Source organism: Nitrospinota bacterium (assembly GCA_009873635.1).
GTDB lineage: Bacteria > Nitrospinota > Nitrospinia > Nitrospinales > VA-1 > LS-NOB.
Map to the genome: position 1 here is coordinate 37,580 of WAHY01000009.1, position 57,671 is coordinate 95,250.

At 44.2% G+C, this 57,671-nt stretch carries 54 protein-coding genes and 1 tRNA gene; 35 read left to right on the forward strand and 20 right to left on the reverse strand.

The window, feature by feature from the left end:
- Together F3741_07180 and F3741_07185 are read right to left on the reverse strand one after the other, a co-directional pair.
- Positions 1-875: dihydrolipoyl dehydrogenase (locus F3741_07180; GenBank protein MZG30578.1), on the reverse strand; the 875-nt coding region annotated here is incomplete at its 3' end.
- A gap of 7 nt (positions 876-882) precedes the next feature.
- On the reverse strand, positions 883-1,413 hold the full coding sequence (locus F3741_07185; GenBank protein ID MZG30579.1) for a tetratricopeptide repeat protein: 531 nt from the start codon (positions 1,411-1,413) through the stop codon (positions 883-885).
- A gap of 335 nt (positions 1,414-1,748) precedes the next feature.
- On the opposite strand from F3741_07185, the gene F3741_07190 reads away from it, so the two are divergent.
- The 4 genes from F3741_07190 to F3741_07205 all read left to right on the forward strand — a co-directional run bounded on the left by F3741_07190 (position 1,749) and on the right by F3741_07205 (position 4,114).
- Positions 1,749-2,021: a hypothetical protein gene (locus tag F3741_07190; GenBank protein MZG30580.1), complete on the forward strand. Its 273-nt coding sequence runs from the start codon at positions 1,749-1,751 to the stop codon at positions 2,019-2,021.
- A 2-nt stretch (positions 2,022-2,023) separates the two neighbouring features.
- Entirely contained in the window at positions 2,024-2,347 is a 324-nt protein-coding gene (locus tag F3741_07195) for a hypothetical protein (protein MZG30581.1), read from the forward strand.
- A 152-nt stretch (positions 2,348-2,499) separates the two neighbouring features.
- Entirely contained in the window at positions 2,500-2,895 is a 396-nt protein-coding gene (locus F3741_07200) for a cupin domain-containing protein (protein MZG30582.1), read from the forward strand.
- A gap of 163 nt (positions 2,896-3,058) precedes the next feature.
- A complete protein-coding gene (locus F3741_07205; protein ID MZG30583.1) occupies positions 3,059-4,114 on the forward strand; it encodes a sigma-54-dependent Fis family transcriptional regulator in 1,056 nt (351 codons plus the stop codon).
- Positions 4,115-4,371: 257 nt separating this feature from the next.
- On the opposite strand, the gene F3741_07210 is transcribed toward F3741_07205, so the two are convergent.
- Both F3741_07210 and F3741_07215 read right to left on the reverse strand, forming a co-directional pair.
- On the reverse strand, positions 4,372-4,572 hold the full coding sequence (locus tag F3741_07210; protein ID MZG30584.1) for a hypothetical protein: 201 nt from the start codon (positions 4,570-4,572) through the stop codon (positions 4,372-4,374).
- A gap of 389 nt (positions 4,573-4,961) precedes the next feature.
- The gene (locus F3741_07215) at positions 4,962-5,339 is read right to left on the reverse strand and encodes a hypothetical protein (protein ID MZG30585.1); all 378 of its coding nucleotides are present in this window, start codon (positions 5,337-5,339) and stop codon (positions 4,962-4,964) included.
- A gap of 136 nt (positions 5,340-5,475) precedes the next feature.
- On the opposite strand from F3741_07215, the gene F3741_07220 reads away from it, so the two are divergent.
- The 6 genes from F3741_07220 to aroE all read left to right on the forward strand — a co-directional run bounded on the left by F3741_07220 (position 5,476) and on the right by aroE (position 12,137).
- A complete protein-coding gene (locus F3741_07220) occupies positions 5,476-6,054 on the forward strand; it encodes a hypothetical protein (protein MZG30586.1) in 579 nt (192 codons plus the stop codon).
- Positions 6,055-6,433: 379 nt separating this feature from the next.
- On the forward strand, positions 6,434-7,432 hold the full coding sequence (locus F3741_07225) for a hypothetical protein (protein MZG30587.1): 999 nt from the start codon (positions 6,434-6,436) through the stop codon (positions 7,430-7,432).
- Positions 7,433-7,803: 371 nt separating this feature from the next.
- Positions 7,804-9,642 carry a flagellar filament capping protein FliD gene (gene fliD, locus F3741_07230; protein MZG30588.1) on the forward strand — a complete coding sequence of 613 codons (1,839 nt, stop codon included), beginning with the start codon at positions 7,804-7,806 and terminating at the stop codon, positions 9,640-9,642.
- Between the two features lie 2 nt (positions 9,643-9,644).
- Positions 9,645-10,085: a hypothetical protein gene (locus F3741_07235; protein MZG30589.1), complete on the forward strand. Its 441-nt coding sequence runs from the start codon at positions 9,645-9,647 to the stop codon at positions 10,083-10,085.
- A 17-nt stretch (positions 10,086-10,102) separates the two neighbouring features.
- Entirely contained in the window at positions 10,103-10,411 is a 309-nt protein-coding gene (locus F3741_07240; GenBank protein ID MZG30590.1) for a hypothetical protein, read from the forward strand.
- Between the two features lie 256 nt (positions 10,412-10,667).
- A complete protein-coding gene (aroE, locus tag F3741_07245) occupies positions 10,668-12,137 on the forward strand; it encodes a shikimate dehydrogenase (GenBank protein ID MZG30591.1) in 1,470 nt (489 codons plus the stop codon).
- Between the two features lie 102 nt (positions 12,138-12,239).
- Here the strand turns inward: aroE and rpsU are convergent, their stop codons facing one another.
- Complete coding sequence (rpsU, locus tag F3741_07250; GenBank protein ID MZG30592.1) at positions 12,240-12,440, reverse strand: 30S ribosomal protein S21; 201 nt, start codon at positions 12,438-12,440, stop codon at positions 12,240-12,242.
- 17 nt (positions 12,441-12,457) lie between these two features.
- On the reverse strand, positions 12,458-12,643 hold the full coding sequence (locus F3741_07255) for a hypothetical protein (GenBank protein ID MZG30593.1): 186 nt from the start codon (positions 12,641-12,643) through the stop codon (positions 12,458-12,460).
- Positions 12,644-13,125: 482 nt separating this feature from the next.
- On the opposite strand from F3741_07255, the gene F3741_07260 reads away from it, so the two are divergent.
- Positions 13,126-13,326 (forward strand): cold-shock protein, encoded by a 201-nt coding sequence (locus tag F3741_07260; protein MZG30594.1) that lies wholly within the window; start codon positions 13,126-13,128, stop codon positions 13,324-13,326.
- 194 nt (positions 13,327-13,520) lie between these two features.
- Here the strand turns inward: F3741_07260 and F3741_07265 are convergent, their stop codons facing one another.
- The 3 genes from F3741_07265 to F3741_07275 form a co-directional block, all read right to left on the reverse strand.
- Positions 13,521-13,853, reverse strand: a complete 333-nt coding sequence (locus tag F3741_07265) for a rhodanese (protein ID MZG30595.1) — start codon at positions 13,851-13,853, stop codon at positions 13,521-13,523.
- A 2-nt stretch (positions 13,854-13,855) separates the two neighbouring features.
- Positions 13,856-15,310 (reverse strand): DASS family sodium-coupled anion symporter, encoded by a 1,455-nt coding sequence (locus F3741_07270; GenBank protein MZG30596.1) that lies wholly within the window; start codon positions 15,308-15,310, stop codon positions 13,856-13,858.
- A gap of 122 nt (positions 15,311-15,432) precedes the next feature.
- On the reverse strand, positions 15,433-16,470 hold the full coding sequence (locus F3741_07275; GenBank protein ID MZG30597.1) for a radical SAM protein: 1,038 nt from the start codon (positions 16,468-16,470) through the stop codon (positions 15,433-15,435).
- A 201-nt stretch (positions 16,471-16,671) separates the two neighbouring features.
- Here F3741_07275 and F3741_07280 point away from each other — a divergent pair, with 201 nt between their 5' ends.
- The 4 genes from F3741_07280 to F3741_07295 all read left to right on the forward strand — a co-directional run bounded on the left by F3741_07280 (position 16,672) and on the right by F3741_07295 (position 20,238).
- On the forward strand, positions 16,672-17,973 hold the full coding sequence (locus F3741_07280) for a 3-isopropylmalate dehydratase large subunit (protein MZG30598.1): 1,302 nt from the start codon (positions 16,672-16,674) through the stop codon (positions 17,971-17,973).
- A gap of 15 nt (positions 17,974-17,988) precedes the next feature.
- Positions 17,989-18,555 carry a 3-isopropylmalate dehydratase gene (locus F3741_07285; GenBank protein MZG30599.1) on the forward strand — a complete coding sequence of 189 codons (567 nt, stop codon included), beginning with the start codon at positions 17,989-17,991 and terminating at the stop codon, positions 18,553-18,555.
- A gap of 35 nt (positions 18,556-18,590) precedes the next feature.
- Positions 18,591-19,397, forward strand: a complete 807-nt coding sequence (locus tag F3741_07290; GenBank protein ID MZG30600.1) for a formylglycine-generating enzyme family protein — start codon at positions 18,591-18,593, stop codon at positions 19,395-19,397.
- Between the two features lie 196 nt (positions 19,398-19,593).
- Positions 19,594-20,238: a hypothetical protein gene (locus F3741_07295; protein ID MZG30601.1), complete on the forward strand. Its 645-nt coding sequence runs from the start codon at positions 19,594-19,596 to the stop codon at positions 20,236-20,238.
- 23 nt (positions 20,239-20,261) lie between these two features.
- Here F3741_07295 and F3741_07300 read toward each other — a convergent pair whose 3' ends face one another.
- Both F3741_07300 and F3741_07305 read right to left on the reverse strand, forming a co-directional pair.
- Complete coding sequence (locus F3741_07300) at positions 20,262-20,447, reverse strand: hypothetical protein (GenBank protein ID MZG30602.1); 186 nt, start codon at positions 20,445-20,447, stop codon at positions 20,262-20,264.
- A gap of 200 nt (positions 20,448-20,647) precedes the next feature.
- Positions 20,648-21,229 (reverse strand): response regulator, encoded by a 582-nt coding sequence (locus tag F3741_07305; protein ID MZG30603.1) that lies wholly within the window; start codon positions 21,227-21,229, stop codon positions 20,648-20,650.
- A gap of 6 nt (positions 21,230-21,235) precedes the next feature.
- Between F3741_07305 and F3741_07310 the strand changes: the two genes are divergently transcribed.
- Complete coding sequence (locus F3741_07310) at positions 21,236-21,376, forward strand: hypothetical protein (protein ID MZG30604.1); 141 nt, start codon at positions 21,236-21,238, stop codon at positions 21,374-21,376.
- Between the two features lie 84 nt (positions 21,377-21,460).
- Here the strand turns inward: F3741_07310 and F3741_07315 are convergent.
- Positions 21,461-21,536, reverse strand: a tRNA-Phe gene (locus tag F3741_07315).
- Between the two features lie 170 nt (positions 21,537-21,706).
- On the opposite strand from F3741_07315, the gene csrA reads away from it, so the two are divergent.
- Positions 21,707-21,946, forward strand: a complete 240-nt coding sequence (csrA, locus tag F3741_07320) for a carbon storage regulator CsrA (protein MZG30605.1) — start codon at positions 21,707-21,709, stop codon at positions 21,944-21,946.
- Positions 21,943-22,404, forward strand: a complete 462-nt coding sequence (locus F3741_07325; protein ID MZG30606.1) for a flagellar assembly protein FliW — start codon at positions 21,943-21,945, stop codon at positions 22,402-22,404. The genes csrA and F3741_07325 overlap by 4 nt, the downstream gene beginning before the upstream one ends.
- A 304-nt stretch (positions 22,405-22,708) precedes the next feature.
- Here the strand turns inward: F3741_07325 and F3741_07330 are convergent, their stop codons facing one another.
- The 3 genes from F3741_07330 to F3741_07340 form a co-directional block, all read right to left on the reverse strand.
- Positions 22,709-24,016 carry a hypothetical protein gene (locus F3741_07330; protein MZG30607.1) on the reverse strand — a complete coding sequence of 436 codons (1,308 nt, stop codon included), beginning with the start codon at positions 24,014-24,016 and terminating at the stop codon, positions 22,709-22,711.
- 419 nt (positions 24,017-24,435) lie between these two features.
- Positions 24,436-27,132, reverse strand: coding sequence for an AAA family ATPase (locus tag F3741_07335; protein MZG30608.1), 2,697 nt, complete (start codon positions 27,130-27,132; stop codon positions 24,436-24,438).
- Positions 27,133-27,140: 8 nt separating this feature from the next.
- Positions 27,141-28,400: a DNA repair exonuclease gene (locus tag F3741_07340; GenBank protein MZG30609.1), complete on the reverse strand. Its 1,260-nt coding sequence runs from the start codon at positions 28,398-28,400 to the stop codon at positions 27,141-27,143.
- 182 nt (positions 28,401-28,582) lie between these two features.
- Between F3741_07340 and F3741_07345 the strand changes: the two genes are divergently transcribed.
- Positions 28,583-29,797 (forward strand): aldo/keto reductase, encoded by a 1,215-nt coding sequence (locus tag F3741_07345; protein ID MZG30610.1) that lies wholly within the window; start codon positions 28,583-28,585, stop codon positions 29,795-29,797.
- Between the two features lie 199 nt (positions 29,798-29,996).
- Here F3741_07345 and F3741_07350 read toward each other — a convergent pair whose 3' ends face one another.
- Positions 29,997-33,230 carry a tetratricopeptide repeat protein gene (locus tag F3741_07350; GenBank protein ID MZG30611.1) on the reverse strand — a complete coding sequence of 1,078 codons (3,234 nt, stop codon included), beginning with the start codon at positions 33,228-33,230 and terminating at the stop codon, positions 29,997-29,999.
- A gap of 227 nt (positions 33,231-33,457) precedes the next feature.
- On the opposite strand from F3741_07350, the gene F3741_07355 reads away from it, so the two are divergent.
- Entirely contained in the window at positions 33,458-34,288 is an 831-nt protein-coding gene (locus tag F3741_07355; GenBank protein MZG30612.1) for a hypothetical protein, read from the forward strand.
- A 319-nt stretch (positions 34,289-34,607) separates the two neighbouring features.
- Positions 34,608-35,474 (forward strand): SDR family oxidoreductase, encoded by an 867-nt coding sequence (locus F3741_07360; protein MZG30613.1) that lies wholly within the window; start codon positions 34,608-34,610, stop codon positions 35,472-35,474.
- 14 nt (positions 35,475-35,488) lie between these two features.
- On the opposite strand, the gene F3741_07365 is transcribed toward F3741_07360, so the two are convergent.
- Positions 35,489-36,238 (reverse strand): Nif3-like dinuclear metal center hexameric protein, encoded by a 750-nt coding sequence (locus tag F3741_07365; GenBank protein ID MZG30614.1) that lies wholly within the window; start codon positions 36,236-36,238, stop codon positions 35,489-35,491.
- A 39-nt stretch (positions 36,239-36,277) separates the two neighbouring features.
- On the opposite strand from F3741_07365, the gene F3741_07370 reads away from it, so the two are divergent.
- Genes F3741_07370 through F3741_07380 form a run of 3 tightly spaced genes read left to right on the forward strand, consistent with a single transcriptional unit; the run spans position 36,278 to position 40,194 of the window.
- Entirely contained in the window at positions 36,278-37,237 is a 960-nt protein-coding gene (locus F3741_07370; protein ID MZG30615.1) for an ABC transporter permease, read from the forward strand.
- 9 nt (positions 37,238-37,246) lie between these two features.
- Complete coding sequence (locus F3741_07375; protein ID MZG30616.1) at positions 37,247-38,206, forward strand: ABC transporter permease; 960 nt, start codon at positions 37,247-37,249, stop codon at positions 38,204-38,206.
- A gap of 14 nt (positions 38,207-38,220) precedes the next feature.
- Positions 38,221-40,194 (forward strand): ABC-F family ATP-binding cassette domain-containing protein, encoded by a 1,974-nt coding sequence (locus F3741_07380; protein MZG30617.1) that lies wholly within the window; start codon positions 38,221-38,223, stop codon positions 40,192-40,194.
- Here F3741_07380 and F3741_07385 read toward each other — a convergent pair.
- A complete protein-coding gene (locus F3741_07385) occupies positions 40,183-40,377 on the reverse strand; it encodes a hypothetical protein (GenBank protein ID MZG30618.1) in 195 nt (64 codons plus the stop codon). The two genes, F3741_07380 and F3741_07385, sit on opposite strands and share 12 nt — an antisense overlap.
- A 235-nt stretch (positions 40,378-40,612) precedes the next feature.
- Here F3741_07385 and F3741_07390 point away from each other — a divergent pair, with 235 nt between their 5' ends.
- Positions 40,613-41,158 (forward strand): class I SAM-dependent methyltransferase, encoded by a 546-nt coding sequence (locus F3741_07390; GenBank protein MZG30619.1) that lies wholly within the window; start codon positions 40,613-40,615, stop codon positions 41,156-41,158.
- A 188-nt stretch (positions 41,159-41,346) separates the two neighbouring features.
- On the opposite strand, the gene F3741_07395 is transcribed toward F3741_07390, so the two are convergent.
- Positions 41,347-43,278 (reverse strand): hypothetical protein, encoded by a 1,932-nt coding sequence (locus tag F3741_07395; protein ID MZG30620.1) that lies wholly within the window; start codon positions 43,276-43,278, stop codon positions 41,347-41,349.
- A gap of 409 nt (positions 43,279-43,687) precedes the next feature.
- Here F3741_07395 and F3741_07400 point away from each other — a divergent pair, with 409 nt between their 5' ends.
- The 4 genes from F3741_07400 to F3741_07415 all read left to right on the forward strand — a co-directional run bounded on the left by F3741_07400 (position 43,688) and on the right by F3741_07415 (position 50,619).
- A complete protein-coding gene (locus tag F3741_07400) occupies positions 43,688-45,163 on the forward strand; it encodes a response regulator (protein MZG30621.1) in 1,476 nt (491 codons plus the stop codon).
- A 126-nt stretch (positions 45,164-45,289) separates the two neighbouring features.
- On the forward strand, positions 45,290-47,941 hold the full coding sequence (locus F3741_07405; GenBank protein ID MZG30622.1) for a valine--tRNA ligase: 2,652 nt from the start codon (positions 45,290-45,292) through the stop codon (positions 47,939-47,941).
- Positions 47,942-47,991: 50 nt separating this feature from the next.
- Entirely contained in the window at positions 47,992-49,803 is a 1,812-nt protein-coding gene (pepF, locus tag F3741_07410) for an oligoendopeptidase F (GenBank protein ID MZG30623.1), read from the forward strand.
- A 57-nt stretch (positions 49,804-49,860) separates the two neighbouring features.
- Positions 49,861-50,619 carry a hypothetical protein gene (locus tag F3741_07415; protein ID MZG30624.1) on the forward strand — a complete coding sequence of 253 codons (759 nt, stop codon included), beginning with the start codon at positions 49,861-49,863 and terminating at the stop codon, positions 50,617-50,619.
- A 44-nt stretch (positions 50,620-50,663) separates the two neighbouring features.
- Here F3741_07415 and dacB read toward each other — a convergent pair whose 3' ends face one another.
- Positions 50,664-52,247, reverse strand: coding sequence for a D-alanyl-D-alanine carboxypeptidase/D-alanyl-D-alanine-endopeptidase (dacB, locus tag F3741_07420; protein MZG30625.1), 1,584 nt, complete (start codon positions 52,245-52,247; stop codon positions 50,664-50,666).
- Positions 52,248-52,267: 20 nt separating this feature from the next.
- On the opposite strand from dacB, the gene F3741_07425 reads away from it, so the two are divergent.
- The 6 genes from F3741_07425 (at position 52,268) to F3741_07450 (ending at position 57,622) form a co-directional block, all read left to right on the forward strand.
- Positions 52,268-52,783, forward strand: a complete 516-nt coding sequence (locus tag F3741_07425) for a hypothetical protein (protein MZG30626.1) — start codon at positions 52,268-52,270, stop codon at positions 52,781-52,783.
- Positions 52,784-52,829: 46 nt separating this feature from the next.
- Positions 52,830-53,849, forward strand: a complete 1,020-nt coding sequence (locus tag F3741_07430; protein ID MZG30627.1) for an adenosine kinase — start codon at positions 52,830-52,832, stop codon at positions 53,847-53,849.
- Positions 53,850-53,954: 105 nt separating this feature from the next.
- Positions 53,955-54,254, forward strand: coding sequence for a hypothetical protein (locus tag F3741_07435; GenBank protein MZG30628.1), 300 nt, complete (start codon positions 53,955-53,957; stop codon positions 54,252-54,254).
- The gene (locus F3741_07440; protein ID MZG30629.1) at positions 54,205-54,996 is read left to right on the forward strand and encodes an HAD-IA family hydrolase; all 792 of its coding nucleotides are present in this window, start codon (positions 54,205-54,207) and stop codon (positions 54,994-54,996) included. The genes F3741_07435 and F3741_07440 overlap by 50 nt, the downstream gene beginning before the upstream one ends.
- A 98-nt stretch (positions 54,997-55,094) precedes the next feature.
- Positions 55,095-56,489 (forward strand): UDP-N-acetylmuramate:L-alanyl-gamma-D-glutamyl-meso-diaminopimelate ligase, encoded by a 1,395-nt coding sequence (mpl, locus tag F3741_07445; GenBank protein ID MZG30630.1) that lies wholly within the window; start codon positions 55,095-55,097, stop codon positions 56,487-56,489.
- Positions 56,490-56,494: 5 nt separating this feature from the next.
- On the forward strand, positions 56,495-57,622 hold the full coding sequence (locus F3741_07450; protein MZG30631.1) for a hypothetical protein: 1,128 nt from the start codon (positions 56,495-56,497) through the stop codon (positions 57,620-57,622).
- The last annotated feature ends 49 nt before the right edge of the window (positions 57,623-57,671 follow it).

The window sequence follows — 57,671 nt, forward strand, 5'->3', positions numbered from 1 at the left end:
ATCATTTCAGAGTCTACCGGAATTCTACCTTTCAGGGTTTCAACTTGAGCAGATTCCAGTTGAAGACCATCTATATTGGGCCTTCTCCCCAAAGCCTGCAGGATGACTTGGGCGCGAACCTGCTTTTTTTGTCCTTCATGCTCGAAAGAAACCAATGCACCTTCTGCTGCTTTTTCCGCCTGAAGAATTTTTGTGCCGGTATAAAGCTCCATGCCTTCTTCACGAAACCTGGATTCAACCGGTCGTGCCAGGTCTTCATCCCCTTTTGATAGAATATGAGGGCTTCGCTGCAACAGCGTAACTTTGACACCTATCCGTAATAAAAACTGGGCCAGTTCCACGGCTACCGCTCCCGCGCCCATTACAATGATCGACTCTGGAGCTTCGCGCATGTCTAAAACATCATCGCTGGTGATGAACCCCGTCTCTTCCAGTCCAGGTATCGGGTAGTCTGCTATAACGGAGCCGGTGGCGATGATGAACGACTTTGCCTTGAGGGTTTGGTTTCCGATGGAAATTTCATGGGGTGAGATGAACGCCGCTTTTTCCTGGAAGAGGGTGAAGCGGGGGTTGTTCAACTGCCCAATACGGTAGTCAGCAAAATCTTTAATGATTTTATTTTTTCGATCATTGATGGCGGAAAGCCTGGCATTTGGGATAGCAGGCTGTAAGCCGAACTCTTCAGCACGGCGCATCAGCGACATGATATCTGAAGAACGCAGGATCGTTTTAGTCGGCATGCAACCCTTGAGGATGCATAATCCGCCTAAAGGACCCGGGTCAACAATGGCAACCCGGGCGCCCAGCGACTGGGCGGTAGAGGCTGAAGCATAGCCCGCAGACCCTCCGCCTATGATCGCGACATCGAAGTCCATAAAAGCTTCAGAGGGTTTTGCAGTCTTCAGGGGTCAGATTAAATTCTCTTCCGCATTCCTCAATGAGGTCTCGGGCATTTTTTTCCATAAACTCATCGCCGGTTTCTTTGAAGAGCTCCGCGGCTCTGGCAAGATGGTGAATGGTCTCCTTGCCGGACTTGATCCCATAATAGAGCATGGCAATATTGCTGTGGGCCCTGCCAAAATCAGGGTTGATACGCAAGGCCTCTTTATAATGTTTGAATGCCTCATCCATCTCACCAATAAGATTGCTGACAACAGCCAGGCTGTAATGGACCATCGGGGCTTCCGGTTTCAGGCGCAATGCTTCCCGAAAGGATTTACTGGCCTCAAGATTCATGCGCAGTTTCCCGTAGCGTATCCCAATATTGAAATGGGCCAGAAAATGATCCGGATCCAGCTCAATACATTTTTTATAGGATTCAAAAGTTCTGCGGTCATCCCCGAGCTTGCTGAATGCCAGGCCATCTTTGAAATATTCTTCCGCGGTTTTTTCTGTTTGTTGTTCTGACGACATGTTTAACCTCTAACCTTCCTGAAATTTAAGAGGACCTCTAATAATTCGATGATTCTTCTTTGTAGCAACTCGCGACCCTTTATTTCATAAGGGTCGCTCATGGCTGAAGGCAGTATTTAGAGATTCCCTTAAGTCTGTTAACGACAAAATTGAAAATGGATTGGTACTTATGCTACCTTATTGCCCCCTCACAATGCAACTGCTCACCGCAGGGGCAATAGGCCGATACCCGGAAAGGAGTCGAATATCGTTGGGCCTTTTACTATAATTTCCCTGATAAGAGGGTAGGGGGTAATAAATTCAGTAATTTTGTTTTCCTTGAAAGAAATGTTGTTATGCCTATAGAACCAGGAACAGATGAAGAAAGGCTCATGTTGGGCCGGTGGATCAAACGAGGCCAGAACCTCATTGTAGGGACTTCGGCGCTGGGCGACTCCTACCTGGACCCCAATGTCAAAAGGGAAGAGGAGACCGAGAAAAAATCGCAGGACTATGTCGCGTATGACCACAAGGTTGCGGAAGAACTCCCTCACCTGAAAGGAAAATTCCGCTGGGATCTGGAAAAATATTATCGTGACCGTTACGGCCCTTACCTGCCTCAGGATTGATCATGTCGAAATGTAAAGTTTCAGAGCTCGCCGATGTGCCGCCGGAAGGAACCGGAAAACAAATTCACTTCAAACACGACTACACGGAGATCGACTATGTCCTTGCCCTGTTCCAGGTCGAGGGCAGGTTTTATTGTCTCACAGACCTTTGCCGTTGCTGCGAAGGCAGTCTGGGTAAGGGTGTGTTGAGGGGAATGTTTGCCTTTTGCTGTAAAGAGGAATGCGGATGGAATATAAAAAAAGGTTATTGTAAATTCAACAGGTCCGACACCACCCCCACCTATAAAGTTTCCGTTGAAGAAGATGGCCTTTATATTGAGATATAGCTGCGAATTTCTGTAGGAAATCGTAATTCTTTATTCAGTGTTGAATTAATTTCTCGGTCAAATCAAGCCCTTGTTTTTTGTTTTCCCACGATAGTCGGTATACTGTATGAGTTCTTTCTCGGAATACTTTTAATATTTTCCATGAGGTGTCTATGAGTTTGGACTTAAATAAAAAAGTGGTGACCGTGAGGCCGGATGAATCCATAGCGACAAAACAAAACCTTCCCTACTATGTCGGTATTTCCACTGAAACAGCAGGAGCGGTTGGACTTTCAATGAACCTGGTGGTCATTCCTCCGGGTGGTTCCCCAAAAGCGCATTACCATAAAGATTTTGAGACGGCGATCTATTTGCTTAAGGGCAGAGTGGAAACCCGTTTTGGAGAAAACCTGAAAGAATCGGTCATCAACGAAGAAGGCGACTTTGTTTTCATTCCCCCCGGGGTACCGCATAAACCGGTGAATTTGTCGGACAATGAACCGGCCCTGGCCATTGTTTCACGCAATGACCCCAATGAACACGAGAATGTTGTGCCCTACGACTCCTGAGAAATTCGTCATGCGTCAAACTATCCGTCAAAATCGATTGATTTTGAGGGGTTTTTGAATTAGCTGAATGCTAAATGTTTGACGTTTTTCGCCCTCCCGGAGATCATTATAAGCTATTGAAAATCTTGACAGTTTTATGGTTTTGCGTATAATGGCTCTCATTATGAGCGCAAAATTCGACACAGAAAGTCTGGGGATTGTTGGAGAAAGCCCGCAAATTCGTGAGGTTTTTGACATAGTTTCCCGTGCGGCGGCCTCTCAAAGCACTGTTATGATTTATGGTGAAAGTGGAACGGGGAAAGAGCTGATTGCCAGGGCGTTGCACCTGAACAGTCCTCGAGCATCGAAACCGTTCATAGCCGTCAACTGCGCCGCAATTCCTCACGATTTATTAGAGAGTGAGCTATTTGGATATGAAAAAGGTGCGTTCACAGGGGCGGTGAATACTCGTATTGGCAGGATGGAACTGGCTAATCAAGGAACCATTTTCCTCGATGAAATAGGTGATATGCCGCCGACCTTGCAGGTGAAGTTGTTGAGGGTCCTGGCGGAAAGGGAAATTGACCGGATAGGCAGCACCAAATCCACGCCGATCGATATCCGTGTGATTACAGCCACACACCAGAACCTGGAAACGGCTATCGAGGAAGGCCGGTTCCGGGAGGACCTGTATTACAGGCTCAATATTATTCCTCTAAACCTTCCTCCTTTAAGGGAGCGGAAAACAGACATACCGCTTCTGGCCAACCACTTTCTGAAGCAGTTCAATGGATCAGGTAGTCAGAAGACCATTGGCGATGAGGCGATGAATGTATTGGTCAACTACACCTGGCCGGGAAACATTCGTGAGTTGGCCAACTTCGTTGAACGTATGACTGTGTTGAGCGTTGGGTCCACTATCACTCCGAGGGATTTACCGGAAAAAGTGTTGGGTGAAGTCCCAAAAGATAAATGGGTTCCTCTTGAAAAAGGACCTGAGCCTGAGGGAAATCCCGCCCAGATTCTGCAACAGTCCTTAAAGCAATCCTTTCATGTCGGCATTCCTGATGAAGGCATCAACCTGAAAAAACTTGTAGAAGATTTCGAGAAAGAGCTTCTTGTCGAAGCACTGGAAAAAACCGGTTGGGTTAAAAACAAGGCCGCGGCTTTATTGAATCTCAACCGTACCACCCTGGTTGAAAAACTCAAAAAACTGAAAATCACCAACCCGCCGGCGTAACCGCCGGAGGCAATGGGCAATTGCTGGGTTGAACTGGCTCAAATTGTTCTCGATTTGATGTGCTGTTGTTGTGGAGACGACGGACTACATTTTCTCTGGCGAGAAAAGTTGTTTTTTGCATGATGGGCTGTTGCCAATTTCCCACCGGGCGTGGCCCGGCTACTAGCCGTAGAGGCAGGGAGTATTACTTTTTTTGGCGAGAAACGATGTTTTCAGCGTAATGGGTTTTTACCTGTCTGCATACCCACGCAAGTGGGCTATTCGATTCGGGCGTTGGCAAGCTCTTGTGCCACTTTTGTAATATCCTTTACAAACTTTTCAAAGGCCTTGTCCTCATCTTTGTGCTGGGTCTGCCTGCGGATTTGTTCCCCATTTGCGTCAATAACAAGGTCCAGGACATTGACCCCGGGAGTCACGTGATGTTTTCTAATCTCTACTCTTATTTCATTGACTTCCATTAAGTTGTTCTCCAAATTCAACTGAAATAATGTTTAACGATATTTATAAAATTCTAAGGGAGAGTATTTAATATCATTTCAGGCTGGGGGGGTCAAGCCTCCTTTTCCTGCCAACTGTAAACCCCACCACCTAGGTATTCTTAACCCAAGAAATAGTGCTTCTACTGTATTAGCCGAGTTGATCCGTTATCACCCCAACCTGTTATTGAATCTGGGTCCAGCGTCACGCTGGCACGCCTAGTGGTTAGATAGTGAAATCAAGCAGGCGGGAACGATTTTGTTCGTTTTGCAGTTGTGATGCCAGGGAACGGATCGATGTTTCAAACCTGAGCAATCCCTGCTGCAGGTTACTGACCTCTTCAGCAATATCCTCGTCGGTAAGGCTGGATTCACTTGCGATCAATTTCATTTTTAATTTGGCCAAACTCCTGGTTCAATGCCTGTCTCTGGGAGTCATTCAAGGTTCCATTACTGGATTGTATGGCCAGCTCCCGTCCCCGATTGACCAGGTCGGCAACTCCAGCCAGTCCGCCTTCGGCAGTACGGATAAAGTTTGCTCCCGATTCTACATTACTGACAGATTGTGTCAGGGCACTTATGTCGGACCTCAACTGAGCGGATATTGCGCTTGCGGCGGGGTTTGTCCCGGCACGATTCAGTTTTCGTCCAGAAGAAATACGTTCTAAAGAGTCTCTTAAGCCGGACCGATTCCTATTGATGGTATTCAGCAACTGGTTGAACGTTTCACCACTTACAGGATCGACCATTTTTGTTCCTCATGATTTTTGGGTATCCATTTCAAGATAAGCCCATTCCATCTGCTTGTCAATAAAGGCAAAAACATACTGCTTATTGCAATGCTTACGGATTAGAATTACCATGGATTTTATTTGAGGAGAATCAATGAAAATTTCCATCAATGGAACTGAAACGGAAGACCCTTCTTTCAAGGGAGAAACTCTGGAAGAAGTGCTGAACGCGATATTAAAATCGCGTCAGGATTCTTATGTGAGAAGAATCTGGCTGGATGGGCAGGAAGTTTCCTCCAGTACCCCGGATACTTTAAAAACTTCTTCTGCAACGGTTGATTTGCTGGAGTTGGAGTTAGCGCAGTTGAAGGATCTCCTGGCCAATAACTTGTCAAATGCGAAAGAATATCTTGAAAAACTGATTCCTGGTTTTCAAAAGGCCGCAGACCTGTTTCGCATGGGTAATGAGCAGGAGGCCAATAAGTTTTACCTGCAAATAATTGATGGAATCGACTGGTTCTCTCAGGTTGTTCTAACGATCATTAATGCCCAGCAACATGTTCTAGATGGTCAAAGTCTGGAAGAACGACAAAAAAAATTGAACGAACTGATGGGTCAAATGCTTGAGGCCAACAAGAATCAAGACTGGGTTTTAATGGCAGATTTGCTGGAATATGAAATGGTGCCTTTCTATGAGGAATGGCAAAAAGTGCTCTTAAATATCGAAATTTGATAAAAAGGGGGGCCTGCAATATTTTCAGAGAGAGATTCCAAGGATTTGATATTTAAAGCTTTAGTTGGGTTTTCAGAGTCTTGGGTCAACAGACGGTAAGGGACCGATTTTTTTTTAAAAAAAGCCAGGTTTAGGCTAAAGTTTGAGGAAATTTAGCCGATAAGTGAGCCGAAGGCCTCTGTCCACTGGATACAGAGGTAATTATTATTGCAAATTTTTGCAGGAAATGGATTCTTTCTGGTCTTATCTCTTAGCGAAAAAAAATCTGAAACTTTAGTAAAGAATTGAGTTTTCTGAGAGTGAAGGCAAGGTTGTCAGGTGTGAAACCCCCCAGGGATTGGGCCAAGAAATTTGGAAAAACTTTGACAAGGGGGAAGTCATGGCCGAGGGTGTAAATTTTCCTTTAGATCAGTCAAGAAATACCAGCGCATTCCAGGGGTTGCGTGAAGCCAGCCGAGACGCTTCTTTTTTAGAAAGGCGATTAGCGGACGAACAACGGGAAGAACTTAACGACCCTGAAGAAACCCAGGCAGAAACGGAGCGTCAACCTGTTAATGAGGTAGCAAGTTTAGAGTCCCGCATAGAGATTTCCCAAGGGGCGCCCCAGCGAATTGAAGAGGAATCTCAAAATCCCACCGAACGCGAAAATCAGCAAGAACAACAAGAGGATATAGCTGAAGCTGAACGACGTGAACTTCAGGCCAACCGGCAGGAAGTATCAAATGATGCACGTAGTGAATTTCGTAACCCCAGGAGTCAGGGACCTGCGGGAGGCAACGAATTGGCAAGGGTTTCAGAGGGCTTTGTTCAAGACACGGATGAGCGCCTGGAAGAAGGTTTTAGGCTTGGCAATGATATTTCAAACCCGGATCGGATTGATGAATTCCGAAACGGCGCACAGATAGACAGTGTGCAGGAAGCGGTTCAAAGGGGAGGAGAAGATGCGCTTGAGGCTCAAGGGCAAGACGATCTGACCAGTCGATTGAGAGAAGAACCCAGTATCCGTGATCTGGCACGAAATGCTTCGGCAGTTCAGGACCAGGAAAGTTTTAGAGAAACAATAGACCCTGAGCTCCCCAGTCCTGAAGAATCTGCCAGAGAGGAATTACAGGGTAACAGGGTATCCGTACAAAACCCAAGAGTTCAAGAACTGGTAAATGAAGCAAATGAGGCGGAAGAAGCTGAGAGACTAAGAAATGAACCGGCGATTGAAACTCCAGATCAGACTATCGAACCCATAGAAACTCAAGAAGAACCGATACAGGAAGGTTTGGACATAAATCCGTTACGAGGTCCCCGGCCTTCAGAATTGAGAGATGAGTCTGATGCGTCGGCTGTAGAAACCGAGCGCGGACAGAATATCAGTGATCTAATATAAACGAACCGCCCCGTCAGCAACGTGATAGGGCTTTAACAAGGAACTCATCAAGAGGAGACAAGCTAGAACCGGGATAACCCCATCGCAAAGAAAGGATCTCGAAAAATATTGGCATGGTTTGCGGCCTGGTCCAATAATTCTCGAAGGTTCGGTTTTTAACTTGAAGCCCTTTTTGGGCCCTTGTCATGTCGATTCGGCCTTTGGCCTTATGGCGAAAGTCCGTCCGAGGTGACAGCTCACGGCACCAACGAGGCGGGCGTTTTTTAATTTTTTCCGGTTTAACAGCACGATTCCATCTTGATGTGTTTATCGACAATTTCGACTAAACACTTTAATGGCGTGACGCGTTTTTTGCGCCAGACCGGAAAAAAATCGTGCAGGTCCTCAATAACGTCAATTCCACGTTTTTCCCTCTCAATTCCACCCGTTCGACCAGTAATGACCTGAATATTCGTCTTGCCCGAGACACCATAAACCAGTCTGGCAGCCCCACGGAAATTAAACGGGAAATCCTGTTTGATTCTGTTTTTATCAATAAAAGGAAGGTCCCGCATTTGGAGGCAACGGGCCCTCTGGCTGCTTTTCGTGTTGTAGATGCTATTTCTTTGCTGTCACGCCAGTCTGATATCAGAAAAGTCCCGATCGTGGAAGATCTGGTAAAAAATGAGAGATTTACCCAGGTCAAACTTCGACAACTGGGCGACCTTTCCATTTCCCTGAAAAACCTTGACCAGACAGTTGCCAATTTACTTGAAGACGATGCGCTGAATCCCAAGAGTGCATCTTCCAGCCGGTCAGAACTGGTACAGGCTGTGGCAGGAAAAGATGCACCGCAGGATAAATTTCGGGTTACTCCGGTTAGGTTGTCGCAGGCTGCGGTCCTGGCTTCCGATGAACAATCCACTCCTCTTGGTGCCCTGGGCCTGACAGGCAGTTTCTTCATCAATGGCACAAAAATTACAGTTGAAGCCACCGATTCAATATTTGAACTGAAAAATAAAATCAATTTTGGAGAAGACCTGAACCGAAACGGGATTCTTGATAAATCTGAAGATTTCAACAACAACGGAACCTTGGATGTCATTCAAACGGAGAATCTAGAATTTGTGCCAGCGGTTTTCGTCGCAGAAGACCTGGATGGTGATGGTGAGATTGACCCGGATGAGGATGCAAACAACAACGAACAACTGGATGGCGGAAGCAAGGAATCAAAAGTTTTAGCATTGATTCAAGATAACCGGTTGTTTCTGGTTGGGCTTGCAGGGGGGAGCACTTCTATAGACTTAAGGGATGACGATAATGTGCTTTTGAGTCTCGGCTTCTTTGAATTAAACATTAAAGGTTTCCCGGTTCAGAAAGAGTTTCAGTTTGATTCTGAAGATTTGACAACCAACCTGATTCAGGAACCTCAAACCGCGACAATTGAATTGAACGGGAAGAAAATACCCGGCGACAGGAACGTTTTTACAGGTGTGATTGAAGATATTGACCTGGATATTAAACGCACTTCACAAAAGGTCGCCCAGATAAATATTTCCATCGATGCCGCAACGTTTTTCTCACAGATTAAAACTCTCGTTGATCAATTCAATAACTCTATAACAAAAATTAATGACCTTCTTGGAGTCTCCCCGACTTTTAAACGTGATGGAGACATTCAGGATATTCGTAATGACCTCACTTTTAGACCTCAGGCGAGAGTGCGTGAGTTGGATCAACGTAATGAAAGTATAGACACCTTGAGAGGACGGCCGGGGAATCCTTTCGCGACAGGCATTACGGTATCCAATACTGAAAAAAACAGTGCGCAGGAAGTCGCCGTCGCTTCTGCGGCCCAGGCCATTAAAAGTGGAATTGTAAGGGGCTTCCAAAGTGGAGGTGACAATCTTTTGAGAAGGCTGGGCGCGATTGGTATCCGCACTCTTTCTGACAATACTTTTGAATTGGATGAAAGAGAATTTCGTCGAGGTCTCAATTCCAACACAACAGAAGTTTTTGATTTATTCACCAATCCTGAAACCGGAATCCTGCCAAACCTTGCTGAACAGTTAGAGATTATTTTGAGGGATGAGTTGGGCGAATTGGCGTTTGAAGAAACTGAAGTCAAGGTCGAGTCCAATTCACCCAGATTTCTGGCGGAAAAGTTTCGGAAATTAACTGAAAACACAAACCTGGGAAGCACAGTGCAAACCTTAATTACAGTGGTGTGAATTTGAAAATCGAAAAAAATAAAACAGAAATTATCAAGCTCCTGAAACATAAGCAGGGAATCTGCTCCAGGCTTCTCGAAAAAATGGGTGAGCAAATGAAGGCTGTAGAAACTCAAGATGAGTCGGGTCTGGGCGCGATTATCGAAGGCAAGGAAGAGCTGATCGTCGGACTCAATGAGACAGACAAAAAAATTGCTGATCTGGCCGGTGAGCTGGACAGCAACATTATCGAATCACTGGGTCGTGAACATGAAGGGTTGATTCAAGACATCGAATCTGACCTGGAGAAGATCATTGAGCAGGAAAAAATTTGTCATGAAAAATTAAGTCTCGTGAAAAGCGAAGTGTTGGAAAAGATTAAAGCAGTGAAAAAAGGACAGGCCCTTTTAAAGGGTTATGGAGTTTCTAAAAGGACTAAACCAAATATTTCTAAAAACGTTTAATAGAAAGGAAAAAAACCATGCAAGTATCAATGGTTTCTGTCAACAAAATTTTTAAAACCTACCAGGGACAGGAACGTATTGCGGAACTGAACAGCAAGAATCCAGTCAAACGGGCTCAGGGGCAACTGGATCGGGTTAGTATTTCGAATGAAGCTAGGACAGCCGAATTGCTCATGAGAGTTGTAAGCAAAGCAGACAACACCACAATGATGTTTAAGGCCAGTCCACCTGGTGACTCTTCGCAATCAGTGTCTCAGAAGGCAGAAGCCCGGCCTGTTGAAACTGCTGAGTTTAAACCGGATAATTTTGAGCAAAATGCTAAATAAGATATACACCTTGGAAAGGGAATTTTTGCCATATCCATCAATGAACCCTTAATTCGACAACTAATTTCCAAGCCAATCAGGTTATTATATTTGAGTAAAGCGTCACGCCCCCCTTTGCAGGGAAACACAGAGAATTAAACCCTCTAACTGTTATAACTCTCTTATTGTTAATTTAATCCATTGCTCGTTAGCACCATGCTCAGTGGGTGTGGTATGATCCTTCCTTTGTTTAGAAAATAATATTTCATGGTTTTTTATGATTTGTATCCCCATTGTTGGCTCGTCTATGTCCAAAGCCCTGGAGCAGGTAGCTTCAGCTTCATCTCTTGCCGATATTCTGGAGTTGAGACTGGATTTGATAGAGAACCCCGATCTTAAAGTGTTGCTTGACTCGGTAAGCTTGCCAGTTATTGTCACCAATCGCTCAAAACTTGATGGAGGCCAATTTAAAGGGCCGGATGAAGACCGAGTGCGGTCTCTTCGAGAAGCGCTTGATGCTGGTGCAGATTTTGTAGATATTGAGGTCTCTACTCCCAGAGAATATTTACAACCTTTTCTTGAAGAAGGAGACCCTTCGCGAACCATTATTTCGTATCACGACTTCTCGCACACCCCGGAAGATTTTAATCCTCTTTATGAAACCATGTGCGAGTTGCCAGGGGAAATTGTCAAGATCGTCACTTATGCCCGGGACATAAGTGATAACCTTAAAATGTTTGAATTGCTTAAGCGCGCCAAAAGAGAGAATAAAAAGTTGATAGGTCTCTGCATGGGAGATCTCGGAGAGATAAGCCGGGTTCTATCCCCATTGTTTGGCGGGTTCCTGACCTTTGGCAGTCTTGAAACGGGACAGGAAAGTGCTCCGGGGCAGATTCCAGCAAAAACTCTCAAGGAAATTTACCGGGTTAATGCCGAGCGTTCTGAGTTTAGTATTTATGGAGTGATCGGCAACCCTGTTTCTAAAAGCATGGGGTACCTGGTGCATAACCATGCTTTTCTGGAAAAGTCATCCCCCGATATCTACGTTTCATTCCTGGTCGATAATGTAGAAAAGTTTTTTAATAATTTTAAACATTTCTTTAACGGGTTGAGTGTAACAATGCCTGCTAAAGAAGATATTATGCCTTTGCTCGATAGAGTTGATGAAACGGCCCGGAAAATCGGCGCGGTCAATACAGTGGTGAAAGAAAGATCGGACTGGGTAGGCTATAACACAGATTGTTCAGGTGCGATTTCCGCCCTGGAAGCATGCACATCTTTAAATGGGAAAAATGTGCTGATACTTGGTTCGGGTGGAACCGCCAAGGCCATTGGGTATGGTGTGAAAGAAAAAGGCGGTAAACTGACTATCACCTATAATAAAAACAAAGAACGTGGTGAGAGCCTGGCAAATGAACTGGGTTGTGAACTGGTGCATGCGCGAGATGCGGGAACCCGCCCGATAGATGTATTGATCAATTGTTCACCGGTTGGCATGAACCCGAACGTTAACGAAACACCGTTTATGGCAAGAGACTTGAAAGAGGGGATGGTGGTGTTCGACTCGGTTTACAACCCTTTGGAGACTCGGCTTTTGCGCGAGGCAAAATCTGTCGGCTGCAAAGTCATCCCCGGTTATGAACTGTTTGTCAACCAGGCCGCTCGCCAGTTCGAGCTTTGGACGGGCCAGGCTGCCCCTGTGGATGTCATGCGTGAAGTATTGCTGAAAAAACTGGAGGGGGAATAGAAACTGGTTGTTGTCCCCTTTGGATCAGAATGCGACATGTCTTCACTCGGCTAAGCAAGGCAATTGGTTGAACTTAGCAAGACTATCTGCCACTCTTTGGTTTCAAGACCAAATATTTCTAGCCCTTCGTTTCGCAGCTTTTCTTTTTTTGAGGGCTTCTTTTATTTTCAGTTTCTTTTTTGCTGAAGGTTTTACGTAAAACCTCCTCCGTTTAAGTTCTCGAAAAAGCCCTTCTTTATTTAACCTGCGCTTTAATCCTTTTAATGCTCTTTCTAATTGGTTTTCAATAACGGTGATTTGCAAAAATAAATACCTCGATTTTAAATGTTATTAGATGCAGAGTGTTTATTTCCTTTTGTAAGTTTTTCAGTAATCCTTCTAGTCTTTTTATTTCTTTTAAAAATTGATGGGTTTTCCATTTGTTTTTTAGAACGCACGTTCAATGCCTTGACTGATATTATTTTTTTTAATTTTCCGGAACTGTCGTATACCTTGACCTCATGCATAAAAATACCTCTCTTAGGTTCTTCGCCTCAATTCTTTGAGGCAAAAAAAAACCACCCCATAAAGGAGTGGTAAAAAATACCTTTAAAGTATTTTTCTGTTTAGCCTTCAATTAAAGAATGAAGGAAAGATGCCATTAGAATACTCTGATTGGGCTATATTGCAAGGAAGATCAGATTAATTAATCTTAATCTGCAAAAGAAGTTTGAAAAGGGGCTATATAGGGCCCTTCAAGCGAATATCCCATGAATATAAGCTTAGGTTATTTTCTGACCTCATGTTACTCTTATAAAGTAAGCAAGGGTTGTTCAAATATAGTGTAAGTAAAATCCTTCTAGTTTCTCGCCTGAAACTAACCTATTATTTTGGTTTTTTGTGGTTCTCTAAAAGTTCTTGCATCCATTCAACCCCATTCAAAAATCGGGAAAGCTTTATCCAAATTTTCTGGAAGTACATTTCCCAAAATTAGCAGGAGAGTATTATTATGTCAGTAGGAAAAGTAAAATGGTTTAATGAGAGTAAGGGGTATGGGTTCATAGAGTCTGAAAGCGGCAAAGATCTTTTTGTTCATTTCTCGGAAATTCAGGGAGATGGATTTAAGACTTTGACAGAAGGCCAGTCGGTCGAGTTCGAAGAAAGTATGGGGCAGAAAGGTCCCCAGGCCACCAAAGTTCTTGCAAAATAAAGACACAACAGAAATATAATTCTGTTAAATTTAATCTCGTTTTAAACTTTAGAAAAAGCTCAGCCAATAGGCTGGGCTTTTTTATTGTGCGGGCAATCCATTCATCCCATGGGGTTTTAGTTTGTTTCGGGATAAAAGCGAACTTTCGATATTCAACGTCCGCTATTGGCGGCGATCTGAATTTAACTATTGGGTTAGCCTGAAGAGCGATAACGTGGAACGGACGGGTCTACGATTTGTGACCAGGCATCGATTCCACCCACCAGATTGTGGACGGTTTTGAATCCGCATTGGATCAACTCACTGGCTGCTATTTGCGAACGTTCTCCATGATGGCAGATCACCACAATCTCTTCTTCAAAAACAAATTCCTGTTGACGGTCAATGACCTCGGCGAGAGGAAAATTTTCCGATCCATCAATAGCGGCAAGTGAAAACTCCCAGGGCTCTCTCACATCAAGCAGAAAAATATCTTCCCCGTTTTCAAGTTTTTGTTTTAACTCGATCGGTTGCAGTTGATGGACCATTGCTATTGAAAACCAACCATGGGCCAATAGAACATGAGGAGAAGCAGGTAAAAAGCCAGCCCAAGCAAGCTAAGGATACTCCCCGACCAGATCATCTCTTTCAAAGTCAGAAACTTTGATGAATAAGCCAGTGCTGAGGCTGGCGTGGCGATCGGTAATATGAAAGCGAAGTTACTGGGCAGAATCACTGTCATGGTGGCAACTGCCGGGTTGATTCCATAAGCCGAGCTCATGCTGATAGCCGTAGGCAGAAGGATTGCAATGACAGCCGAATTGCTCATGAAAGTTGTGAACAAAGTCGATAACACCGCGATGACCAGCAGGAATACGGTTCCAGATTCGACCAGTCCTGAAAAAAGCTGTTTAGCCAACCATAGCGCCGCTCCCGTTTCGGACATGACTTCACCCAGGCAGATGGCCCCGCCATACATCAGGACAATTGCCCAGTTAATATGTGCCTCTACCATTTTCCAGGTGATGAGGTTCAGGACAAAAAGTAAGACAATAGAGATGATAGCAATATTTGCTATACCCAGTTGGTCTCCATATACGAACCAGCAAAAAAGTGTGGTTCCCATTACCAGGGCGATGCCTTTTTCCTGAAAGGTCAGCTTGCCCATGACAACCGCTTTCTGTTTAAGAGCTTTTCGGGCAGGCTCTATGTTTTGAATGTCAGTTGGGAACAAAACTTTGAGGGCTATCCATCCGCCGGCAAAAAGTAGTAATACCAATGGAAAACTCAAATGAGTGTATTCCAGAATGCCGATAGTTTGTTGCTCTGCATTGGCTTTTTCCAACATCTCCACGGCGAGAGGCACCCGTCCACCACCGAGAACGGTCATGGAACCTCCAATGATGCATCCCCACGCCATAGCGAAATACATGGATTTGCCGAAGACTGAGTTATCCCGTTTCAAATTCAGGGATTGGGCAATTTCATGAATGATGGGAAACAGGATGACAGCAACTGCGTGCTCAGACATGAAGCAGGAACTGATAGCTGCAAAACAATATGTCGAAGTGATTAATCGATCAGGTGTTTCGCTCCAATGCTCCATGACCCAAATAGAAATGCGGGTGCTGAGTCCACAGGCGATCATCGACGCGGACAGGATGAATACGCCGAGTATAAAAAAGACAGCCTTATTCCCAAAATAACCGTAGGCCTGAGTGGCCTCCATCACTCCCAGCAATGGAACCGCGGCTATGGCCAATAGACTGGTGATTGACAGTGGTATGAGGTTGGTTGACCAAAGACTGACACAGAGAAAAAATAGGCAGAGAACTTTATACCCTTCTGGAGAAAGGTCGCTGGGGCCTTCCAGGCCCAATAACAAAACAAAGACCCCGAAAAACATGGCCAAAAATATATACCGGCGCAAACGGTCAAAAAGCACAATCCATAATGGACGCCTGTCGACAAAGATCTGCGGGTTCTGTGAATTCGAATCGGTCATGACTTCCTGAAGGAGAATGTTTCTTGTAACAAGTGTGACTTGGGGATGATAACCTGTTGATAGATAAAGAGCTATAACAAATTTCCCTGAAGGCAGGAATATTTTGATCTTTTGGCTTAGGGTTACTTAACCAATACGGGGTTTTGCAGGTTTGAAGGTTTGACGGTCGCAAGGTTAACATCGGAAGGGACCTGGTCAATCGTCCATAAATCGCAGGAGCCACAGGTATCACGGTAGTTTTCACGAAAATGGTTGAACTTTTCACTCTTCCATATATTATCCAAACCGTCATTGAGCAGGTTTCCCATTTTTTCGTTGGGGAGCAGGCAGCAGGGGGTAACATTGCCTTCACGGGTGACGTAGGCGTAGTTGAAGGTTTTCAGGCAATACTTTCCAGACCGGTGTAGTTTTTTTCTCAACAGGCGATAGAAGAACCGCGTTAAACCATGGGAAATTGAATATTGCAACCAGTCGAGCTGAATTCCGTAAGTGCGTGCTATGTCATCGGCTTTCAGAAAGATAAAGCGCTCCTCCCTGGAGTCGGGCCGCTTGAGGTTGGGTCGGAACTGTCTGTCCAGTCGACCAACATTCACAGTATCACATCCGATTCCGGCACCGTAACGGATAACATCGTATAAATCATTTTCGCAATCCATATGAAGAGTGGCTTGAAGTCTCACCCCCAGTTTTGCAGGGTCTCTCCTTCTCGTTACCGCTTCTATATTTTCATAAACCTTGGTGCTGGTGTGCCCCTCGACTACGGTTTCATTACCGTTAACGCTGTCGATCGAAAAAGTGATTGAGTCGAGACCGGAATCCAGGATGTCATTGACCATTGATGGTTTTGTGAAAAGTCCGTTGGAGGTGATCATTACCCTGTGGCCACGTTCCCTGCAATAAGAGATCATGTCAAAAACCTGTGGGTGAATAAAGGGTTCTCCCCATCCCGTCAGGGTAATGTCTTCGCGGTGGTTTAATTTATCCACTACAGTTGTAAAATCGGTCCAACTCATATGCTCCAGCTCAATTCCCAAATCTTCCCTCTGGCACATTGGGCAATCCATATTGCATCGGTTGGTGATCTCAATTTGGACCTGCCTGGGTCGTATAGGGATTTTATAGCGAATCCGGTCTAGAGTTTCTTTGATGAGTGCAATCATTTTATTTGCTGAGTTTTCCAAGACTTTAATGGCTTATTAAGGCCTGAATAAATGTATTTTACGCAAAAAAAGCGGGTAAATAAAAAATTTATATGGTTTGGCTGTTTTCAATGGTATCTTAGCTATTCACAACCTTTTCGGCAGTTTAAAAGTAAAACTAAAGCAATGGTTATAATCCGCTTTGATGAGGAACTTTTTTAAATGGGAATGACAATTACAGAAAAGATTTTAGCCGCGCATGCGGGCAAAGATTCAGTTCGCCCCGGAGATAATATCTGGGTGGATGTGGATGTGTTGATGACCCATGACGTTTGTGGACCGGGGACATTTGCCATCTTTAAAAAGCAGTTTGGCGAGAATGCTAAGGTTTGGGACAAGGACAAGGTGGTGATCATTCCCGATCACTTTATCTTTACCAAGGATACCCATGCCAACAGGAATATAGACATCCTAAGGCAGTTTGTGAAGGAACAATCTCTGCCACATTATTTTGATGTAGGGACGGATAGGTATAAAGGGGTTTGTCATCTTGCTCTGGCCCAGGAAGGTTTCAACCGTCCGGGCGATGTTTTGTTTGGCACAGACTCCCACACCAGCACTTCAGGTGCTTTCGGCATGTTTTCCACGGGTATTGGTAACACCGATGCAGCATTTATTTTGGGTACCGGCAAGCTCTGGGTCAAAGTACCAGAGTCTATGTGTTTTGAGTTCACCGGTACCTTTCCGGAGCATATTATGGCAAAGGATGTGATTCTGAATGTCATCGGTGATATTGGTGTGGATGGCGCGACTTACCGGGCGATGGAATGGCGTGGTGATGCGGTCATGAAACTTTCTATGGAAGAACGCATGACGCTCTGCAATATGGCCATTGAAGCGGGAGGTAAGAATGGCATCATTGAAGCCGATGACGTGACCCTCGACTACGTTAGGCAGAGAACCGATGCGCCTTACAAAATTTATCAATCAGACGAAGATGCAGAATACTTTTTCAAAAAAACCTACAATGCCAGTGAGATGGAACCCATTGTGGCTCAACCGCACTCACCCGATAATAAAGCCAGGGTGAGCGAATGTGAAGATGTGAAACTTGACCGTGCTTACATTGGATCTTGCACAGGTGGCAAGCTCACTGATTTCATGGCAGCGGCAAGGTTGCTGAAAGGTAAGAAAGTAAAGATTGATACGTTTATAGTCCCCGCGACCCGTGAAGTAGAGCAAGACTTGCATAAGGAAAAAATTGAGGGTGAAACTTTGGTGGACATTTTTAAAAGCTCAGGAGCTTATCTGGGTGATCCTTCATGCGCGGCATGCCTGGGTGGACCGCAAGATACCTTTGGTAGAGCTAAAGACAATCAAGTGGTGATCTCAACCACGAACAGGAACTTTCCGGGGCGTATGGGATCCAAGCAGTCACATGTTTATCTGGCTTCGCCCTACACGGCTGCAGCTTCTGCCCTGACCGGGCACATTACGAATCCAGCTGAATTTATCTATAATTGAAACCATAACAAAAAAATGAATAAAGTGATTGAAGGCGTGGCGTATGTTCTGGGCAATGATATTGATACGGATCAGATCATTCCTGCCGAACATTTGGTGTACAGTTTGAGTGACCCTGAAGAGCGTAAGAATTATGGAAAGTTTGCCTTGTCAGGTGTGCCTGCTGAGCAGGCAGGTTTGCCGGAAGGGAAGGTCCCTTTCACTGAAGATGGCAATAGCCAGTCGAAATATTCCATCATTATTGGAGGTAAAAACTTTGGATGCGGGTCTTCTCGTGAACATGCCCCAGCCTGCATGGAGATTGCGGGAGTTCGTGCTGTTGTTGCTGAGTCCTATGCGCGTATTTTTTACCGGAATTCAGTGGATGGTGGCTTCTTCATACCTTTTGAATGTGTTAAACGCCTGGTTGAAGAAATTAAAACCGGTGATGAATTGATTATTGATTTGAATGCGAACACCCTTGCCAATCGTTCTAGCAATAAAACATATGAATTGAAATCCCTCGGTGAGGTGATTGAGATTATAGAGGCGGGAAATATATTTGAGTATGCACGGAAATCAGGAATGATCCCATCCAAGTGATTGCAGTATGGATTTCTTAAATAGATCGTTTCTTGATGTGGTGGGTGAAAATGATTTTTAATGCAGTTCTTAAAGTAAAGTTTTGGCTGTTTTTGTTTGCGCTGTGGGGAGTTGTTGTTTTAAACGGGGAAGCAGGGGAAACGGTCCTGGTTCCTGAAGGACCCTTCATAATGGGAAGCACTGATGAAGATATTCTCTGGGCGGCCAAGCAGTTCCATTCAGAATCTCTTGACTGGTATCGAGATGAAACTCCGGCACATACTGTGACCTTGCCTGCATTTCGGATAGATAAGTATGAGGTCACTGTTTCAGAGTATAGATCTTATATGGAAGCGACTGGAAAGCCGGCTCCGCGCGAGCTTGAAAATTCACGTTTGAATCAACCCCGTCAACCCATAGTGAGCGTTTCCTGGCAGGATGCAAAGGACTATTGCCTTTGGGCTGATAAACGCCTGCCAACTGAAATGGAATGGGAAAAGGCGGCTCGAGGTGCGGATAAGCGGAATTATCCCTGGGGAAACGAGCCAGACCGTCTTAATGCAAATATACGTGGTAATGGAGATGATTACCGAAATACAAGTCCGGTTGGAAAATTTCCAGAAGGAGCCAGCCCATATGGGGTGATGGATATGTCTGGAAATGTATGGGAATGGACTGAGAATTGGTATCAACCGCATCCTGGAAACGAATACCCCAATGATTTATACGGGCAAAGATTTAAAGTAATCAAGGGCGGATCGTGGGACTCCAATCTGGATTTGGCTCGCCCCGCGATTCGCGGGAAAGCAACGCCGGATCAGAAAAAAAACTATATTGGGTTTCGCTGCGTAGCTTCAAATTAAATAGGAGAATTTTATCGTGCTGATTTCTAGAAAAGTGATACAGGGGGTTTTAGTGATAGGTTGGTTGGTTTGGTCTTTACCTGCAATAGGAGCCGGAGAACATTCCCCTCATAAAGGCCAGCACGGCGGGCATGCTGGAGCGGCAAAAGGGGGGCATGGTGGTGGAGGAAAACATGGGCATGGTTATGGTCGCCCTATGGGACCGCCTGCGGATATTCCAGCTCACATCAGGAAAAGGTTGGATCCCGATGGCACAAAAATAAATTTGAACCGATCCCTGATTGGTGTGAAAGGAATGCGTATACTTGCTGATATGCCAGAATTGAAAAATGTGAAGTCCCTGGCTTTGCAGGGAAACAAGCTTGGGGATGAAGGAGTTCAAATTCTTACAGAGTCGTCAACTTTCAAAAATACAGAAAAACTTTCTCTGTGGGAAAACAAGGTTTCTACCTTGGGGGCAAAGATGATTGCAGAGTCTCCAAACATGAGAAACTTAAAAGAACTTAAGCTGACACGCAACCAGATAGGGGATCAAGGGGTGGAGGCTTTGGCTGCATCGGAAAACTCTTCTGCATTGACTTTTTTAGATTTGAGCGCAAACCAGATCAGCGACCGGGGTGCAAAGGCGATAGCCAACTCTCCCCGGCTTGCCAACCTTAAAACCCTTGATCTTTATAATAACCAGATTACTACTGAGGGAATGGAGGCTTTGTTGCAGTCGAAAAACCTGAAGAGTCTGGAGATGCTCATACTGGTTCGCAATGAGATTGATTTTGATAAAGCGGATGCTCTTGCCAAAAACCAAAGTTTGCCCAACTTGAGAAGACTGGAGTTGCAGTAAAGATTACTTTAAAAGGCGGCCCGTCAACGGTAGCGACGTTCGTTGTAAAGGTCCAGTTTTTCCTGTACATGTCTTGCGCCCCGCATCAGGGCATCCAGTATTTCCTTCAATGATTCAATTTCCTCTTCTTTGGATGTCGCATTCTCCAGGTTTTTAGTTTCGATTTTCACTTCCTCAAAGATGGTGTCTATTTTTTTCAACAATTCCATAATCTTTAACCAATTTGGTGTTTTTGTTTGTTGTGAAATTTAGTTCGTCTGTTTTATAGGTGCAAACTTGAATAGGGCCAGGCCTTCAGCAAAAGATGACTTAAACAAGCTTTTTCCTTTAAAGAATTAAAGTTGGTTTGTTTTTAGATTCAAAACCGATCGGAAAGTTTTAGGAATACTTTTCTGGCAACAGATCTTTTTTATAACGAGGATGAGGATGCCTGGGGTTCCAGAATGTAGCGGACTTCTTTTAGAAAGTCGTTTTGTTCGAGAGATTTCTTTTCAATCAGTTTTTCCACACCTCCGTTCAGGCGCAGTCGATCTGCATGGGTGAGATTTTTTGAGGTGATGACCACAATAGGAATAGACCGCCATTTCGGTTTTTTTCGCAATTCTTCGAGAAACTCAAATCCATCCATAACAGGCATCATAAGATCTAAGAAGATAACACTTGGAGGCTTTTTCTGCACTTCATCCAGGGCAATTCTCCCATTTCCTGCTTCAGCAACGTTCAGGCCATAGTCTTCCAGCATTTTGGACAACATTTTTCGGGTGCCTGTGTCATCTTCCACTACAAGTGCCGAGCCGCTATCCCATTTGTACCTTTTCATCAGTATGTGAATTCGGGTCCGGTCAATAGGTTTTGTGAGATATTCTGAGGCGCCGAGGGAATAACCCTTGTTTTCATCATCTACCATAGAGATGACAAACACGGGTATATTCGCCAATTCAGGATCGGCTTTTAACTCTGTCAAAACGGTCCATCCATCCGTCCCCGGCATTAAAATATCCAGGGTAAAGAAGAAACTGCGTCTTTACTGTTTATCAGCAAATTAACAGTAAATACTCACATTAAAAATATGTATAAAAAACTAAAGGTAAACAGCCTCTCTAAATTTATAGGAAAAGTGAGGGAACATAATCAATAGCATTCTGGTGAAAAAAGTATTACTCAAAAGGGGTAATACATTGAATAACAGGGTGGGGTGGGGATACCTGATTGCTTGTAAAAGTGGTGGGACGGGACGGAATCGAACCGCCGACACGAGGATTTTCAGTCCTCTGCTCTACCGACTGAGCTACCGTCCCAACACTATTTTATTTCAATCAAAAGAGCGAAAATTAGCACAATCCCCCTGACTCTGTCAATTGGGATTGGCCTATAAATTATTATTTTTTCAGAAGTTTTTTGCTATAATGTCGCCTGTAGCAGATTGTATCATCTTTCCTTATAGGTATTTTGGAACGGATTCCGCCCCATGCTTGTTCTTACCCGAAAAATTGGCGAAAGCATCAAAATTAATGAAGATGTCAAAATAACCGTTATAGATGTAAAGGGCAAGAATATTCGCCTGGGTATTGAAGCCCCCCGTGAGACTAAAATTTATCGAGAAGAGGTTTTTTTGAGAATTAAAGAAGAAAACAAAACTGCAGCTACTTCGCAAAAATTTGACCTTTCCAAGGTATCTCAATTAATGAAGGATAAAATTAAAAAATGAAGCTAGAAACAACCCGCTTCGGCATTATTGATATTGAGGAAAAACAGATCATCGAATTTCCAGATGGTTTATATGGATTTGAAAAGGAAAATCAATTTACCTTTCTCCCTTTTAACCCGAATGTGGAAAGTCCCATGGAGTGGATGCAGTCAATTCAGTCACCCCATCTGGCTTTTGTGATCACAGATCCTTATGTATACGTTCCGGACTACAAACTGAAGTTGCTGGAAGAGGATATGAATAGAGTGGGTCTGGGTATTGACGATTCTTTTCTCACACGCGCGATTGTAACGATTCCCGAAAACTATACGGAAATGACCGCGAACCTGGTTGCTCCGCTGGTGATAAATTCCAAAAAATGTATAGGAAAACAGTTTGTATTGACCAGCATGGAATATGATACCCGCCATTACCTCCTCCCGGAAGAAATGAGAACCACCACCGCTACCTCCCACTAGCCGACTCCGAGTGGCGGAGTAATCTCCGCTGGCAATTATCAAAATCTTTTTCAGCCGAGATATATTTTTTATCGCCAATTATAGCTATTGCACGTTGGCCCCACGCCCCTCTAGCGAGGGTAGCAATTAGTATTGACTCTTTAAGCCGAGAAAACCTGTTGCTGGCACAAATGAGTTATTGCGCATTGCCCCACGCCGAGTGCCCCTTGGCAGGGGAAGCAGATAGCAAGGGCTCGCAAAGACGGCTGAGATGTGGGAGTTTTTGATCCCCCTCACCTGACCTTTCTCTCCAGGGGAGAGGAATTTATTCGTTGGCCCCACGCCCAGTGGAAAACCGATTGAGATAGGTTGCCATTTGAGCATCATCACTATTGGCATCTATGTAAAGGTAAGTGTTGCGGGAGCTTGAATTGAGAGCAAAGTTTACTCGATCTAACTGACTTCCATCCACAAACATCAGTGTGTCCCAGGGTGCTTTCACCCGGTAGTCGCGGTTTTTTTTCACGAAACGGATGAAGGTTTCGAATGAACTGGCGCAAAGATCAGATCGTAAATTTTCCAGGTCGCAGACAGCTCTCAGTCGCGTCGAATTGTTTTTGGTCCTTTTCTCCAGTTTTACAGCTAGCGTCATCTTTTCAGCGGACTGGGTTTTCAGGGCTTTGCGGGAAAAATATTCTTTGATTTTTTCCGGTTCAAGGTCATACCGTATATAGGCATGAAAATCACCTTGTATAAGTGTGTTATAACGATTGAGTGTTACTCGGCCCCAATGCCGCATTCTGAAATCAGTACTCTGACTGGCTTTGGCAAGGTTGTCGGCCCCATGTTCACATTCTTTCATCGATATATCAGCCGCGCAGACCAGATTTTCCAATTGCAGTTTTGATTTAAAAATTCCGCCATACTTTTCCTGAATTTTTTCATACATCTTTTGCCTGGGACTCCAGGTTTTGAATGGATCTTTCAGGAGGTGCCTTCTCATTTCAGAAGGGGGATCGTTGTATCCCAGAACGAGTTTTCCAGGTCCGTCAGGAGAAGTGTGGGAACTTGTAATGATGATCTCCTGCCAACCGCTGGTTTTAAGGTTATTGGTAAGCTTCACCAAGGCCAGGCTTTCGTATCCCTTCAGGCACTCATCATTGGAAATTTCCTGTGAGCAATAAAAGTTTTGCATACGTAGATTATTTGAAATATTTATTTTTAACCCACGGATATTATCCAGAAACGCAGTTTGGTCTTCCCGACTCAGTTGCTCATTAAGGAATTGGCTGATTTCACCCTTAGGGGCGTTCCAGGGAATCAGGATGGTGTGGAATCCTGCGGTTTTTAAAAACCGGTCGCTGATACCGACAATCTTATAACCGGGGTTCCCGGAACTGAAAAAAACTTCTTTCAAGGTTCGGGTGCCGGTCAGGCATTGCTCTATAAGCGGGACCTGATCTTCGGTAAACCCTATATTTTTTATGAAGGGGAAACACTCAAGCGATTGAACATCGAATTTTTTTTCCAGTTCGTATTTTTCTTTCAGGAGTTTGTGGAATGTGTTGGCGTGAAGCGAAGCAGGTAAAACAAACCACAGGAATATAACTGATAATTTAAAGAGAGTATGCATAGGTCCAGTCTACCATCATCTAATCAATGTGGCAAAGAGTGAAGTTTATATGGAGGACTTATCGGATTAATACAAAAAATCAGAAATAGTAGGCGAGTCCAACTTGCAGGATTTCATCGTCACGTTAGGGTAAAAAGAAGTCTGTGGCAGGTTGATTGACTAAAGCAAGAAATTCTTTAGTCAGGAGCCAATTATTACCAAACCTGTGGCGGCTTTCAGGAGTAAGATCCGGGCCTAGCTGTTGATATCCCGAACCCAGCCGAATATGGCCTCGTTGCTGGCCGCATTGTTGAAAGTGAGCTGGAGTCAACCTGAAATATCATTATCAAATGAATTGGTGGCTTGATCCTGGTGAGTGTCATACATCCATTCTCCAATCACTCCGAGATCCATTTACGAATCCAGAAACCGGATAGGGGTCAGACCTTAATGAGATTAGCGCCGATGTCTTTGTAGGAATCCAGGGAGCGTTGGTGGCAGGTGAGAACCAGAACCTGGCGCTGCTGGCTGAAACTATTGAGAATTTCTATGACATGTTTGTCTCTCTCATCATCAAAATTTACAAACACGTCATCCATTATTGCTGGGAGTGGTTCAGAACGGGTTTCATACTCATCGATTAAACCCAGTCGCATGGCAAGATAAAGTTGTTCCCGCGTTCCCCGGCTCATTTCGAGAACCCCTTTTCTCTGATGCCGGTCATTTTCAATCAAGACCTCATCCTGATCAATGGTTTTGATGATTCGGTGATAACTGCCCCCGGTGATTTGGGCAAAAAGGCCTTCTGCTGAGCGGATCACTCCAGGTTGTCGGGTTTTTTCGTATTCTTGCTTGGCGGAATCGAGAAGAACCAGAGCTCCTTTATATGCAGCCCATTCACGGGCCAAAGATTGCAATTGTTGCTTCATGGTTTCAAGTTCCGTTTGTTTTGCAAGCAGATCGTTATTGGTAGATAATTTTTCAATCTCATTTAAGGTTTCACCTATATCTTGCAATAGCTGTTCACGGTTTGCATGTTGTTCATCCAGCTCAACTTTTATTCTGCTAAGCTTTTGCTTGGTTTCTTCAAAAGGCGAGGATTGGATGGCATTCACAAACTTTTCAAAATGTTCTCCCAGCCCTATATTTGATTGTATGATTCCTTTTTTCTGAAAGATTGTTTCTTCTAAAGATTTTTTCATTTCCATGATCGATTGCTTACTCATAAAATCCATTGAATCTTTCGCGCCAGCTGACTGGATATACTTTGTAAGATCGTCAGAAAGTTTTTCGTAATGGTTTTCAAGGTTTTTGAGTTTGTCGGTTTGGCTTTTATATTGAATTTCCAGCAAGTTGTTCTTTTCACGTTTGGATTTATGTTCATCAAAAGACTTGCAAATAACTTCAATATTTATATGCAGATCATTTTTTAAAGAGACCCCCGGAACCAGTGATTCGAGAGCTTGAACATTTTCTCTGGCCTGCTCACAGATGGTTTCCATTTGCTGAATTCGTTCATCCAGTCTTGACCGTTGAGCGATCATGTTTTTAATCTGTCGAGCTGTATTTGCAATATTTTTGGTGGTGATTGGGGCGATACTTGAGTCAAGGTTTCTGTCTGTCAGCCACTGTCGCCAATCCTCGAACTTGTCGTCCAGCTCTTTTTGTTTTTGTTCATATTGGCGGGAAAGGTTTTTCTCAGCCAGATCTTCTTTGCTGAAATCATTTTTGCTCTTCAATGTTTTCTTAAAAAGGAAAATACCTCCTGCAATAAGAACCATTGCTACTATTAATAGGGGGATATTCATAAAGTATCCACCAAGGATCACTCCCAGCAGTCCTGTTGCCGTGAAACCGTAATAGAACAATTTTAACCATTCCGGGATATTCCAGCCTTCTGACATTTTTTCAGCTTTTGTCCTGCGATGACTTTCAAGCCTGTCTTGATACAGAGCTTTTTCTTTTCTCAGGCTTTCAAAACTGTCATAAAACTCTTCTATTTGGCCCTTTTCTGCCTCGGTTAAGTCAAAAGTCATCACAGATTCTTCATTCCAGTTCCTGTCAATGGACTTGATTTCTTCGGCAATTTGCATATCCAGATCTTCCCGCTCGAAGCGAACTCTATCCAGATCTTGCGAAACTGATAAAACGGATTGTATAGATTGTTGCAGTCGATTGACAATTTCTTCATGCTTTAACAGTTCATGGTTTACGGTCAGGGCTTCTCGGTTATCTTTTATTGTTTGTAGGGCAGACTCTTCTTCTTCAATGCGAAGGAACAGATTTTTCTTTTCCGTTTTCATGCTTTCAAAAGTCTTCAGTCCGTTTTCAGGGAACTGGGAAATGTCTTCAAGAGTCTCTAGTTTATTTTGTGCTTCCAGGTACTGGATAGTATCTTCGTAAAGCCTGACTTGTGTTTCCAGGGTTCGTTTTCCCGACTCAAGATCCTCCAGGGAATTTTGCACTTTGACTTTTTCCTTCAACATCCTGTTATGTTTTTCTTGGAGCTCATCAAAGAGTGACAGGTTTTTCTGTATTTGTAATATGTCAAGTTCCGCGACTTTGATTTTTTCCATCAAAGCGCCCATTTGTGAGGAGCCACGAGGTCGAAAAATTTGTGTGCAATACGATTCGATTTCTTTTTCTATGTCTTTAAGCGAAATATTCCCCAGTCCGAGTCCTGCGCCATATATGCGGCTTTTGACTTCTTCGCTGTTAAGAGTGTTGAAGTCATGCAGTTCATCGATCGTGAAAGCATAAATATTTCGGTAAATATCTTTTGAGGCATTTCCAAGAAGATGGTTTAAAACAGTTTGACCTTGCAGGACTTCGCTGGGGGTTGAAACCCTGACATTGCCTCCATGAGCTCCCGGGCTTCTTGATATGATCAAATCTTCACTGTTCTGCAGCACGACTTTTAAACTTCCACCGAGTGAACCTCCAGAAACAGGAGTATATAGGTTGGTTTTTTCTTTTTTAGTCGGAAAACCGAAAAGGATACGCCGTATAAATTCCAGCAGTGTTGTTTTCCCAAATTCATTTTTTCCATAAATGATATTGATTCCGGGTGTTAGCCCGGTGATTCGTTTATTAGAAAAAATTCCAAAGCCGTCTATATGAATTTCGCGTAATTGCATTACTTCCCTTATTGGTTTTCGCGGTTGACCAGTTGATCAAGTGCCAGGTTGCGTGCTTTTATAGTGATGCTTTCAATATCCCGGTCACTCTCTAAATATTTTCTGCCTGCCCATGATTCGAATACGGGCTTTATAGCTTCTTGAATTTTACTTTGTAACTCCTTGCTCTGACCTTCTCCACAAAGACTTAACAGGTCGGCGACAAAATCTTTTCCTTCTTTTAATGATTCAATGTCATAAGTGCCAGCCGTTTGGGAGGAAAGATCTACCAGAATCCAGGGCGAATGGACTTCAAAGAAGGTATTGATTTCTTCCTCTAAAGTCTTGAGCGTTCCGGGTTTTTGTAGCTCATTATGTATTGTAGTTCTCCCGGTTAAAACCATACGGGTTACAAGGCCTTCATGAGTCATAGATGCTTTGGCAAGCTCTTCCACTTTAAGCTGCATCGCTCTCAATACTTCAGTAATGCTGGCGGCGCTGCTGACATCAACGTCAGCAGAACGATAGCTCACTACATCGGTGGGAACGAATCTTATATTTGCGGGTGCCTTAGAGTGCAGGGTGACGAGGCAACAACCTTTTGGGCCCGCTTCCTTTAAATGTCTTGCCTGGGTGTTTCCTGAATAAACAACGCATGGATTATTTTCACGTAGAATTTTGAAATCGTGCACGTGCCCCAGAGCCCAGTAATCAAAATTACTGGTTATTAAATCTTGTAAGTTACATGGAGCATAGTTGTCATGCCCGGGGTGTTGCCCGACATTCGTGTGCAGGAGACCGATTGTAAAACCCTGGTCATTTTCTTTTTTGAACTTTATTGCGAGATTCTCGTTCACTTCTTTTTGTGGATAGCTGATTCCGTATACCCAGGCAAGAGTTTTTCCTTCCTTGATAACAGGGAGGCGCTCTACTTTGTTCCCAGGAAAAATATTGGTGTTCTCTGGCCAGTCCATTGTATGAGACCAGCTGTTAGACGGGTCATGATTGCCATGCACAATAAATGAAGGAATCCCTTTCTGGGACAACTCCAGAAGACCTCGTCGAAACTTTAATTGTGCCTGTAAACTTCGATCTGCCCCATCGAAAATATCTCCGGCAATAAGAACGGCATCAACTTTTTCGTCTACAGCGAGTTTTACGATATTATTGAATGATTGAAAGGTGGACTCCCGAAGACGCTGAGAGATTGAAGGCATTTGAGAAGCCAGGCCTTTGAAGGGGCTGTCAATATGAAGATCGGAGCAATGGATAAATCTAAAAGACGTCATATAGAATTATTTCAGGCTTAATAAGGCCAGACATGCTCTGGGCTGAATAGTGTAAGTTATTTAACTTCAATAGTATAGCCTATGCGCTTTTTGGCCTCAACGACTTTCTTGAGGTTTGCGTTCGCTAAAGTAATAATCGTAAGAGTTGGAACGGAATGAGCCGAGCATCATCCTAAATAATTATGGAATATCGTCGGTTTGGAAAAACAGAAGAAAAAATATCGGTAATTACTCTTGGAGGAATGCGTTTTAAACATGGGTGGAATCCACCTCGCACGTATCTTCCTGCTGAATCAGTACAAAATTGTATTGAAATCACACGGCAGGCTCTGAAACTTGGTATCAATCATATTGAAACGGCGCATGGATATATGAAGAGTGAAAACCTGTTTGGGGTTGCGTTGAAGGAATTGGGTGTGCCTCGCGAGAGTTTCAAGATGATGACCAAGGGAGCTCCGATGACAGGAGATGAAACTCGCGCACTGGTTGAAGAACAATTGAACAGTCTGCAACTGGACTATATTGATTTTTATGGATGGCATGGGATCAATAATGCAGAAAGACTGAAGGCTGCGGTTAAGCCGGGAGGACCGGTGGAGGTTTTACATAAACTACGGGAGGAGGGAATCATCCGGCACATAGGCTTCTCCACGCATGGTCCTCTGGATGTTATTATGCAAGCATTGAATACGGATCTTTTTAGCTTCATGAATCTGCATTTTTATTATTTTTTTCAGCGTAACCAGGAGGCGGTGCGATTGGCGGGACAGAAGGATATTGGCGTGTTCATCATCTCTCCTAATGAAAAGGGTGGCTTGTTGTGGAAACCTTCTCGAAAAGTTGAGGAAACCTGTCACCCTTTAACAGCTATCCAGTTTAATGGACAATTCTGCTTGAGCTATCCTGAGGTCACGACTTTAAGCATGGGGATTCATGAGCCAGAGCATTTCCATCAAAACCTTTCGATCTTGAACGGGGATGACTATATATCGCCAGAGACCCGTATTCTTCAGGAAAAGATGGATAATCTTCTTTCTAATACATCTGAACTATGTACTCTATGCTCGGAATGTTTGCCTTGTCCCGAAGAGATTAATATTCCCGAAGTGCTGCGTTTTCGAAATTTGCTGGAAGCCTACGACATGGTGGATTACGGAAAGTTTCGATACAACATGTTTGAAGGTGAAGGACATTGGTTCCCGGGGAACTTTGCTTCAAAATGTACCGAATGTGGAGATTGTTTGGAGCGTTGTCCTGAAAAGTTGGAAATTCCTAAATTATTGAAGCAAACCCATAAAGACTTATTTGACCGAAATTCCTGGGTTAAGAATAAGGCTTTCCAATTAGCAGCTTCGTTCGCTAAATTTTTTCGTAAATTTATTTCAGGTCTTACTTGATTTAGATTGGATTTCAGCGAGCAGAACCTAATGTGTCAGTATGGCGATAAACCTTTAGTATGTATGCATATTCAGTATCTGGGAGTTCCTGAACAATTTTAATCATATCAGGAAGTGCATTTTTCAAAGCATCCACAAGCTTTGGCTTTTTTTAATTTTAACTAGCTTGCAATCTAATAAATAGGTTATGCCGATTACTTTAAATGGTTTCAGGTTGGGTTTTTTGAGAGGCTTCGCAGGAGTCCAAAAGCTTTTGGGAATTTCGATAGGTATCGTCTTTTTTCAAAACCTCTTTCAAAAGCGGTATGGCTTTCTGGCATTTCAGGAGTTTGGTATAAACGTCAGCCATGATGAATTGAAGGTGAATTTCATCAGGGTCAATCAGACTATAACGATTTCCATACATGATCACTTCTTTGACTTCACCCAGGCCTCGATAGCTGATAACGATGCTTTGTAAAAGTTTAAGGTTCATGGGGTCTTCTTCCAGAGACTTGAGAGTGTATTCCAATGATTTCAGGTACTCCTGTTTCATGTTGTAAAATTCTGCGGCAGAGTGTTTGAGGGCTTTGTCGTCGGGGTTTTGTTCTGTTTGTTTAAGAAGATTGATCAAGCCAATTTCCCGCATTACGGTTCCCATTTGACTTGGGTCATTTTTAGCGGTGCTTTGAAAATGATCCAGCGCTTTTTCCTTTTCTCCCATTTCAAGAAGATTGTAACCCATATATAAATGTGCATAACTCAGGTTAGGATTTTTCTCCAGGACCATTTTTAGAAAGCCGACACTTTTTTCGTATTCGCCAATTTGATAATAGCTATGGCCCAGGTTGAGAAGGTTTCCAAAATTATCGGGATTTTGTTCCACTTGTTCAAGCAGTCGGGCTATCTGTTCTTTGCCAGCTTGTAAATGGTAGCGAACAAGATTATTGTCCTCTATCATATTCAGGGCTTCTAACAACTGCCCCCTGTTGCTGTACATCACACCACGCTGGTAAAGGTTCATTGCATCGTAATACGGCTTCAACGTCATTCTGTCTGTTTCTGACAGGTTATCCACATAATTGGCTATCTGATCAAAAGTGGCCCTGTTGAACACATATTTTTCCCTTCCAGAGACATCTATTACATTTCCCAGGTCCAGGTAAAACTCAATGGAAGGGTGGTTGTCAGTTATAAGCGGGTGGCCTTTCCCTAGGGTTTTAACCTGTTCATCCAGGAGCCAGATATTGCTGAGGAAGGAAAAAATATTTGGAATTTCAATATCGGCTAAAGCTTTTTTAATTTCGGGTTCTTCCAGGCGGGTTTTTAACTTTTCAAAGTCTATCTTAATAGGTTGGTCAGAGCCTATAATAAGAATCTCATTTGCGACCGACATCCACCCCATGGTGTATGGAAAAACGGAGCTAAAGGTTTTGAAGTGCATATCCACTTCTTTCTCTCCCTGGCTATGCAAAGGGATCCATTGAGCGGCAATTCCTCCCGGTTTTAAACGTTTTTTCTGGAGCTCGTAATATTCCCGGGTATACAAATTTACTGTGAATGCGGTGCGTGGGGGCGGTGGTTCGGACGTGATGACATCGTAACGTTTGTGTGTGGTCAATAGATGGTTTCTGCCATCCTGAATAACAAAGTTTATTTTTGGATTATGTAATGCGCTATGATTCTGGTCGGCAAACATTTCTCCCGCATTAATGACACTTTTAGAAAGCTCCAGGCTGTCTACAGTTTTGACTCGTGGGTGCAATCCTGCCGCGCCGGTAGTTTGGCCGGTTCCAAAACAGACCACTAGAACGTCATCGGGCTTGTCCACCAAGAGAATAGGAACGTGCGCGAATAACTTCATATAACGTGTTGCGATCAGGTTGGAGGCAGACATTGAAATGCCATTTGTGATCAGCCGTTTAGCGGTTGGATCCAGAATTCCATAATCATCTTTGAAAACAGCTACGGTATCGGAGAGGCCTTCCTCAAAATAAATCAACTTTTTGAGATTGCGTTTTCCGGCACTGTCGCGCATGAAAAACGGGTTCAATAGATCATAGGGGATGGCCATGTTGATAAACAGGACCAAGGCCACAAACACGACGGTCAGCCCTTTACGCACTGCTTGGCCCATGTAATCGCCGGTGCGGAACAGTAAAACCGTGGTCAGAAGATTCAAGGTGGCAACCAGAGTCAGGCTCACCTGGGATCCCAGTTTGGGTAAAAATAAAAAACCTGCGCACAGCGATCCAAAGATTGCTCCCAGGGTATTTGCCGAATATATCTGGCCGGTGGCTTTCCCTACATTTTGATGGCCTCCTGAAACAACTTTTATTAACAGGGGAAAACACATGCCCAATAAAAGTGTGGGAACAAGCATGAGTCCTGCGGAGTCCTTGAAATAACGTAAAAATGCGTCTGTAGGTTGTGTCAGGTTATATCCGTTCCAGGGAGAGGATAGGATTGATTCGATCCCGTAAAGTGAACCGATGACGTATAGACCTGTGCTTGCCTGAAGTACTATTAAAGCTGTCCGGATATTATGGATTCGCGACGAAAGTGGAATTAAAAGCAGGCTTCCTAAAAATATTCCCAAAAGAAAAACCGTAAGCATCATGCTGAATGAATAAACAGTGCTTGCGATACTGAATACTAAAAGGCGAGTCCATAATACTTCGTAAGCCAGTGCTGTGAATCCACATATAAAGCTTATGGTTACCCATAACTTTTGATCTGAGTTCAGGTTCAACTGTGGAATGCGTATAGGGGGAAGCCAAAACTTCCAATTGGCGCCTGGGGAACCTTCAAGATAAATGCTCAATGCGCTGAGTCCTATTAACAAATTTGCTCCAGCTGCCAAAAGGACTGTTTGCAGAACCCCAAACGTTCCCATAAGAAAGAATCCAGTTATCAGGCAACCCAATGCGGCACCAAGAGTATTGAGGGCATAGAGCAGGCTAATCTGAGCTTCCATTTTATTGTCATCTGTGACGCAGTATTTGCTGATAATTGGCAGTGTAGCTCCCATGAATGTAGTGGGAATAAGCATCATGCCAAAGGAAAACAATATTTTTATAAAATTTTGCAAGGGCACCGATTCGGGAATGAAACTGTGCAGGGAAGCATAGAACTCAGAAAAATTTGCGAATAAGAGTGAGAGCAATGCACCACTGGCAAAAATCAGGATTTCAATCCAGCCGTATGCAAGCAGGGCTGAAGAGGCATTCCCACTTGAATTTGAACCGTTTGTTTCGTGTAACCGGTCAATAGCATGGCCAAAAAGATAACTGCCGAGACCTAAACCTGCCATGAATGCGGCCAGCACAACCGATACTGAAAATACGGTGTGGCCGAATACAAGTGTCAGCATTCTTGTCCAGACAATTTCATAGGTCAGGGCGGTAATGCCGGAAATAAAAAACAAAAAATAAACTATTCGGGATTGTCGCATATCGGGTCAGTTGCTTTTGAATATGGGCGGATTATGAAAAAACTTCAAATTAATTGACATTATCCTGAGGTTCAAGTAGTTTTTAAGTAGGCCTTTATAAAATCAGAGCTTGATATATTCAACCCTTTTACATGAAGGGAATTGTGTAGCCTTTGATTTATTGGTTTGATCTTATAATACAATCTTTTTAATAATACATGTAAAACTTTCAACCTTTTGGTTTATTTATGGGAACCGGAGAAATAAAAATCGCTGATGTCGACCACCCCTATGCTAGGGAAAATGGTGTTGAATGGGCAGAGGAAGCCTGGGAGAGGGTTAAGCACGCTCCGGAGTTTGTGCGTCCGGGAATACGCAAGCTGATGGTGCAACGTTGCGTTAAGAGAGGTTTTAAAATAGTGACTTCTGATTACCTGACCGAAATAAGAAATGAGTCCATGATGCTTGTTTCGAAAAGGGTCAAAGGCTTCGGGTTTGAAGAGTTGACGATGGATGCCTTTGATGTGGCTAAGGACAAAATGCGCCAGAGCCCACGTAAGGTGGAAGTGATAGAGGAGATAGAAGACTTTCTCTCCCTGCGCACTGAGAAAAAAGACGATATCGTTGAAAAATTTAAAAACTATATGGAAGTTGCTACTCCCCAGGGTATGCCTTGGAGCAAAGGGGCGCTTGAAAAAATGGAGAAGGTTCCACCCTTTGTTCTGGGTATGGCTAAACAAACCATCGAGGGTAGAGCACGTCAGCGTGGTGATAAGATGATCACGCCCGCTATCATTGATGAGGTTTTTACCAATATTATGCCCGCATCCGCTAAAGAAGCTATGGGTATGGAAATTACCGAAGAAGACCTCAAACGCGATGAGCAGATAGAACAGGAAAAGGAAGAAGCTGTTGAAGTTTCTCTTAAGTGGGAAGATGACGCTTTGGAAAAGGTCTCTCGAATTCCGATTCCTTTCATTCGTAATATGGCAGTTAAGCGTATTGAGCAAGAGGTTTCTAAAGAAGGAAAAGAAGTAGTAACGCTCCAGTTATTTGAAAAATATCGATTCACTTTTTAATATTGAGGTTGCTATGGCTACAGAAATAAATTGGGTGTATCCAATGGGTTTGGGGATTTTGGGGTCGTTGGTTCTGTTTTTCCTGAACAATCGTGTTCCTGTTAGACAAAAGTATCAAAGGAGAACGCGAAAATAAAAGTAAACGGGTAAATGTTAATTTATTTCGGATAATTGGGTGTTTGCAATATAGAGCAATACCTGACTGAATTTGATTTTGGATGCCTTCCTTAAAAATAGGAAGGCATTTTTTTTAAAGCTCTTATAAATCACTTCCAGAAACACTTTGAATATCACTGAAAAAAAAGATTTGCAGGATAACATTCCTCCGGGAAGGTTGTTTTGTTTTGGCTTGGGTTTTGCTGCAAGAGCCTTAGCCGAAAAGCTTGTTTCTCAAGGGTGGAGTGTCTCAGGAACAGTTCGGGATGGGCAAAATGAAAGCCTGCCATCAACTTTATCAGCTATTAATTTTGATGGCACACATTCTTCGATAGAAGTTTCTAAGGCAATTTCCAATGCCACGCATCTATTAATAACTATACCTCCACAACCCTCTGGGGATGTGATTCTTGAAAAGTTTGCCGAAGAAATTACTGCTGCCGCCAATATTCAATGGATCGGATATATATCTTCAACGGGTGTTTATGGTGATGCTCATGGTGAATGGGTGGATGAGTCTTCACCATTATTGGCAACGACAGAGCGTAATCGCCAACGCGTAGAAGTTGAGTCAGCCTGGATCAAACTGGGAAAGGAACAGGGGTTGCCAGTGATGATTTTTCGTTGTGTCGGAATTTATGGGCCGGGCAGGAACCTGCTGGTTTCTGTAAAGGAGGGACGCGCCAGGCGCATTGATAAGCCTGGCCTTGTTTTTTCACGTGTGCACTCTGAAGATCTTGCGCAAACATTAGCAGCCTCTATGAAAAATCCCCAGCCTGGAGAAGTTTATAATGTCAGTGATGATTGTCCTTGTCCTCCAGCGGAGGCGGTGGAGTTTGCCTGTGGTTTGTTGGGAGTCGAACCGCCGCCGCTTGTGCCTTATGAGAAGGCGGTACTTTCTTCAATGGCAAAGGGTTTTTATATGGCCAACAAAAGAGTTTCAAACGAAAAAATCAAAAAAGAACTTGGGGTGAACCTGCTATATCCAGATTACCGTTCTGGTTTGAAATCTTTGCTTGAAGATTTTTAATGGGTCGCTCTGATCTAAAGTCCCGTTGGGTAGTCGAGGAATTCACTGGCAATGCCGAACTTTTGCTCTAAATGCAGACCCACCGATTTCACTCCTCCCGTCTCAGTGGCATAATGGCCGGCAAACAGTAAAATACAGTTTCCCTCAATAGCTTCATGGTAGTGATGGTTCGCGCCTTCGCCAGTGATATAGGCATCAAGTCCTTCACGGCTGGCTTGCTGGACTATATCCGCGGCGCCACCGGTTACCAGTCCGACAGTCTCAATCTCTCCTTCACCTATGACTTTGACGGGTGATCCAAGTTTCTCCTGTAATTCATGGGCAAGTTCTTCAGCGGATTTTTTGTGAACCGTTCCCTTTAAACCAATCTTAATGCCACCATATTCGCCAAACGGTTCTAGGTGTTCCATCCCGATCAAATCAGCCAGAGCCCGGTTGTTGCCCAGCACCGGATGCAGGTCGAGAGGAATGTGTGCCGCATACAAACCCAGGTTGGCGCTTATCATGGAAGAGATTTTTTCATAAAAAGGACCACGAAGCGGTAGCAGTCCACCCCAGAAAATTCCATGATGCACAAACAACATCTGGCAGTTCTTTTCTATGGCCAGATCAATGGTGGCCTGACACAAGTCTACAGCAAGCCCAATTTTTTTTATTTCACCTGTATTTTGAACCTGTAATCCATTCAGGGCGTTAGGTGAATCGTTAATGGATGAGATATCCAAAAGGTTGTCGAGATAGTTGCTGAGTTGTAGAATGTCCATGATCGAAATTATAACTTCCAATGGGTTCTTGAGGCAATATTGATCAACTTTATTTTAAGAAACATTTGGCAGAGGATTATTCTGCTGATATTTATCTCAATCATTTCACACTCGGTGATTCACCTGGCTCCCGGAGAACCGGCTTTGGTGGATCCTTCCAACCCGAGAATGAAAGCGGAAGATATCCAGCGTATTCGGGCCGCGTACCATTTGGATGAACCTCTTCACATACAATATGTATATTGGGTTAGAGACCTTTTTACGGGAGAACTCAAGTCTTTTAAGGATAATCAGCCGGTATTAACTAAAATCTGGGACAGGTTTCTCAATTCCGTTCCCTTATTCATTGTTAGTAGTTTGATTATTTGGTTTCTGGCCTTTCCAATTGGAATTAAAGCGGCCATAAACAGGAACTCTGATTTTGATAGAACCAGCACTTTTATTTCTTATGCGCTGATATCTTTTCCAGGATACTTCCTGGCTTATCTCCTTATCATTTTCATGGTCAAAACTTTTGATGTTCCTGTTATCGGCATGAGAACCTTTGGGTTGGAAGAAGCTCCGCTATTGTTTAAATCCATGGATCGAGTTTGGCATTTGACGCTTCCCGCATTGATCTCGGCAGTAGGGGGCATGGCTGTATTATCGCGCTACGTCCGTTCACAAATGCTGGAGGTGATTCATCAGGACTACATGCGCACTGCGCGGGCCAAGGGACTTCCTGAAGATCAGGTGATCTATCGTCATGGACTGCGAAACGCACTTCTTCCATTCATCACAATGTTTGGTCTGATGATTCCGGGTCTGATCGGAGGATCGGTTATATTTGAAACCATTTTTGCCTGGCCGGGGATGGGGCGACTGGGATATGAGGCTATTTTGGCGAGGGATTTCCCCGTAATTCTGACGCTGACTTTTTTTTCAGCCATACTGGTTTTGTTGGGAACATTGATTTCTGACATTCTTTATGGAGTGGCTGATCCACGAATAAAATTTTAGGCAAAAATTATGAACGAACAAATCGCCGACGCACTGCCACCTTCTAAAGGATTATTTCAGGAGCGTTGGACTATTCTCAAACGCAACCGCATGGCTTATGCCAGTTTTTGGTTTTTAATCATGTTATTTTTACTCGCAATAGTGGGTAAGGTTTTAACTCAGGATATAGTTGTGTTTAATCCTAAAACAGTGCGGTTGTCAGAAAAGTTTTTGCCACCACTCACTCCATACACGAGCAAGGTCTCTACCGGGGATGACGCGCCTGCCTTGGGGATGTATTTGTTGGGCACCGACGAATTGGGAAGGGATGTGTTTGCCCGGATGATTGAGGGGAGCTTTGTATCTCTAACCGTCGGCTTTGTCGCTGTGGGAATATCGCTGACGGTAGGAATATTTTTTGGTGGTCTGGCAGGTTTTTATGGCAGGGTGAAACTGGGCTTCGTCACGGTCGATACGCTCATCATGCGTTTTGTAGATATTATGCTTTGTTTCCCCAGCTTCTTCCTGATTCTGACCGTGGTCGCGCTGCTTCCTCCTAGTATTTACAACATAATGATTGTGATTGGTTTGACAAGTTGGATGGGAATAGCACGATTTGTCCGGGCAGAGTTTCTGGCTCTCCGGGAACAGGATTTCGTGATCGCTGCCAAAAGCCAGGCTATTCCCGAGTGGCGCATTATTTTTATTCATATGGTACCAAATGCTATAGCTCCTGTTCTGGTTTCAGCGACCATTGGTGTGGCTACGGCCATTCTGACCGAATCCGCTTTAAGTTTTCTGGGTTTTGGTGTGCAACCCCCGGACGCTACCTGGGGAAATATCATGGCGGATGGCAAGACATTTTTGTTCGACGCTCCCTGGCTGATGTTTATTCCCGGATTCACCATCCTCTTTGTCGTGCTGGCTTTCAACCTTTGTGGTGAAGGGTTGAGGGAAGCATTCAATCCTAAACTCAGATCAACTCCTTAAAGGCATGGCGTCCAGTGATTTTTGTCGAGCAGGTTAGTAAACAATTTGGTTCAAAAATATTGTTTCAGAATGTCAGCTTCCATTTGCGTCAGGGAGAAAAGGTGGGGCTGGTGGGGGAAAACGGTACAGGCAAGACCACTTTCTTTCAAGTGATAACAGGAGGCGCGATGCCGGATCAGGGCAAGGTAACACTGCGAAAGGGATTGCGCCTGGGTTTACTGGAACAGGAAATGGAAGGCGGTAGCGAAACCGTTCTTGAAAGGGTGGTGCTTGGAGATCCACATTTCTTCAAGGTGAAAACCGAAATGGAGAGGTTGGAGTCGGATCAGACTTTCCATGAACGATATGGGGAGCTGCAACACGAGTTTGAACGCTTAGGGGGTTATGACCGGGAAGCCAGGGCAAAAATCATTCTTCAGGGACTGGGGTTTAAATCCGGACAATGGGATCAACCTCTTGACCGGTTGTCAGGTGGCTGGAGAATGCGGTGTGAGCTTTCGCGCTTGTTGTTGCAAAGTCCTGATATTTTATTGCTGGATGAACCGTCGAACCACCTGGACCTGAAGTCTGTTGTATGGCTGGAGGATTTTCTGAAATCCTATGAAGGCAGTGTCCTGATTATTTCTCATGACCGCAGGTTTTTAAATTCCCTGGTGAGCCGGATCATTGAACTCGACCGCGGGTCGCTTTCAGTTTATACCGGAAATTATGACGACTACGAAAAACAGAAGCAGGATAAGGCAGCATTGCTGGAGTCCCAGGCCGCAAATCAAAGCCGAAAAATTGCGGAAGTCGAACGTTTTATTGAAAGGTTCCGAGCCAAAAATACCAAGGCAACTCAGGTGCAAAGCCGAATAAAAATGCTGGACAAGTTGGAGCGGGTACAAACGGTGCAGGGCACAAAGGCGATTCACTTCCGTTTCCCTCAGCCTGTGAGAACGGGGCGAAATGTTTTGGAGGTTAAAGAAGTCAATAAGGCGTATGGAGATCTCAAGGTTTATGAAAATTTTTCTATCAATCTTGAAAGAGGATGGAAGGTGGCCTTGGTGGGAGAAAATGGGGCGGGAAAATCCACCCTTTTAAAACTGATGGCAGGTGTGCTGCCGCCTGATGAGGGAGAAATCAAACTTGGAGCAAACGTTACAAGATCTTATTTTGCACAGCATCAGGCAGAGACATTGAATTATAGCCACACGGTTTTTCAATCTCTGGAAGAATCTGCTCCCGGGCTTTTGCTCACTGAGAAACGGAATATTCTTGGCGCATTTTTGTTTGCCGGTGATGATGTAGAAAAGAAAGTTTCCGTCTTATCGGGAGGAGAGCGTTCCCGGCTGGCTCTGGCAAGAATGCTTTGTGGCGGAGGGTCATCAAAAAGTGGTAATGCCACTACACAAGCTCCTCCTTCCCTGATTCTGTTTGATGAGCCGACGAACCATCTCGATATGAGATCGCGGGAACATTTAGCGGCGGTGCTCTCTGACTACGAGGGAAGTCTTGTGATCATCTCCCATGACCGGTTTTTTCTGGATGGCTTTATCAACCGCGTCTGGGAGGTGGATGGTGGAGAGGTTAAGGACTACCCGGGACATTATAGCGATTATGAGTGGGCTAAATCCAAAGAGGTGCAAGGTGTTGAGGCGTCAGATAAAGTTGTAAGAGAGCCTTCGTCATCACAGTTAAATAAGGAAAGGAAAAAAAAGGAAGCCGAAGAAAGAAACCAGCGTTATCAAAACCTGAAACCTTTGCAGACAAGATTGGTGGAGGTGGAGTCAAGACTGGAGACTTTAATGCAAACGAATGAGGATATCCAGTCACGGCTTGCAGAAACCTCCATATATGAGAACGATCAAAAATCCCGTTTGCTGGAAACTTTAGAAGAACAGAAAGCACTTAAGGCTGAAGAAAAAATTCTGATGCGGGAATGGGATGAACTGACCATTAAGATAGAGCGGATTGAGAGTATGGCTGAAAGCGATTCAGGGATTTAACATTCCTTTCCTAAGAAGCCACTCAAGGTCCCTGTCGTTCATGCATGTTGCCAGGTAATGCACCTGGTGCCTGGTCACTTCCCGCTCACCATTCATCCACTCCGAAACGTACTTTCTTAAAGCTTTTTTAGAAGGTTCTTCGCCAGGTGATATAGCTACTGGTTTATTCCCGTGAGATTTCATTTCTTTACTCCGGGTTTGGGTCTGAAATCGACTACACGATAGAAGAACATAACAACAGGCGTGCCAAATGAAAGGTTGGAAGGTGTAAATAGAGTTTTATGAAGATTAAAGCTCTATTTTATAAGGGGAAATAGTTCTTGTCTGTTCGGGGGTAGGGACTTGCATATAAAATTTCAGCATCAATAGCATATAAAAATTTCTAGAAGTTTTTACAGAAAGAGTAAAAATATTTAGCATGGTCGAGCTCCATACAATAGTTCTGGTTTCTGTTTTATTGCTTTTGGCGGCGATGGTGATTTTGCCGATTTTTTTTGGCGCTCCATGGCATCCGCTACTTCCAGGAACAATAAGGAGAATATTGCGATTTGCTGAAGTTCAACCTGGCGAAACCATCTGTGATCTCGGTTGTGGTGAGGGCCGTGTTTTGATTACTGCGGCGAGGGAGTTCAACGCTCATGCGGTCGGTGTTGAAATAGATCCTTTAAAAATTTTACTGGCCCGTTTGCTGGCGAGGATCAACGGGGTTGGTGACAAGGTCAAATTTGTCCGGGGAAACTTGTTTGACTTTGACCCTGGGTCTTCAGACGTGCTTTACCTTTACCTGACCCACCAGGCGATGGATAAATTGTTCCCGGAAATTTTAAAGAAATTGAAACCTTCCGTAAGAATTGTCTCTTATAGATTTTGCCTGCGAGGTATGACACCAGAAAAAATCAGTGAAGATAAAACTCTATTCCTCTACCAACTCGATAAAGGAAGTAAGATAAACAGCTACTACTGAGCGTGGGGCTGGTGAGCAGTAGCAAAAACTTGCTGGCAACAGTTTTGCCCGGCTTTAACCGGTTTTGGGTTATTTAAAATAACCTTCCCCCATTAGGGGTGGGGAGATGAAAAACTTTCTAGGTGCAGATTTTCGGTTCGCAATTATGTTATCTAATGCCGAGACAAACGCTTGTTTGCTCATTAACTTTATGGCTGATTACCTGCGGAGTTGTCCGCCCATTGGACCATGCCTTCCCAGATATAACCGGACCTGCCTTTATGTTTCACCACCAGCCAGTTTTTATTGTTGAGTTCAATGTTTGTCCGTCTTACCAAACTCACTTCTTCCCCTTTTCTGAGCTTGGCGATATTGGGAAAAACGGGACCAGGACCTTTCTTCAGTTCAACCCCATCGGTCACAACCTTTAAACGTCTACCGGGTGGAGACTCTACCACAGGTGTTTGTAGTGTTGGCTCTTTCATGGCTGTTTCTGCTGGAGCTGGTTCGGCCACAACAGGTTTTGGAACGGGTGCTATGTTTTGTGGTGGGGTGGGCGCGGGTACCGAGGTAGCCGGTGGGGCAGGAGATGGTGTACCAGAAAACCTGGCGATTTTTGGAGCTTTTGGCTGCTCGGTTGGAGCAGTTTGAGTCACGACAGGTTTTTTCATGACGGGAGCGGGAGAGGGTTCGGGTGCCGGGACTGAGGCAACATCTACCCCAATATTGTCTACAAATTTCACAAATATTGGATTAGAAACTAAATGGTCTGTGGGAGAGACCATTGCCTTGACGCGATAATATACGGGTTTAACACGGTCTATGCCGACATCTCTCCATGTTAAGTCATAAGGAAGAGAAACAGTTTCTTCTTTCACCAGGGTTCCGTTACGGATGATCTGTATCTGGGCTGTTTTGTTTCCACCCTGCACTGAACGAAGTTTCATGCTGATGGCGGGAAAATCAGTTGAAACCAGTTCTTCTCCCAAAGTTACTTGATTACCCGCTTTTTGGTCTTTGACTACAAACTCATCAAGTGAAAGCCGGTTCGCATCGGATTGCCGGACGGCATACATCCTGCCCTTTTCCATTGCTTCAAGCACAGCCTCATGGTTTGTTTCCCGTACAAGAAAAATGGTGCGCACGGACCCCAGACTATCCCCATTCTGGTTTTCGCAAAGATAGTCATTAGACCCTATTCCCCATACGGGTTTTCCCCTCTGGCCATCAAGATATTCAATGAGCACCTGGTCCCATTGCTGACCGGGTTCTGTCTGCCTGATAGGTGTGTCGCCAACGGCCTGGAATCCTGTGTAGTTTTGTGTTTTTAACAGATCATCAGGGTAGGGTAGGGTTTCCAGAGACAGGGTATCTTTCTGGCTGATCCCGGTGTTTATTTCCATGTGGTTCCAAAAAACCAGCCCTCCTTTGGAGGTGGTAAAATCTATAAAGTTTTGATATGGCTCCATGCCTTGATCGCCTTTGTAAGCATCAAAGGGCGTGCTTTGAAAAGGATGATTGTTCACGGTCAGCAGGGCAAAGAACAACATAAGTGGTACTGTGATTTTTCGGGAATAACCTTTATATACGGCTCCTACGGTTAGCAAAAATATGAAGCCGATGATCAAGAAATCATTTAGAAACTCATTGATATAATTTTTTGAAAAATTACTGTTGGGTAAGGGTAGTTGTTCGTATTCTTGTGCGGAAGGCAGTCCAAATACCAACATATGTTTATCCCGGTTATGGGCCATCAGGTTTTTATCATAGTGACTTCCGGTCCAGAAATAGAAGGGAATGGTTTCCACTCCCGGAATTAGTAAAGTGCGTTCAAACTTTCGGTCGTTATCTTTAATTTCTGACAAATACCCTCCTGCTCCCCGTTCGAGCACAGAAGGTCCCTGATATATGTCCTTAAAAATTTTTTCAAAAGGTTTGACTCCGAACTCTATGGAATTACGGGCAAAGTCTGAAAATAAGACTGCGTCTATTTTCTGCCGTTCTGCCTGATTGGCGATATCGGTAATAGGTGAACAACCTTCGCTGAAGTTTGTTTTAATATCGGCAATACCATCAATCTGAATATAAAGGGCGAAAACGGTGGCAGGGAAGATAGCCGACAGGATTCCAAGAAAGGTCATTGTGCCAAGGCATCTTGATACAAGTTGATTTTTGAAAAAGCGAATCGATTTCCTGCGAATCAAGGTATAAGCACCTCCAACTATTTGATCCTTCAATTGTTAGTCATATTAAAACATAGAGTTGGAATACTCTCTATCTAAAACTTGTAAAAGGATTGAATAGCTTGGTAAGGGATATAGTGGCTAAATTTTTTTGTGGTCTGGTATTTTATGTTATACTTAAATCGTTGAGTTTGAATGGTTTTCTTCCCTGCTGGCGAGCCGCCGGTGGCAAAGCAATGGCTTTGTTAAACTTGCTGAATAATTAATCCGAAAGCTCTTGATATCTGCCCTTCTGGCTAAAAAAGGGCGTGAGCTAGGAGCCAGTCCTGTCTGAACTTCTTTTCAAAATCCCAAAGGGTTGAGTTTTATGGCATCCAAACTTTTAGTTGCTGACGATAGCATCACCATACAGAAAATTGTATCAATGGCTTTTGAAAATGAGGACGTGGTGGTTGAAGGCGTTGGGGATGGACAGGAAGCTTTTGATCGAATTGCAGAGTTTAAACCAGATATTGTTCTGGCTGATATAGATATGCCGGGTCTGAACGGTTTTGACTTGAGTGAGAAAATCAAGGGCTCACCGGAGACAAGTGATATCAAAGTTCTACTGCTTGCCAGCGATTTTGAAGATTTTGATGAAGAGCGTTATAAGGCTTGCGGGGCGAATAATCATATATCAAAACCATTCAAGTCAGATGTTATTGTGACTATGGTCAACAATCTGCTTGAAGGTTCTGATGCTGCTGTCAGTTCTGCGGCTGATTTAGAAGAAACAAAAATTCCCGCTGAACCTGAAGTTATTGAACCGGATGATACAGAAGAAGCTGCTGAAATACTAGAAAACCTGAAGGTGCCGGATGTGCAGGAAGAACCCAGCCTTGAGGAATTGCTGGAGTCGGTAGAAAAACTTTCAACGGAAGGTGTTGAAGCCCCGGAACCGGCAGATGATGAATCTGATCCCGCTTTAAATACGGAGGAACTTGAACTTCCTGAGTCGGAGGGGGTGATCAGTGAGGAACCGCAACCCTCTGAGCCTGAAGTCATTGAGCCGTCGCAGGTAGAAGAAAGCAAACAAGATTTGGAAGCAGAAGAGCAGGGTTCTGAGACATTGCAAAGCCCTGTCGAGCAGGACGGGGAATTGCAGGAACCTGTCGTTCCATCCGGAAGTGATGACGACATAATGGACCAGATGATTCGGGGTGTTGAAGAGTTGAAGGAGTCTGTAAATCCCCAAAGCTCCATTGAAGAAGAAAGTGAGCCTTTATCCCTGGCAGAGTTAGATGCCGGTGAAGACGACAGCTATGATGATGAGCCAGAAATATTTGCGGAAGTTCGCCCCCGTAAGATGGATAATATGGATGACCTGGACTCAACGTTCAAGGAGCTTGCCATGGGGGCCAGACCGGACCAGCCTGACTTCGAGGAATCCCGTCCTGAACTGTCCTCGTTGGGGGGGATTGTTCCCGAGCCTGAAGACCTGTTAGAAAAAATAGCTCCGGGTGCGTTTTCAGAGGTGGGCAAACGACCTGCGACTCCGGAAGATATAAAAGAAAATCTGGATTATATTTCGGGACTTTCAGGACAGGGTAAAGATACGGACGATATATCTTCAAGAGACTGGAGTTATGAATCAGGTGATGATCGTTTCAGCCAGGCCATTGCCGATGAGGTCAGGCAGGTGCTGAATAGATCGTTGGGCACTTCTTTGGAAAAGGAAGTTTTTGGATTGTCCGATGCTATTTTAAAAGTCATCCGAGAAGTTGTGAGAGAGGTTACCCCTGAAATTGCCCGCAGGGTGATTCGGGAAGAAATTGAAAAAATTAAAAAGCAGGACATGTTTTAACCTGATTTATGATCCGCTCTATAAATTAAACACAAATTAAGACTGTATTTTTTTAATCTCTCAATGCGCGTTTCAGGCTTAGCGGAGAGTATTTGTTATATTGCCTGCAGGAAAGTTTTGCACTGAATGATACAATTGGATAAGCATTACGAACCAGAGCAAGTTGAAAAACGCTGGGGACAATTTTGGCAGGAAAAAAATTTTTATCACGCTGATGAAAAGCTTGATAGTCCACCCTTTTCTATAGTTATACCTCCTCCCAATATTACGGGCCGTCTGCACATCGGGCATGCATTCAACAATACACTGCAGGATATCCTGACTCGCTGGAAGCGCATGCAGGGTTTTAATGCGTTGTGGCAACCGGGTACAGACCATGCTGGCATTGCCACTCAGAACGTGGTTGAACGTCAACTGCACGATGAAGGTACTGACAGACAGGCTCTCGGACGTGAAGAGTTTGTAAAACGAGTGTGGAGATGGCGCAACGAATCCGGCGGGACAATCAATGAGCAGTTGAAAAAACTGGGCAGTTCTCTGGATTGGGAGAGGGACCGCTTTACTATGGACGAAGGGTTGTCCAAAGCGGTCAGAGAGGTTTTTGTCACTCTCTATGAAGAGGGGCTGATTTACAAGGGAGACTACATCATAAACTGGTGTCCCCGTTGTCACACGGCACTGTCTGACCTGGAAGTGGAGCATGAAGACAAACAGGGCCACCTGTATCATTTGAAATATCCTTTTAAAGAAAGTGATGGTTCTCTGATCATTGCCACGACACGGCCTGAAACAATGCTGGGAGATACCGCCGTTGCCGTCAACCCGGAAGATGAGCGCTACACAGAATTCAAGGGCAAGACATTAATCCTTCCAATAGTGAATAGAGAAATTCCACTCATTGAAGATAGTTATGTTGATACCTCTTTTGGTACCGGAGCTTTAAAAGTGACCCCTGCTCATGACCCCAACGATTTTGAAATTGGGCGGCGGCATAAACTTGATTCCGTCAACGTGATGGATCCCAGTGGTTTTATGAACGCCGAAGCAGGCCCTGCATACCAAGGCATGGACCGTTTCGAATGCCGTAAAAAACTGGTGGAAGACTTAAAAAGCCAGGGAATTTTGCTGAAAATAGAAGACCTGACCCATTCTGTTGGCCATTGTTACAGGTGTAAGACAGTGGTTGAACCTTATCTTTCCAGGCAATGGTTTGTTAAGGCAGGCCCACTGGCGGAACCAGCTATTAAAGCGGTGAGAGAAGGCGAAATTAAAATTGTTCCCAAATTTTGGGAAAATACTTATTTTGAGTGGATGGAAAATATCCGAGACTGGTGCATATCCCGTCAAATCTGGTGGGGGCACCAGATTCCCGCATGGACTTGTCAGGATTGCGAGGAAATTCAAGTTTCCAGGGAGACACCTGAAAACTGTTCAGCTTGTTCCTCAACGAACCTTGAACAGGATACAGATGTGTTGGATACCTGGTTCAGCTCAGCTCTCTGGCCGTTTTCTACATTGGGGTGGCCGGAGCAAACGGAATCATTGAAAAGGTTTTACCCCACTTCTGTTCTTTGTACTGGATTTGACATCCTGTTTTTCTGGGTGGCACGCATGATCATGATGGGTATGAAATTCATGGGAGATGTGCCGTTTCGTCATGTTTATATCCATGCCCTTATCCGGGATGCGGAGGGGCAGAAAATGAGCAAGACAAAAGGGAATGTGATTGATCCCCTTGCTGTCATGCAGGAATATGGAACAGATGCGTTAAGGTTTACCCTGGCGGCTTTTGCCGCTCAAGGGCGTGATATTAAACTGGCTGAGGACCGTATCGAAGGTTATCGCAATTTTTGTAACAAACTCTGGAATGCCTCCCGGTTTGTGTTCATGAACCTTGAAGGTTATGAGGGGAATTGTCAACTGGACGAACATTCGGAAAAATCCATCGCTGACCAGTGGATTCTAAGTCGACTGAACAGCACCACGCAGGAAGTCAATCACGCTCTGGAGAATTTTAAGTTTAATGATGCTGCGCTGGCGGTTTATAAATTTATCTGGAATGAATATTGCGACTGGTATATTGAACTTGCAAAGTCCCGCTTGCAGAAGGAAGGAGCTGAAAAAACCGTTGCGCAAAATGTTCTTGTGCATGTCCTTGAGGCGTCCCTGAAACTTCTTCACCCGTTTATGCCGTTTATCACTGAAGAAATCTGGCAAAAACTGCCTAAAAAAGGAGACAGCATTATGATCAGTGCTTTTCCTGAATATGATGCCGCAAAAAGTGATAAAGATGTGGAAGAGGGAATGGGAAAGGTAATGGAAGTCATTACGGGGGTGCGAAATGTCCGTGGCGAGATGAACCTCAACCCAGGGTTGAAATTAAACGTTTTAATCAAAACCCGCCATGCAGAATTGGAAGCGACTTTAAAGAAACATTCAGGATTTATATGCGAATTAGCCCGTGTGGATCAAATAACTATAGGGCCGGATATCCCTAAACCTAAGGTTTCCGCATCTTCTGTATTTGGGGATATGGACCTGATTATCCCTCTTGAGGGTATGATGGATTTCGAGGAAGAACGGAATCGCATAGAAAAAGAGTTGAAAAAAATTGAAAAAGACCTCATATTTTTAGATAAGAAACTCTCCAACCCGAATTTTGTGAAGAAGGCGCCTGCCGACGTCATTGAAAAAGACGAGAAAAGGAAAACCACCCTTTCTGAAAAACAGGCCAAACTTGAAATTCATTTAAAAACTATAGAACAGGCAATACAGTAAAGAATGTTAATCACCTTCAGGAATCTCATGTTTCCTCATCTCTTCTGATCATGGATGCAAAAACAGGTACCCTTACGCGCGATGAAGTAAGTGTTGAATCCCAATGGGACTTAACAGGGTTATATTCCTGCGATGAAGATTGGACTGCCGAATTGGCGGAATTGGAAGCGGAGGTTGGGAATTACGCTTCCTTTGCCGGTACCTTGGGAGACTCTGCCCTTAAACTCAAGGCATGCCTTGAGTTTGATATGAACTTTTCCCGAAGACTTGAAAAGCTTTATACATTTTCCCATCTTAAAAATGATGAGGACAAGACCAACAGTGTTTATCAGGGAAACTTTGAGAAGATAATGATGTTGGTCAGTGAGGCGAGCAAAGCTTCAAGTTTTATTCAGTCGGAAATCATGTCAATTCCTGAAGACAGGATGCGCGAGTATTTGGACCACAAGGAACTGGAGTTTTACCGGTTTCATCTTGAAAAGGTTTTGCGTTACAGGGCGCACACTCTCTCGGAAAAGGAAGAGGCACTTTTAGCAGCATCCGGAGAAATGGGACGGGGCATGAGGGATGCGTTTGACATGCTTGATAATGCCGACCTGCAACTTGGAGAGATTGAGGATGAAAAGGGAGAAAAGATTTCCCTCACTCACGGAAACTTTCAAAGTCTTCTTCAGAGTTATGATCGTAGAGTCAGGAAAGATGCATTCGCTACCTACTACAAGGCTTATGAAGCGCATCAATTTACTTATTCCACATTGCTTGCCGGGAGCATAAAAAAAGATTTGTTTTACTCTCGGGCCAAAAAATTTCCCAGCTACCGTGCTAAAGCCCTGTTTGCTGAGAATATCCCGGTAGAGGTTTACGACAATCTGATTGAGTCTGTACATCAGAACCTTGCTCCACTCTATAAATATTTTAACTTAAGAAAACGCCTGTTAAATCTCGATGCGCTGCATATTTATGACTGCAGTGTCCCGCTTGTGAAAGACATAAATTGGCATATGCCTTTCGATCAGGCTGTGGAAGAGATTCAATCTGCCCTGAATCCGTTAGGTACAGAGTATGTTGATCAACTGGTACGGGGGTTGTCAGTGGACCGCTGGACAGACAGGTATGAAAATAAAGGTAAGCGCAGTGGTGCTTATTCGTCCGGCTGCTATGATTCGAATCCGTTTATCCTCATGAATTATAGAGAAGACAATATCAATAGCGCTTACACCCTTGCGCATGAGGCAGGGCATTCAATGCACTCGCTGTATTCGAGGAAAAACCAGCCCTACCTCTATTCCGACTATACGATTTTTGTGGCTGAGGTGGCTTCTACTTTTAATGAGGCTCTTTTGACCCGCCACTTCCTGAGTCAGGATATAGACCGCGATATGAGAGTTTATTTAATTTGCAGGGAGATTGATAACTTCCGCGGTACGCTATACAGGCAAACCATGTTTGCTGAATTCGAACACCAGGTCTATAAGGCGATGGAAAATAATGACCCTTTAACCTTGGAACCTTTTAAAAAGATTTACACGGATCTTCTGGGGCTTTATTTTGGACCGGAAGTGGTTCTGGATGATTGTTTGTCACTGGAATGTTTCCGTATCCCTCATTTTTATTTCAGCTTTTATGTTTATAAATATGCCACAGGTATTTCTGCGGCCTATGCTTTGGCCGAGAGAGTTCTTTCAGGCGGAGACTCTGAATTGAATGACTACCTGTGTTTTTTGAAATCTGGCGGATCAAAGTATCCAATAGACTTATTACGTTTGGCAGGGGTGGATATGCTTTCGCCCGAACCTGTTAGAACGGCTTTAACAAAGTTTTCTGCCCTGGTCGATGAATTAGAGCAGTTGACCAATAACTAGGATTTTTAACGGAGGGATTATCATGACACGCAACCTCATAACAAAAGGAACAGCGTTTTGAAAAAGACAGGCTCATTCAGAAAAAACGGCGGCAACCAGCGTAGAACTCAAAACCGCCAGGGAAATGCATCTGGAAAAAACCACAACCAGAATCAAAACCAGAACTCGGGAAAAAGAAAAGGGGGCATCCACCCATGGGTTTCCTCTGGTACTTCTTCTACTCAGGCACTCACCTCTCATATCAATATAGCCAATAAAAACAGTTCCGGCTCAAGCAGTAATCGCAAAAATCAAAATGGCAAAAACTCTCACCGCCAAAAACGAAATAACGGCAATAACTCCATGAGGTCAAATGGGGCCAGGACATCAAATCAGGAAAGAAATGGAAGAACTGCGCCATATCCTAATCGTTCTTCCAATGCTTCTGCCCCAAAGAATTCTTCTGTGTCAGGGAAGACATTGACTGGAAGCCTGGACCCTTTCAGCCTGTTTTGCGCATACCATTTGGGAATCGGTCCCAAAAAAGAATACCGGCCTTCAAACATCAATGAAGTTGCAAGGCGGTTTGGCAACGACCCTGCTACCATTCGTCAGGCTCTTAAAGATTGTGATATGGACTCAGCCTCCCTGCTGGATAAGGACTTTGACATGGCCTTGGCCCAATTGGATATTCAGGTCGCCCCAGAAGGTATTGACCGTATGGAACTTGCGAAATCTATTTATGAGGATTTTCTTGCTGCGCCATGTGTGAAAAGGGATTGGAAAAAAATCCTGGAGGAAGACCGCAAAGAAAACCGCAAGGTCTTTGGCGGATAGACAATAGAATCTTTAGGGTCCGGCTATAAAAAGATTGATGAGCGTTATTCCGATACAACACTTCCTGTAGGAATACGTCGAAAATTTAATCCCTCGCGGATGATTTGGTCCTGTAGTTTTTTGATCCTGCCATTGGAGCACTTCAAACTATTCATTAAGATTGAAAAAGCAAAAGTCTCACCATCTCTGGATTGAAAGTAACCGGAAAGTGAGCTGACATAATTCAGGGTTCCGGTTTTCACACGTGCTCTTTCTGAAATTTTGACCCCTCTCATCCTGTTTTTCACATTTCCATCAACACCCATAACACCCAAAGCAGAAACAAATTCTGGATATACTCCGAAGTCATTTTTGACGTAGCGTAGAATGTCGATGATCATTTGAGGTGATATACGATTTTGCCGGGACAGGCCAGAACCATCAAGAACCTTATACTGATCTTGCCTGTATCCCAGTTCCGTCAAATATTCTTCAAATGCTTTAAGGCCTTTGAGAGTGGTTCCGGGCGGACCGAATTTTTCGGCCCCGATAGTTTTTAAAATCTGCTCTGCCACAAAGTTGTTGCTGAACTTGTTAAGGCCCTGAAGTGCCAGGGTAAGAGGCTCTGACTCGTGGGTTAATAATTCCGTTGCTGTTTCTGGAACCCGGTCCTCTATAATTTCCCCGCGGAATTTGATGTCGGCATGATGAAGATACTTCTTCAGTGTGCTCAAAGTATACAGTGTGGGATCTGTAATGTTTAAGAAGTACTGGGCGCGTGGCTGGTTCAGTCTAATCCCACCTGAAACGGTGATCTCATCAAAACCATTGCGGTCCAGCCGATTTACAATCAACCTGCCGCGTTTGCCGGGCTTGAGGGTCTTGGCCTGATTGTCGAGAGTTATATATTCGGTATCAGGTTCGATGATAATTTTTGGTTTGCGTCCGGCTTTTTCTCCGGGGCCAACAAATGCCTGGACGGTATTGAAATTAAAAGACAACGCACCTAACGGGGCTTCATAAGCCTGAGCACCAGGATTCTTGATCCAGGTTTTTACTCGTTTTCTGTCGTCGAAGAAAGAGTCATCGCCAATAATATTTCCGTTGACCTTGTACAGTGGAAGATTTTTTAACTTGTTGACCAGAAGCCACATTTGTTCGGTTACAAACTTCGGGTCTCCATAACCTTTGATATAAAGATTGCCGTTTAACTCACCATCCTTTAATTCTCCATCTGTATAGATCCGTGTTGGAAACCGGTAATTGGGACCTAGAACCTGGAGTGCAACGGCTGTAGTGAGGATTTTTAAATTTGAGGCGGGGATAAATAGTTTCCCGGCACGTAACTCATACAGGGATTCACCTCGGTCCAGTGAATAAATCTTAATTCCAAAATTGTTTTTTCTCAGGCAGGAACTGGAAAGGACTTTTGTTATTTTTTTCTTAAATTCCGGGATCCCCGTTTCACGAATCTCAGCATCTGCCAAAGGGGGGGATGCCAGACAGCAACCGAGTATACATACGGCAATAATTGACCTAATTTTATAGTAAAGGAATCTCATCGGGAAAAATTCTACTCTGTTAAAAATAATTTTACAATTGACAAATCCGGGTGCATTAGCGAATCTGTTCAAGGCAGGTATCAGCATCAATACTTTCTGGAGAGGTCATGATTGATTTTTCGCGTATCAAATACGGTGTGCTGGTCGCAATGGTGGCAATCCTTTTCGGAGGAGTGATGGGCCTTTCCTTTGGATGTTGTGAAGACAGCATAAAAGGTACCTTAAAAGCTGGTGCTGCTGATGCCTTATCTACAGTTTATAAAGGCGATCAGGCCAAGGCCGATAAAGTGGTCAAAAAATCATGGGTCTATATGAAACGGGCCCATTTACACTCGCAAACAATGGGTGTAATCAGTATTGCTTTTTCACTTTTGGTGGCATGGCTTAATTTCCCGCCAACTGCGCAATTGGGAATCTCTCTGCTAAGCGGGTTAGGCAGTTTGGGATATGGGCTTTTCTGGATGTTATCGGGTTACCTGGCTCCAGGTATGGGGTCAACAGGAACGGCGAAGGAATCTGTAGCGCTTATTGCCCAGGCATCAGGAGGAGCTTTTTTTGTGGCGGGTGTCGCACTATTTGGTTTCATGGCCTATAAAATGTTTTTCAAACCAACTACAGAATAAACTTCTGTTCTATCTGATAAACCTTATCTATTAAATTTACATATTTATGAATTACGATCTTGTAGGAATAGGCAACGCCCTGGTTGATATTGAAGTTCAGGTTGATGATGCCTTTGTGGAAGAATTGTCGGTGACCAAAGGCGGCATGACCCTTTCCTCTGAAGCCGAGCAGGAAAAAATTTTAAATATCCTGAAGTCCAAACCCCGCAAGCTTTCATCAGGCGGTTCGGCAGCCAATACGATTCATGGCGCAAGTGTTCTGGGGGCAAAATCCTATTACCTGGGCCGTGTGGCCAATGATGAAAACGGGAAGCATTACACCGAAGATATGAGGTCCTGCGAGGTTGGGTTTTGCGGACCTGGTTCCGATGATACAGGCACGGGTACCTGTGTGATTCTCATAACCCCCGATGCTGAACGCACGATGCTTACGAACCTGGGAGTTTCTTCGATGCTTCATCCTGATAATGTGGACGATACCATTATACAGGATGCCAAGGCAGTTTATGTAGAAGGTTATTTGTGGACGGGTGATGAAACCCGCAAGGCTGGATTACATATGGCGAAGGCTGCTAAAAAAGTGGGCGTTCCCGTTGCATTCACTTTGAGTGATGCATTTGTGGTCAACACATTTAAAGAAAGCCTTGTAGACTTTATCCAATGGGATGTCGATATTCTTTTTTGCAACGAAGTGGAAGCACAGGCTATGACTGGCGAAACTGATTCCCGCAAGGCTTTTGATAAGCTGTTAGCCTGGGTGGATATTTTGTTTTTGACTTTGGGTTCCAATGGATCACTTGCCGGGAAAAGTGGTAACGAGCCTGTTCAGGTTAACACTTTTCCTGTTAATGCGGTCGATACAACGGGTGCCGGCGACCTTTTTGCCGCTGGTGCTCTTTATGGACTGATCAACGAGAAGACGTTAAGTGAATCGGCAATTTTAGGTTCCTATTGTGCGGCTCAGGTGGTTTCCCACATTGGAGGACGGCTGCCGACACATTCCCACAAGCGTATTGAAAATATCCTGGCCGAATATCACGAGCACCATCCGTATAAACATTCCTGATGACAGGCGTTGGTTAGAATTTGTTCCCAAGGTTATACTTTCTCTTAAAGGTTTGTTACACTCATAATATTAGTTAAAGTTTAAACCCGAATGGAGGAGGAACCCATGAAACGGCTTCGCGCTTTCCTCCTGGCCCTTTGCATGCTTGTGGTTGGCTGCGGTACGGTCGGGAAAGATTTTGACAGCTCAAAGGTCAAAAAAATTCAAAATAATGTTACCACCCAACTCGAAATTCTTGAATGGTTTGGTGTGCCCTATAAAGAAGGGACAGAAAACAAGCACACCATGTGGACCTATCAACTGGATACATGGCAGGCAATTGGTGAAGGCCAATCCAAGGGACTGGTGATTTTGTTTGACAAGAACAATGTTGTCAAGGCCCATCGTTACGAATCAAACTTCTAGCGAACTATCTCAGCAGGAAAATCACAATGTTTTTATTTTGCTTGCAAACACTTTCTCGGCTCAGTGGACTATTGTCCCGCCTCCTCCTCGGATAGTGGGAAAAAAAGTTTCATTGATTGTTTATGACTTTGACGGCACTCTGGTCGATACCCTTTTTGACATTGCCGACGCTGTAAACCTTTCATTGGAAGAAATGGGCCTGAGAACCCTTTCCCGTGAAACGATCCGACAATATGTTGGTAAAGGTGTTGAAAGGTTGATGAGCCAGTCGATAAATGGAACAGGTTTTGACGATTTGTCCAGCGCCGTTGAACTTTTCCGCAAGCACTACTCAAACAACTTGATGAACCACACCCGGTTTTACCCCTCTGGGCGCGAGATCCTGGATCACTTCAGCGATAAAAAGCAGGCTGTCTGCTCGAATAAACCCGAAGAGTTTGTCAGGCGTATATTGGAATCCCTTGAGAGCCTGGATTTTTTCGATGCCATTATTGGTGGCGATAGTTTTAATTCCAAAAAACCTGACCCGGAAGGTTTGAATCATTTGCTGGAATGTTTTCAGTGTTCCCCGGAGCAGGCAGTACTTGTGGGCGACAGCACTGTGGATATTGAAACGGGTAAACGTGCCAAAGTAATCACTTGTGTGATCAGCCACGGATTTGGCGACTCAAATGAAATTGCCCTGGCAAAGCCAGACTTCTCTATCGACCATTTATCGCAACTCAAGGAAATATTTCATTAGAACATTGATTAAAGAAATTTTCTTAAACGAATTACACTGCCTTGAGATGGTCAACCGGTTGACTTTACTCTGGGTTGTTTCTACAATGCCTCCTTTCTATGAAAGACATTAAAAGCATTTATCTTATAGCAATTTGCGGCACCGGAATGGCAGCGTTGGCAGGGTTGCTAAAAAGTGCAGGTTATCGAGTATCTGGATCGGACGCAAATATCTATCCGCCTATGAGTACACTTCTGGAAAATGCGGGTATCCCTGTTCTGCCGGGTTACAGAAAGGAAAATATAACTGAAAATATTGATCTGGTTATTGTCGGCAATGCGGTCTCCAAATCCAACGAAGAAGTTCAGGCTGTTATGAAGGCCGGGTTAAATTACACTTCTTTTCCTGCGGCGATTGCTCGTTTTTTTCTGGAAGGCAGGCAATCTCTGGTAGTCGCTGGAACGCATGGAAAAACCACCACCACTTCGATTTTAAGTTGGGTGCTTCAGTCATCAGGGAGAAAACCCGGCTTCATGGTGGGTGGTTGGTTGAAAAATTTTGATAACAACCATCAGGTTCCTGAAGGAAATTTCTTTGTTACAGAAGGCGATGAATATGATAGCGCTTTCTTTGATAAAGGTCCCAAGTTTCTGCATTATCGTCCTGATGCTTCCATTTTGACAGGTATTGAGTTTGACCATGCTGACATATTTGATGATCTTGACCAGATAAAAGAGGCTTTTCGCAAGTATGTGAACCTGATTCGCCCAGATGGGATTATACTGGTTAAACATAATGATAAAAACATTCAGGATGTATTAAAAAATGCGGTGTGCAGGATTGAGACTTATGGCTACAGTGATGGGGCTGACTGGTTGATAGAAGGTTACCGGTTCGAAGATGGGCGCTGTGACTTCACCCTGTCCTTTAAGGGTGGAACAAAAGCAAGTTTTCAATTAGCAATGATTGGCCGACATAATGTGGAAAATGCGGCGGCTGTAGCGGCTCTTTGTTTGCGACTGGGCCTGACTGAAGAAGAAATAAACGTTGCTTTTAAAACTTTTCAAGGTATCAAAAGAAGGCAAGAGGTGGTTGGAGTTAATAATGGCATAACAGTGCTTGATGATTTTGCTCATCATCCAACTGCCATTCGCTTGACCATAGAAGCTGTAAAAGAGGCATATTCTGGCCAAAGACTGTGGGCAGTATTTGAACCTCGGTCAGCCACCTCAAGGCGCAAGGTGTTTGAACAGGAATTTCCCGATAGCTTCCTCGGTGCCGACAAAGTGATTATTGCAGGATTGTTTGCGCCTGAAAAAATCAGTGAGGAAGAAAGATTGGATCCTGGGAAGGTTGTGAGTTGTTTGCAAAAAAAGGGATGCGATGCCTATTTTATTAAGGAAGTGGACGACATTGTAGGATTTATGTCAGATAATGCTGTAAGTGGTGATGTGGTTCTGGTCATGTCATCGGGCGGATTCGGTGGCATTCATCAGAAAATTCTGGATCAATAATGGTTATGGATAAGGTTTATCACGGACAAATTAAGCTCGGTCTGATACAGAGAGGAGTTTTGATTCCAAACATAATTCAGGGGCTTTCTGAAGTTGCTGGCGGGCTGTGTTCCGGAAAGCCGGGAGAAGAAATCACTTTAGCTTTGGCTGAAGATTTCATTGTCAAAACAAACTTGATTGCACAAGACCAGGACGGCCCAAAACTGGTCTGCCATGGAGATCAATTACGCATTCATATGAAGGAAGGGGAGATTGATGTTGGTGTCATCAAGGTTCCTGAGTTTTTAAAGCAGCAGTTAAAGCAGCGTACCCCGGTATCTGAAAATATTTGTCTTGATGGTTATTGTCTGAACATATTTCTCCGTGCTATTGGGCAAGGCAAAAAGCTGAGTATGCCGATCGAAGTTATTTTGTCTGTCATTCAGTCTGCCTTCGAAGAAGGTGCCGCGGATCTGGTGCAGTTAAATATGGATTTTTGTGAGGAGGCGGACCGAGGGTTTGCCCGGTTGGCACCCCTGGTCGAGGCGATTAAAAAAAGGTTTAATACTTTTGTTGCCTTGAAAGGCTTTCCCCCTTCAAACCAGGGAACCATTGACCTCATGTACGCCTCGGGTTTCGATATTATTAATTTTCCACTGGGTGGTTTTTCCGGGACGATCAAGTCCAAAAAAAAGATGACAGCCAAGCAGGTTCATTCAGCTCTGGAATATGCTGCAGGGATTTTCCCTCCCGGTACGGTGTGGACCGATCTGGTTTTGGGTTTGGAACCTCTACCCAGATGTAAGGAAGGTGTTGACCGGCTAGTGGATTCAGGAATCATTCCTTTAATTTATTTGCAACGTGAAAGCAGCGAAACCTCTGACGGATACCGTGATTTAGTAGAGCTTGCAGAGTATATGAACATGGCGATTCAACGAAACCGTCTCCCTTTAAAATGGCTTTATCCGACTTGTCGTTTTTTAAGCCCGCTTGATACGCGCTTTTTTACTGAAGACCCTCTCCAGGCCCGTCTTGCGGTGACTCCCGTATACAAGTCTGGGCTTGGGAGAAAAACATCAGCGGGCTTTGCGGCGCTGCGTCGCAAATTACGTATACGCAATGTCAGCGATTCCTTTGAGTCGTCAGGTTTGTAACTTTTCAAGGTAAGATTCACCCTTTAATCTATACTAAAAGTTACCAGGG

Excerpts from the sequence above, each read along its gene's own strand:
- F3741_07185 (MZG30579.1), bottom strand. The coding sequence starts at position 1,413 with ATGTCGTCAGAACAACAAACAGAAAAAACCGCGGAAGAATATTTCAAA.
- F3741_07190 (MZG30580.1), top strand. The coding sequence starts at position 1,749 with ATGCCTATAGAACCAGGAACAGATGAAGAAAGGCTCATGTTGGGCCGG.
- F3741_07195 (MZG30581.1), top strand. The coding sequence starts at position 2,024 with ATGTCGAAATGTAAAGTTTCAGAGCTCGCCGATGTGCCGCCGGAAGGA.
- F3741_07200 (MZG30582.1), top strand. The coding sequence starts at position 2,500 with ATGAGTTTGGACTTAAATAAAAAAGTGGTGACCGTGAGGCCGGATGAA.
- F3741_07205 (MZG30583.1), top strand. The coding sequence starts at position 3,059 with ATGAGCGCAAAATTCGACACAGAAAGTCTGGGGATTGTTGGAGAAAGC.
- F3741_07210 (MZG30584.1), bottom strand. The coding sequence starts at position 4,572 with ATGGAAGTCAATGAAATAAGAGTAGAGATTAGAAAACATCACGTGACT.
- F3741_07215 (MZG30585.1), bottom strand. The coding sequence starts at position 5,339 with ATGGTCGATCCTGTAAGTGGTGAAACGTTCAACCAGTTGCTGAATACC.
- F3741_07220 (MZG30586.1), top strand. The coding sequence starts at position 5,476 with ATGAAAATTTCCATCAATGGAACTGAAACGGAAGACCCTTCTTTCAAG.
- F3741_07225 (MZG30587.1), top strand. The coding sequence starts at position 6,434 with ATGGCCGAGGGTGTAAATTTTCCTTTAGATCAGTCAAGAAATACCAGC.
- F3741_07240 (MZG30590.1), top strand. The coding sequence starts at position 10,103 with ATGCAAGTATCAATGGTTTCTGTCAACAAAATTTTTAAAACCTACCAG.
- aroE (MZG30591.1), top strand. The coding sequence starts at position 10,668 with ATGATTTGTATCCCCATTGTTGGCTCGTCTATGTCCAAAGCCCTGGAG.
- F3741_07255 (MZG30593.1), bottom strand. The coding sequence starts at position 12,643 with ATGCATGAGGTCAAGGTATACGACAGTTCCGGAAAATTAAAAAAAATA.
- F3741_07260 (MZG30594.1), top strand. The coding sequence starts at position 13,126 with ATGTCAGTAGGAAAAGTAAAATGGTTTAATGAGAGTAAGGGGTATGGG.
- F3741_07265 (MZG30595.1), bottom strand. The coding sequence starts at position 13,853 with ATGGTCCATCAACTGCAACCGATCGAGTTAAAACAAAAACTTGAAAAC.
- F3741_07270 (MZG30596.1), bottom strand. The coding sequence starts at position 15,310 with ATGACCGATTCGAATTCACAGAACCCGCAGATCTTTGTCGACAGGCGT.
- F3741_07275 (MZG30597.1), bottom strand. The coding sequence starts at position 16,470 with ATGATTGCACTCATCAAAGAAACTCTAGACCGGATTCGCTATAAAATC.
- F3741_07280 (MZG30598.1), top strand. The coding sequence starts at position 16,672 with ATGGGAATGACAATTACAGAAAAGATTTTAGCCGCGCATGCGGGCAAA.
- F3741_07285 (MZG30599.1), top strand. The coding sequence starts at position 17,989 with ATGAATAAAGTGATTGAAGGCGTGGCGTATGTTCTGGGCAATGATATT.
- F3741_07290 (MZG30600.1), top strand. The coding sequence starts at position 18,591 with ATGTGGTGGGTGAAAATGATTTTTAATGCAGTTCTTAAAGTAAAGTTT.
- F3741_07295 (MZG30601.1), top strand. The coding sequence starts at position 19,594 with ATGGGACCGCCTGCGGATATTCCAGCTCACATCAGGAAAAGGTTGGAT.
- F3741_07300 (MZG30602.1), bottom strand. The coding sequence starts at position 20,447 with ATGGAATTGTTGAAAAAAATAGACACCATCTTTGAGGAAGTGAAAATC.
- F3741_07305 (MZG30603.1), bottom strand. The coding sequence starts at position 21,229 with ATGCCGGGGACGGATGGATGGACCGTTTTGACAGAGTTAAAAGCCGAT.
- csrA (MZG30605.1), top strand. The coding sequence starts at position 21,707 with ATGCTTGTTCTTACCCGAAAAATTGGCGAAAGCATCAAAATTAATGAA.
- F3741_07325 (MZG30606.1), top strand. The coding sequence starts at position 21,943 with ATGAAGCTAGAAACAACCCGCTTCGGCATTATTGATATTGAGGAAAAA.
- F3741_07330 (MZG30607.1), bottom strand. The coding sequence starts at position 24,016 with ATGCATACTCTCTTTAAATTATCAGTTATATTCCTGTGGTTTGTTTTA.
- F3741_07335 (MZG30608.1), bottom strand. The coding sequence starts at position 27,132 with ATGCAATTACGCGAAATTCATATAGACGGCTTTGGAATTTTTTCTAAT.
- F3741_07340 (MZG30609.1), bottom strand. The coding sequence starts at position 28,400 with ATGACGTCTTTTAGATTTATCCATTGCTCCGATCTTCATATTGACAGC.
- F3741_07345 (MZG30610.1), top strand. The coding sequence starts at position 28,583 with ATGGAATATCGTCGGTTTGGAAAAACAGAAGAAAAAATATCGGTAATT.
- F3741_07350 (MZG30611.1), bottom strand. The coding sequence starts at position 33,230 with ATGCGACAATCCCGAATAGTTTATTTTTTGTTTTTTATTTCCGGCATT.
- F3741_07355 (MZG30612.1), top strand. The coding sequence starts at position 33,458 with ATGGGAACCGGAGAAATAAAAATCGCTGATGTCGACCACCCCTATGCT.
- F3741_07365 (MZG30614.1), bottom strand. The coding sequence starts at position 36,238 with ATGGACATTCTACAACTCAGCAACTATCTCGACAACCTTTTGGATATC.
- F3741_07375 (MZG30616.1), top strand. The coding sequence starts at position 37,247 with ATGAACGAACAAATCGCCGACGCACTGCCACCTTCTAAAGGATTATTT.
- F3741_07385 (MZG30618.1), bottom strand. The coding sequence starts at position 40,377 with ATGAAATCTCACGGGAATAAACCAGTAGCTATATCACCTGGCGAAGAA.
- F3741_07390 (MZG30619.1), top strand. The coding sequence starts at position 40,613 with ATGGTCGAGCTCCATACAATAGTTCTGGTTTCTGTTTTATTGCTTTTG.
- F3741_07395 (MZG30620.1), bottom strand. The coding sequence starts at position 43,278 with ATGACCTTTCTTGGAATCCTGTCGGCTATCTTCCCTGCCACCGTTTTC.
- F3741_07400 (MZG30621.1), top strand. The coding sequence starts at position 43,688 with ATGGCATCCAAACTTTTAGTTGCTGACGATAGCATCACCATACAGAAA.
- F3741_07405 (MZG30622.1), top strand. The coding sequence starts at position 45,290 with ATGATACAATTGGATAAGCATTACGAACCAGAGCAAGTTGAAAAACGC.
- pepF (MZG30623.1), top strand. The coding sequence starts at position 47,992 with ATGGATGCAAAAACAGGTACCCTTACGCGCGATGAAGTAAGTGTTGAA.
- dacB (MZG30625.1), bottom strand. The coding sequence starts at position 52,247 with ATGCTGATACCTGCCTTGAACAGATTCGCTAATGCACCCGGATTTGTC.
- F3741_07425 (MZG30626.1), top strand. The coding sequence starts at position 52,268 with ATGATTGATTTTTCGCGTATCAAATACGGTGTGCTGGTCGCAATGGTG.
- F3741_07430 (MZG30627.1), top strand. The coding sequence starts at position 52,830 with ATGAATTACGATCTTGTAGGAATAGGCAACGCCCTGGTTGATATTGAA.
- F3741_07435 (MZG30628.1), top strand. The coding sequence starts at position 53,955 with ATGAAACGGCTTCGCGCTTTCCTCCTGGCCCTTTGCATGCTTGTGGTT.
- mpl (MZG30630.1), top strand. The coding sequence starts at position 55,095 with ATGAAAGACATTAAAAGCATTTATCTTATAGCAATTTGCGGCACCGGA.
- F3741_07450 (MZG30631.1), top strand. The coding sequence starts at position 56,495 with ATGGATAAGGTTTATCACGGACAAATTAAGCTCGGTCTGATACAGAGA.